At 38.9% G+C, this 57,671-nt stretch carries 54 protein-coding genes (2 of these 54 cut by a window edge); 24 read left to right on the top strand and 30 right to left on the bottom strand.

All coding sequences use genetic code 11. From position 1 onward, the window contains the following. Positions 1–503, top strand: the end of a protein-coding gene (locus EQG61_RS07315; protein ID WP_129461267.1) for an ATP-dependent helicase. It extends 1,840 nt beyond the left edge of the window; the window shows 503 of its 2,343 coding nt (coding positions 1,841–2,343); the start codon falls outside the window, past its left edge; it ends in the stop codon at positions 501–503. 29 nt (positions 504–532) lie between these two features. Continuing rightward, positions 533–1,153, top strand: coding sequence for an L-threonylcarbamoyladenylate synthase (locus EQG61_RS07310; RefSeq protein WP_129461266.1), 621 nt, complete (start codon positions 533–535; stop codon positions 1,151–1,153). Positions 1,154–1,209: 56 nt separating this feature from the next. Here the strand turns inward: EQG61_RS07310 and EQG61_RS07305 are convergent, their stop codons facing one another. The 3 genes from EQG61_RS07305 to EQG61_RS07295 form a co-directional block, all read right to left on the bottom strand. Continuing rightward, on the bottom strand, positions 1,210–2,043 hold the full coding sequence (locus EQG61_RS07305) for an OmpA/MotB family protein (RefSeq protein WP_129461265.1): 834 nt from the start codon (positions 2,041–2,043) through the stop codon (positions 1,210–1,212). 75 nt (positions 2,044–2,118) lie between these two features. Next, positions 2,119–3,123, bottom strand: a complete 1,005-nt coding sequence (locus EQG61_RS07300) for a glycosyltransferase (RefSeq protein WP_129461264.1) — start codon at positions 3,121–3,123, stop codon at positions 2,119–2,121. Further along, positions 3,116–3,562 (bottom strand): type I restriction enzyme HsdR N-terminal domain-containing protein, encoded by a 447-nt coding sequence (locus EQG61_RS07295; RefSeq protein WP_129461263.1) that lies wholly within the window; start codon positions 3,560–3,562, stop codon positions 3,116–3,118. Before EQG61_RS07295 ends, EQG61_RS07300 begins: the two co-directional genes overlap by 8 nt. Positions 3,563–3,609: 47 nt before the next feature. Here EQG61_RS07295 and holA point away from each other — a divergent pair, with 47 nt between their 5' ends. The 5 genes from holA to EQG61_RS07270 all read left to right on the top strand — a co-directional run bounded on the left by holA (position 3,610) and on the right by EQG61_RS07270 (position 9,416). Continuing rightward, positions 3,610–4,614 (top strand): DNA polymerase III subunit delta, encoded by a 1,005-nt coding sequence (holA, locus tag EQG61_RS07290; RefSeq protein ID WP_129461262.1) that lies wholly within the window; start codon positions 3,610–3,612, stop codon positions 4,612–4,614. Next, positions 4,614–5,141 carry a hypothetical protein gene (locus EQG61_RS07285; RefSeq protein ID WP_129461261.1) on the top strand — a complete coding sequence of 176 codons (528 nt, stop codon included), beginning with the start codon at positions 4,614–4,616 and terminating at the stop codon, positions 5,139–5,141. Before holA ends, EQG61_RS07285 begins: the two co-directional genes overlap by 1 nt. Before the next feature lie 47 nt (positions 5,142–5,188). After that, positions 5,189–5,365 (top strand): CAL67264 family membrane protein, encoded by a 177-nt coding sequence (locus EQG61_RS07280; RefSeq protein WP_129461260.1) that lies wholly within the window; start codon positions 5,189–5,191, stop codon positions 5,363–5,365. Between the two features lie 123 nt (positions 5,366–5,488). Further along, positions 5,489–7,183, top strand: coding sequence for an energy-dependent translational throttle protein EttA (ettA, locus tag EQG61_RS07275; protein ID WP_129461259.1), 1,695 nt, complete (start codon positions 5,489–5,491; stop codon positions 7,181–7,183). A 55-nt stretch (positions 7,184–7,238) separates the two neighbouring features. After that, entirely contained in the window at positions 7,239–9,416 is a 2,178-nt protein-coding gene (locus tag EQG61_RS07270) for an ATP-binding response regulator (RefSeq protein WP_129461258.1), read from the top strand. On the opposite strand, the gene EQG61_RS07265 is transcribed toward EQG61_RS07270, so the two are convergent. After that, a complete protein-coding gene (locus EQG61_RS07265; RefSeq protein WP_129461257.1) occupies positions 9,417–10,676 on the bottom strand; it encodes a DEAD/DEAH box helicase in 1,260 nt (419 codons plus the stop codon). A 49-nt stretch (positions 10,677–10,725) separates the two neighbouring features. After that, positions 10,726–11,763 carry a formimidoylglutamase gene (locus EQG61_RS07260; protein WP_129461256.1) on the bottom strand — a complete coding sequence of 346 codons (1,038 nt, stop codon included), beginning with the start codon at positions 11,761–11,763 and terminating at the stop codon, positions 10,726–10,728. 94 nt (positions 11,764–11,857) lie between these two features. Here EQG61_RS07260 and EQG61_RS07255 point away from each other — a divergent pair, with 94 nt between their 5' ends. After that, positions 11,858–12,742 (top strand): GAS domain-containing protein, encoded by an 885-nt coding sequence (locus EQG61_RS07255; protein ID WP_129461255.1) that lies wholly within the window; start codon positions 11,858–11,860, stop codon positions 12,740–12,742. 45 nt (positions 12,743–12,787) lie between these two features. Here EQG61_RS07255 and hutI read toward each other — a convergent pair whose 3' ends face one another. After that, positions 12,788–14,026, bottom strand: a complete 1,239-nt coding sequence (gene hutI / locus EQG61_RS07250; protein ID WP_129461254.1) for an imidazolonepropionase — start codon at positions 14,024–14,026, stop codon at positions 12,788–12,790. A 69-nt stretch (positions 14,027–14,095) separates the two neighbouring features. Here hutI and corA point away from each other — a divergent pair, with 69 nt between their 5' ends. Together corA and EQG61_RS13755 are read left to right on the top strand one after the other, a co-directional pair. Continuing rightward, positions 14,096–15,166: a magnesium/cobalt transporter CorA gene (corA, locus tag EQG61_RS07245; protein WP_129461253.1), complete on the top strand. Its 1,071-nt coding sequence runs from the start codon at positions 14,096–14,098 to the stop codon at positions 15,164–15,166. Positions 15,167–15,262: 96 nt separating this feature from the next. Continuing rightward, on the top strand, positions 15,263–15,430 hold the full coding sequence (locus EQG61_RS13755) for a hypothetical protein (RefSeq protein ID WP_164974904.1): 168 nt from the start codon (positions 15,263–15,265) through the stop codon (positions 15,428–15,430). A 65-nt stretch (positions 15,431–15,495) separates the two neighbouring features. On the opposite strand, the gene EQG61_RS07240 is transcribed toward EQG61_RS13755, so the two are convergent. Together EQG61_RS07240 and arsC are read right to left on the bottom strand one after the other, a co-directional pair. Then, a complete protein-coding gene (locus tag EQG61_RS07240; RefSeq protein WP_129461252.1) occupies positions 15,496–17,982 on the bottom strand; it encodes an outer membrane beta-barrel family protein in 2,487 nt (828 codons plus the stop codon). A gap of 93 nt (positions 17,983–18,075) precedes the next feature. After that, a complete protein-coding gene (gene arsC / locus EQG61_RS07235; RefSeq protein ID WP_129461251.1) occupies positions 18,076–18,417 on the bottom strand; it encodes an arsenate reductase (glutaredoxin) in 342 nt (113 codons plus the stop codon). Between the two features lie 54 nt (positions 18,418–18,471). On the opposite strand from arsC, the gene EQG61_RS07230 reads away from it, so the two are divergent. Together EQG61_RS07230 and EQG61_RS07225 are read left to right on the top strand one after the other, a co-directional pair. Further along, positions 18,472–19,431 carry a CPBP family intramembrane glutamic endopeptidase gene (locus EQG61_RS07230; RefSeq protein WP_129461250.1) on the top strand — a complete coding sequence of 320 codons (960 nt, stop codon included), beginning with the start codon at positions 18,472–18,474 and terminating at the stop codon, positions 19,429–19,431. After that, positions 19,412–20,455 (top strand): AMP-binding protein, encoded by a 1,044-nt coding sequence (locus EQG61_RS07225; protein WP_129461249.1) that lies wholly within the window; start codon positions 19,412–19,414, stop codon positions 20,453–20,455. Before EQG61_RS07230 ends, EQG61_RS07225 begins: the two co-directional genes overlap by 20 nt. A gap of 26 nt (positions 20,456–20,481) precedes the next feature. Here the strand turns inward: EQG61_RS07225 and EQG61_RS07220 are convergent, their stop codons facing one another. The 3 genes from EQG61_RS07220 to EQG61_RS07210 form a co-directional block, all read right to left on the bottom strand. Then, entirely contained in the window at positions 20,482–22,101 is a 1,620-nt protein-coding gene (locus EQG61_RS07220; RefSeq protein ID WP_129461248.1) for a M1 family metallopeptidase, read from the bottom strand. A 25-nt stretch (positions 22,102–22,126) separates the two neighbouring features. After that, the gene (locus tag EQG61_RS07215; RefSeq protein ID WP_129461247.1) at positions 22,127–23,788 is read right to left on the bottom strand and encodes an RluA family pseudouridine synthase; all 1,662 of its coding nucleotides are present in this window, start codon (positions 23,786–23,788) and stop codon (positions 22,127–22,129) included. A 274-nt stretch (positions 23,789–24,062) separates the two neighbouring features. Beyond that, the gene (locus EQG61_RS07210; RefSeq protein WP_129461246.1) at positions 24,063–25,691 is read right to left on the bottom strand and encodes an acyl-CoA carboxylase subunit beta; all 1,629 of its coding nucleotides are present in this window, start codon (positions 25,689–25,691) and stop codon (positions 24,063–24,065) included. Positions 25,692–25,866: 175 nt separating this feature from the next. On the opposite strand from EQG61_RS07210, the gene EQG61_RS07205 reads away from it, so the two are divergent. The 4 genes from EQG61_RS07205 to EQG61_RS07190 all read left to right on the top strand — a co-directional run bounded on the left by EQG61_RS07205 (position 25,867) and on the right by EQG61_RS07190 (position 30,067). Continuing rightward, the gene (locus EQG61_RS07205; protein WP_129461245.1) at positions 25,867–26,511 is read left to right on the top strand and encodes a DUF47 domain-containing protein; all 645 of its coding nucleotides are present in this window, start codon (positions 25,867–25,869) and stop codon (positions 26,509–26,511) included. Between the two features lie 10 nt (positions 26,512–26,521). Then, a complete protein-coding gene (locus EQG61_RS07200; protein ID WP_129461244.1) occupies positions 26,522–27,847 on the top strand; it encodes an inorganic phosphate transporter in 1,326 nt (441 codons plus the stop codon). Positions 27,848–27,961: 114 nt separating this feature from the next. Next, positions 27,962–29,191 (top strand): porin, encoded by a 1,230-nt coding sequence (locus EQG61_RS07195; protein ID WP_129461243.1) that lies wholly within the window; start codon positions 27,962–27,964, stop codon positions 29,189–29,191. A 108-nt stretch (positions 29,192–29,299) separates the two neighbouring features. Further along, positions 29,300–30,067 carry a dienelactone hydrolase family protein gene (locus EQG61_RS07190; protein WP_129461242.1) on the top strand — a complete coding sequence of 256 codons (768 nt, stop codon included), beginning with the start codon at positions 29,300–29,302 and terminating at the stop codon, positions 30,065–30,067. Positions 30,068–30,093: 26 nt separating this feature from the next. On the opposite strand, the gene prfB is transcribed toward EQG61_RS07190, so the two are convergent. After that, positions 30,094–31,192, bottom strand: a protein-coding gene (gene prfB, locus EQG61_RS07185; RefSeq protein ID WP_129461241.1) for a peptide chain release factor 2 whose coding sequence is annotated in 2 segments (ribosomal slippage) — positions 30,094–31,128 and positions 31,130–31,192 — 1,098 coding nt in all. Because the reading frame shifts where the segments join, the coding sequence is not laid out codon by codon here. Between the two features lie 48 nt (positions 31,193–31,240). On the opposite strand from prfB, the gene EQG61_RS07180 reads away from it, so the two are divergent. Then, on the top strand, positions 31,241–32,266 hold the full coding sequence (locus tag EQG61_RS07180) for a threonine aldolase family protein (protein WP_129461240.1): 1,026 nt from the start codon (positions 31,241–31,243) through the stop codon (positions 32,264–32,266). Between the two features lie 3 nt (positions 32,267–32,269). On the opposite strand, the gene EQG61_RS07175 is transcribed toward EQG61_RS07180, so the two are convergent. Then, positions 32,270–32,593, bottom strand: coding sequence for a YbaB/EbfC family nucleoid-associated protein (locus tag EQG61_RS07175; RefSeq protein WP_129461239.1), 324 nt, complete (start codon positions 32,591–32,593; stop codon positions 32,270–32,272). Positions 32,594–32,718: 125 nt separating this feature from the next. Here EQG61_RS07175 and EQG61_RS07170 point away from each other — a divergent pair, with 125 nt between their 5' ends. Both EQG61_RS07170 and EQG61_RS07165 read left to right on the top strand, forming a co-directional pair. Beyond that, positions 32,719–34,776 carry a S9 family peptidase gene (locus EQG61_RS07170; protein WP_129461238.1) on the top strand — a complete coding sequence of 686 codons (2,058 nt, stop codon included), beginning with the start codon at positions 32,719–32,721 and terminating at the stop codon, positions 34,774–34,776. Between the two features lie 79 nt (positions 34,777–34,855). Continuing rightward, positions 34,856–35,896, top strand: a complete 1,041-nt coding sequence (locus EQG61_RS07165) for a PLP-dependent cysteine synthase family protein (RefSeq protein ID WP_129461237.1) — start codon at positions 34,856–34,858, stop codon at positions 35,894–35,896. A gap of 36 nt (positions 35,897–35,932) precedes the next feature. Here the strand turns inward: EQG61_RS07165 and EQG61_RS07160 are convergent, their stop codons facing one another. Genes EQG61_RS07160 through porX form a run of 4 tightly spaced genes read right to left on the bottom strand, consistent with a single transcriptional unit; the run spans position 35,933 to position 39,570 of the window. Further along, complete coding sequence (locus EQG61_RS07160; RefSeq protein ID WP_129461236.1) at positions 35,933–36,328, bottom strand: DUF4258 domain-containing protein; 396 nt, start codon at positions 36,326–36,328, stop codon at positions 35,933–35,935. Between the two features lie 45 nt (positions 36,329–36,373). Then, complete coding sequence (locus tag EQG61_RS07155; protein ID WP_129461235.1) at positions 36,374–37,567, bottom strand: alanine dehydrogenase; 1,194 nt, start codon at positions 37,565–37,567, stop codon at positions 36,374–36,376. Positions 37,568–37,603: 36 nt separating this feature from the next. Further along, positions 37,604–38,014 (bottom strand): tRNA (adenosine(37)-N6)-threonylcarbamoyltransferase complex ATPase subunit type 1 TsaE, encoded by a 411-nt coding sequence (tsaE, locus tag EQG61_RS07150; RefSeq protein ID WP_129461234.1) that lies wholly within the window; start codon positions 38,012–38,014, stop codon positions 37,604–37,606. Between the two features lie 5 nt (positions 38,015–38,019). After that, on the bottom strand, positions 38,020–39,570 hold the full coding sequence (porX, locus tag EQG61_RS07145; RefSeq protein ID WP_129461233.1) for a T9SS response regulator signal transducer PorX: 1,551 nt from the start codon (positions 39,568–39,570) through the stop codon (positions 38,020–38,022). 212 nt (positions 39,571–39,782) lie between these two features. Between porX and EQG61_RS07140 the strand changes: the two genes are divergently transcribed. Both EQG61_RS07140 and EQG61_RS07135 read left to right on the top strand, forming a co-directional pair. Then, positions 39,783–40,802, top strand: a complete 1,020-nt coding sequence (locus EQG61_RS07140) for a serine hydrolase (protein ID WP_129461232.1) — start codon at positions 39,783–39,785, stop codon at positions 40,800–40,802. A 73-nt stretch (positions 40,803–40,875) separates the two neighbouring features. After that, positions 40,876–41,511, top strand: coding sequence for a matrixin family metalloprotease (locus tag EQG61_RS07135; RefSeq protein WP_129461231.1), 636 nt, complete (start codon positions 40,876–40,878; stop codon positions 41,509–41,511). 41 nt (positions 41,512–41,552) lie between these two features. On the opposite strand, the gene EQG61_RS07130 is transcribed toward EQG61_RS07135, so the two are convergent. The 13 genes from EQG61_RS07130 to EQG61_RS07070 form a co-directional block, all read right to left on the bottom strand. Then, positions 41,553–42,305 (bottom strand): maleate cis-trans isomerase family protein, encoded by a 753-nt coding sequence (locus EQG61_RS07130; RefSeq protein WP_129461230.1) that lies wholly within the window; start codon positions 42,303–42,305, stop codon positions 41,553–41,555. A gap of 127 nt (positions 42,306–42,432) precedes the next feature. Beyond that, on the bottom strand, positions 42,433–43,341 hold the full coding sequence (locus tag EQG61_RS07125; protein ID WP_129461229.1) for a fumarylacetoacetate hydrolase family protein: 909 nt from the start codon (positions 43,339–43,341) through the stop codon (positions 42,433–42,435). Positions 43,342–43,363: 22 nt separating this feature from the next. Continuing rightward, positions 43,364–44,479, bottom strand: a complete 1,116-nt coding sequence (locus EQG61_RS07120) for a cupin domain-containing protein (protein WP_129461228.1) — start codon at positions 44,477–44,479, stop codon at positions 43,364–43,366. Positions 44,480–44,534: 55 nt separating this feature from the next. Further along, the gene (locus EQG61_RS07115; protein ID WP_129461227.1) at positions 44,535–45,506 is read right to left on the bottom strand and encodes a carbon-nitrogen hydrolase family protein; all 972 of its coding nucleotides are present in this window, start codon (positions 45,504–45,506) and stop codon (positions 44,535–44,537) included. A 4-nt stretch (positions 45,507–45,510) separates the two neighbouring features. Further along, positions 45,511–45,930 carry an acyl-CoA thioesterase gene (locus tag EQG61_RS07110; protein WP_164974903.1) on the bottom strand — a complete coding sequence of 140 codons (420 nt, stop codon included), beginning with the start codon at positions 45,928–45,930 and terminating at the stop codon, positions 45,511–45,513. A 110-nt stretch (positions 45,931–46,040) separates the two neighbouring features. Next, a complete protein-coding gene (locus tag EQG61_RS07105; protein WP_129461225.1) occupies positions 46,041–47,639 on the bottom strand; it encodes an AMP-binding protein in 1,599 nt (532 codons plus the stop codon). Positions 47,640–47,645: 6 nt separating this feature from the next. Beyond that, a complete protein-coding gene (locus EQG61_RS07100; protein WP_129461224.1) occupies positions 47,646–49,931 on the bottom strand; it encodes an oxidoreductase in 2,286 nt (761 codons plus the stop codon). A 1-nt stretch (position 49,932) separates the two neighbouring features. Then, the gene (locus EQG61_RS07095; RefSeq protein WP_129461223.1) at positions 49,933–50,541 is read right to left on the bottom strand and encodes a flavin reductase family protein; all 609 of its coding nucleotides are present in this window, start codon (positions 50,539–50,541) and stop codon (positions 49,933–49,935) included. Between the two features lie 109 nt (positions 50,542–50,650). After that, positions 50,651–51,382 carry a LytR/AlgR family response regulator transcription factor gene (locus tag EQG61_RS07090; protein WP_129461222.1) on the bottom strand — a complete coding sequence of 244 codons (732 nt, stop codon included), beginning with the start codon at positions 51,380–51,382 and terminating at the stop codon, positions 50,651–50,653. Between the two features lies 1 nt (position 51,383). Beyond that, the gene (locus tag EQG61_RS07085) at positions 51,384–52,469 is read right to left on the bottom strand and encodes a sensor histidine kinase (RefSeq protein WP_129461221.1); all 1,086 of its coding nucleotides are present in this window, start codon (positions 52,467–52,469) and stop codon (positions 51,384–51,386) included. Next, positions 52,462–52,764: a DUF4907 domain-containing protein gene (locus tag EQG61_RS07080; RefSeq protein WP_129461220.1), complete on the bottom strand. Its 303-nt coding sequence runs from the start codon at positions 52,762–52,764 to the stop codon at positions 52,462–52,464. Before EQG61_RS07080 ends, EQG61_RS07085 begins: the two co-directional genes overlap by 8 nt. Positions 52,765–52,773: 9 nt before the next feature. Next, a complete protein-coding gene (locus tag EQG61_RS07075) occupies positions 52,774–53,769 on the bottom strand; it encodes a Kelch repeat-containing protein (RefSeq protein ID WP_129461219.1) in 996 nt (331 codons plus the stop codon). Positions 53,770–53,784: 15 nt separating this feature from the next. Next, positions 53,785–54,609 carry a hypothetical protein gene (locus EQG61_RS07070; protein WP_129461218.1) on the bottom strand — a complete coding sequence of 275 codons (825 nt, stop codon included), beginning with the start codon at positions 54,607–54,609 and terminating at the stop codon, positions 53,785–53,787. Positions 54,610–54,843: 234 nt separating this feature from the next. Here EQG61_RS07070 and EQG61_RS07065 point away from each other — a divergent pair, with 234 nt between their 5' ends. The 3 genes from EQG61_RS07065 to EQG61_RS07055 all read left to right on the top strand — a co-directional run. Further along, a complete protein-coding gene (locus EQG61_RS07065; protein ID WP_129461217.1) occupies positions 54,844–56,178 on the top strand; it encodes a DUF4270 family protein in 1,335 nt (444 codons plus the stop codon). Then, the gene (locus EQG61_RS07060) at positions 56,175–57,401 is read left to right on the top strand and encodes an aromatic hydrocarbon degradation protein (protein WP_129461216.1); all 1,227 of its coding nucleotides are present in this window, start codon (positions 56,175–56,177) and stop codon (positions 57,399–57,401) included. The genes EQG61_RS07065 and EQG61_RS07060 overlap by 4 nt, the downstream gene beginning before the upstream one ends. Positions 57,402–57,624: 223 nt before the next feature. Next, positions 57,625–57,671: the start of a tetratricopeptide repeat-containing hybrid sensor histidine kinase/response regulator gene (locus tag EQG61_RS07055; RefSeq protein ID WP_129461215.1), read on the top strand. The gene runs 2,143 nt beyond the window's last position; 47 of the gene's 2,190 nt are visible here — the first part of the coding sequence; its start codon is at positions 57,625–57,627; the stop codon falls past the right edge of the window.

Below are 57,671 nucleotides of genomic sequence, written 5' to 3'. Positions count from 1 at the left end.
CCCGTGCAGAGCATCAAGCCTATCTGACCTATGCACAGTCCCGCTACCGTTGGGGGAAACTCACCGATGCCGAACCGTCGCGTTTTATTGAAGAAATTGATGCCCAATATTTGGAATACGTCAATCCGGCCGAGACCAGTGGATACCGCTACAAGCCGATGATTGATATGGATATTTTTGGCGATGTCGACAAATCGAAATTGCGCACCAGCAAACCCGTATCAGGAACACCACCGCGCCGCTTTGACGACGATGCACCACCGGCTTCAGCCAACATTCGCCGTTTAAAACCTGTGAACACCCAACCGAGTCCGTCAGCGCCCTACAGTCCGGGCGACTCCAAACTGGCCATTGGGAATATCGTGATGCACGAGCGTTTTGGCAAAGGCGAGGTGCTGAATTTAGAAGGCGTTGGGGGAGACCGTAAGGCCGAAATTAAATTTGCAGTAGGCGGTATTAAAAAACTCTTGTTGCGCTTTGCCAAACTCGATATTATTGGCTAACTTTAAGGGAGTTTAATTCCCCATGCATTATGGCACAATTTGTCAAAATCTATAACGATAATCCCAACGAAGCTGCGATCAAAAAAGTGGTGGATGTATTGCGTAACGGCGGCATCATCATTTATCCTACCGATACGGTCTACGGTTTGGGTTGCGATATTACGAATACTAAGGCCTTAGAACGCGTGGCCAAGCTGAAGGGCATCAAGTTGGAGAAAGCCAATTTATCGTTCATTTGCTACGATTTAAGTCACATTTCCGACTATGTCAAACAAATCGATACGTCCACGTTTAAGCTGTTGAAACGTACCTTACCGGGTCCGTATACCTTTATCTTGCCGGGGAATAACGATTTGCCGAAAGTCTTTAAAAACAAAAAAACGGTGGGGATTCGCGTACCGGACAACAACATTATTCGGGCGATAGTCAACGAATTGGGCAATCCCATCATTTCGACCTCCATTCACGATGAAGACGAAGTATTGGAATATTCTACCGATCCTGAATTGATTTTCGAGAAATGGCAGAATCTGGTCGATGTAGTCATCGATGGTGGTTATGGTGACAATACACCCTCTACCGTGATTGATTTATCGGGCTATGAACCGGTCGTCATTCGCGAAGGAAAAGGCGATATCGATATCTTTTAAATAAAAAAAACGTCCTGAATTACTCAGGACGTTTTTTGTATAAAGGAGAGAAAACCTTATTTGCTCATGGTTTTCATTTCTTTTTCAATCATGTCATAGAATTGATCGATCTTCGGAAGAATCACGATGCGCGTTCTACGGTTGGTCGCACGGTTTTCAGCGGTTTTGTTATCCACCAACGGAATGTATTCGCTACGCCCTGCAGCAATAATCTGCTTCGGATTCACACCCAAGTCTTTCGTTAATACACGAACGATAGCCGTAGCGCGTTTCACACTCAAGTCCCAGTTGTCCAATAAAATGGCGTTACCTGTGAAAGGCACGTTATCGGTATGCCCTTCGACCATACATTCAAAATCCGGCTTGTCGTTGATGACTTTGGCTACTTTCTCCAATACGGTTTTCGCTTTATCAGTTACAACATAGCTGCCGCTTTTGAACAACATTTTATCCGAGATATTGATGAAAACAACGCCTTTATCCACGCTGATGTTCACGTCTTGGTCGTCAAGCCCCACGTTTTTCTTCAAGCTAGTTACCAAGGCCAATGTCACCGAGTCTTTTTTGGTGATAGCATCTTGTAGGCGACTGATTTTAAGGTCTTTTTCTTTCAAGCTTTCTAAGGAACGCTCTAGGTTTTCTGCACCTTTGGTGGTCAATACCGTCAATTCTTTCGAACTGTTGATAAGGTCGCTGTTGTTTTTCTTTAAATATTCATTTTGTTGGGACAAAGCGTCTTTTTCCGTCAAGCACAAATTCAACTTCATGGTAGTCGAATTCAACAAGTCTTGACATTCTTTATTTTTTTGCTCTAATTCGGCAATTTTCTTCTTAGCTCCACACGAGGCTAAGCTCAAAGCGGCGAATGAAATTAAAAGGGCTTTTTTCATGATGTTTCTATTTTTCGGTACAAAAGTACAATATGTTAAAATGTAAATGAAAGTAAAAAGGTTAAGAATTGTTAATTAGCGTTCGAAATGCTTTTGCTTTCGAACAAAATAATTCCATACAATACTCTTTACAGTAAAGTAGTCTTTGCGTTGTGAAGTGCTGCGTTTGCTCATAGTAGGGGCGATTTGTCCATAGAACGAAAAGTGCGCTTTCAATATTGCTAGCGTATGCCTTAAATTTCCCTTAAAAAGAAATTGAACCCCAGCAATGCCATCCAAACACAAACGGATGAAGATAATGGAGAAGCGTTTACCATGGGGCAAGTTCTTCAACAACATCAACAAGGAATTCCGGAAGTTCAAGAACGTCTTACGCGGCGTTCCCGTTTTCAAGGTCGCACCACCCACATGGTATACCGTAGCCTCAGGCAAGTAATAGCAATCGTATCCTGCATTGAAATTGCGCCAGCACAAATCAATTTCTTCTTGGTGCGCAAAGAAATCACCGTCTAAACCGCCGAGTTCCCAATACACTTCCTTTCGAATAAAGAAACAGGCGCCCGTTGCCCAAAAGATTCTAGCAGGTGTATTGTATTGACCGTGATCCTCTTCCAAGGTATCAAATACCCGTCCGCGGCAGTAAGGGAAACCGTATTGGTCAATGAACCCACCTGCAGCGCCGGCATATTCAAAATAGGATTTGTTTTTAAAATCCATCAATTTGGGTTGGGCAATGGCCGTATTGGGATGGGTTGCAAAATGGTCGATAAACGGATCTAGCCAACCCGCAGTCACTTCGATATCGGAATTCACGAGGGCGTAAATAGGTTCGCTGACCTGTTGCAACGCCTCGTTATACCCTTTGGCAAAGCCGTAATTCCCTTGATTTTGAATAACGGTAATTTGCGGATAGTTCGCTTGCACAAACTCCACCGAATCATCAGTAGAAGCATTGTCGGCGAGGTAGAGATGCGCCTTTTCCGAGTGGGCCACCACCGAAGGAAGAAACTGTTCAAGCAGCGCTTTACCGTTCCAGTTCAGGATGACAACGGCAATGGTTTTGGGAGTGATATCAGCCATTGAGTTCAGGTAAATCAGTTAGAAAAACATAGGTTTGTTGCTCAAAATCCATTTGGCAAAAGTAGTGTTGGAGTCCGTTGGTCACCATCAAATAATCGGCCCGCAATTCGAGATTGTACCGGGCAATTTGATCAAACACCGCTTGGGTGATTTTCACTTCAGGGGCTTTGCACTCCACCAAGAGTTTGATACCGCCATCTTGCTGAAATACAACAATGTCATAGCGCTTAGTTAAACCATTTTGGGCAATGGATTTCTCCACATTGAGAAAGGATTTGGAGGCTTTTTTAAATTCCATCAAGAACTTTACGGTATGTTGGCGCACCCATTCTTCAGGAGTGAGTACCACAAATTTTTTCCGGATTTCGTCAAAGATTGCCGTTTTATTTTCACTATTTTTGAAGCGAAAGGTAAAGCGCGGAAAATTGAGTTCTTGCATGGCGCAAAAATAGTCAATTTTTAGTAGCTACCAATTGCGAATACACTATGGATGAAGCGGTAAAAATCGTCAACGATATCAAGGCAGGAAACATCAAACCCATTTATTTTTTGATGGGCGACGAACCCTATTACATTGACATCATTACGGAATATATTGAAAACAACCTTTTATCAGAAGACGAGAAAGGGTTCAATCAAATGGTGCTGTATGGCCGGGATGTTACGGTTGAAGATGTGATAGGCCATGCCAAACGTTATCCGATGATGGCAGAGCGTCAAGTGGTGATTGTTCGTGAGGCGCAAGAATTGTCGCGCCATATTGATAAATTGGATGCCTACGCAGAGAATCCGCAGCCCACAACGGTATTGGTCATGGCGTACAAATATAAAACTTTGGATAAACGCAAGAAAGTGACCAAAGTATTGGAGAAAAACGGGTTGGTTTTTGAGAGTAAAAAACTTTATGAAAATCAGGTCGCGACATGGATTACCCGCGTTATTCAAGGAAAGGGCTTAGGGATCGAACCCAAGGCTGCTGCCATGTTGGTGGAGTTCTTGGGAAATGACTTGAGTCGGATCAGTAATGAATTGGACAAGCTCAAAATCATATTCCCGAAAGGGCATACCGTTACGGCCAAAGATATCGAAGTGAATATTGGAATCAGTAAAGATTATAACAATTTCGAATTGCGCACTGCCATTGGCGAACGCAATCAATTGAAAGCCTATCGCATCGCCGATTACTTTGCACAAAATCCGAAAGACAATCCGATAGTGGTGACCACAGCGATGGTATTTTCCTTTTTCACCCAATTGTTGCAATACCATGGGTTAAAAGACAAGAGTCAGGGCAACGTTGCGAAAACCTTACGCGTGAGTCCGTTTTTTGTCAAAGACTACGAATTGGCGGCTCGTAACTTTCCCATGAAGAAAGTATCGGCAGTAGTGGCCAAATTGCGCGATGTGGATGCGAAGAGCAAAGGAGTAGGCGCGAACAATATGTCGCAAGGTGATTTATTGAAAGAACTTTTGGTGACTATTTTTAACTAATGAAACAGCTGGGCTACTACCGATTGCTATTTATTGCCTTACTCGGAGTTGCTTTTTACAGTCCGCTGAACACTCTACCTTTTTACATCGCGGTATTTTGGTTGGCCTTTGAACTACTCAACGCCCAAAAGTTGTATACGGAGCAAAGCTATTACCGCTACAGCAATGGGGCATTACTAAGCTTGCCGATTTTTATCATCATGGTCCGGAATCACTGGGTGCCGTATTATTTGGAAGGTATTGCAGGGTATAACATTATGGAACATGCGCTTTTTGCCTTCACCTTTTGTCTCTATTTGGATTGTTTGCTACTGTGTTGGCAGAAAGTCCGTGTGTCAGGAATTGGTATACTCTTTCTATTCAATGGTATTGGAATTATCAACGAGCTCTTTCAGAATGCGGTAGTCGGTGAACCTTTGATTGCATTTTCCGCTGAAGATTGGAAAGATATTGGTGTAAATGGCGTAGGTAGTATTTTGTTTTATCTCATCAAACAAATCATGAAAAGCATGAAAAATATCGATTGATTTACGATATTTGCAATCCAATTTTAATTAACTCTAAAAACAGTACGATGAATAAAAATACAGTATTGGCATGGGCCACCACGATCATGATTATCATGGGATTGTTGTTAATTGGATTAGGCGCTTTTCGCTACAATGATATTGCCGGTTGGGGCTTTGGCGCTGTAGGCGTCGGATTTTTAGCCAATGCCTGGGTGTTTAATTCGTTGAAAGGAAGAGTGTAATGTTATTTTGAATTGGGTTATTATAAATTTTAAATTCCAATAATAAAATTCCAAATCGCAATAGATAACGTCAACTGATCAAAATCTAAAATCTAAATTCTAAAATCTAAATTCTAAACTCGTATGTCAGACGATAAGAAAGTCATATTTTCCATGTCACGGGTAAACAAAGTTTACTCCAGCACGAATAAACAAGTATTAAAAGATATCTATTTGAGCTTTTTCTATGGCGCAAAGATTGGTATCTTGGGTTTAAACGGTTCGGGTAAGTCGACCCTTTTAAAAATCATTGCTGGGGTAGAAAAGAACTACCAAGGGGATGTGGTGTTTGCTCCGGGGTATACCGTAGGGTATTTGGAACAAGAACCACAATTGGATGAGACCAAAACGGTGATTGAAGTCGTACGCGAAGGTGTGGCTGAGATTGTAGCCGTATTGGATGAGTTCAACAAAATCAACGATATGTTTGGGTTACCCGAAGTTTATGAGGATGCGGATAAGATGCAAAAACTCATGGACCGTCAAGCCGAACTACAAGATAAAATCGATGCAGTGGGTGCTTGGGAATTGGATACCAAACTAGAAATTGCCATGGATGCGTTGCGCACTCCAGAGGCAGATACACCGATAAGTGTATTGTCGGGAGGAGAAAAACGTCGCGTGGCTTTGTGTCGTTTGTTATTGCAACAGCCTGATGTCTTGTTATTGGACGAGCCGACCAACCACTTGGATGCCGAGTCAGTATTGTGGTTGGAGCAACATTTACAACAATATGCGGGTACGGTGATTGCTGTTACCCACGACCGTTATTTCTTGGATAATGTAGCCGGATGGATTTTGGAATTGGACCGTGGGGAAGGAATTCCGTGGAAAGGAAATTATTCGTCCTGGTTGGATCAAAAAGGAAAGCGTTTGGACCAAGAAGAAAAAGTGGCCTCGAAGCGTCGCAAGACCTTAGAGCGCGAGTTGGACTGGGTTCGACAAGGAGCCAAAGGTCGCCAAACCAAACAAAAAGCACGTTTACAGAACTACGATAAGTTATTGAACGAAGATCAAAAAGCCTTGGAAGAGAAATTGGAGATCTACATTCCGAACGGGCCCCGTTTAGGAACGAATGTGATCAATGCTAACCATGTTTCAAAAGCTTTTGGTGATAAAATATTGTATGAAGATTTGAACTTCACTTTGCCACAGGCAGGTATTGTGGGCATTATCGGTCCGAACGGTGCCGGTAAATCCACCATTTTCAAAATGATTATGGGCGAACAGCAACCGGATGGGGGAGAGTTTGCTATTGGTGATACGGTGAAGATTGCGTATGTGGATCAGACGCACTCCAACATTGATCCGAACAAATCGATTTGGGAAAACTTCTGTGACGGACAGGAATTGATAATGATGGGTGGCCGTCAGGTGAATTCGAGAGCCTATTTGTCGCGTTTCAATTTTGGAGGAAGTGACCAAAACAAAAAGGTTAATACATTATCCGGAGGTGAGCGCAACCGTTTACACTTGGCGATGACCTTGAAAGAGGAAGGAAACGTACTACTTTTGGATGAGCCAACGAACGATTTGGACATCAATACCCTTCGTGCTTTGGAAGAAGGTTTAGAGAATTTTGCAGGCTGTGCGGTTATTATTTCCCACGACCGTTGGTTCTTAGACCGTGTGTGTACGCACATTCTCGCGTTTGAAGGCGATTCTCAAGTATATTTCTTTGAAGGTGGATTTTCCGATTACGAAGAAAACAGAAGAAAACGATTGGGTACAGAAATTACACCAACCCGAATTAAATACAAAAAGTTAATTAGAAATTAAATATCTTTGAGGAGTCCCAATTGTGTTGGGACTCTTTTTTTAGTATAAAGTGAAGTTGAAAACATTGTTTTGCGGATTATGGTTACTGGGGTCATTTTTGGCTTTGGCGCAACCTGCTTTGAAATCAGCTGAGCAATCGCTACAACAAGCGGGAACCGCCTTTTATAATCTAGATGGGGAAAAGTCGCTACAACTTTCACACAAAGCCTTAAGTCAGGCCTATGCGCTAAAAAACGATGTGTTAATGTCCAAAGCGTACAATCTTATTGGATTAAACATTGAAGAGTTTTATGACCCAAATAAAGCCCTCAAGTACTATCAAAAAGCGCTAGAACACGCGAAGTTATCACAAAATGATTCGGTCAAAATTTGGGTGAATAACAATTTAGGAAATTGGTATTCGTACCGAAAAAATGATTTCCAAAAAAGTATTCCGTATTACAAAGAAGGTTTGCGCAATGCCGAAAAAATCAACGATTGGGTAGAAGTAATGTATGCCAAACTCAGTATAGCGGGAGCCTATTTTGGTGCGAATCGCTTTCAAGAAGGATATGTTTTTTTAAAGTCGACCGAAGCGGATGTCAATCGTTCAAAAGATGACGAACCTAAATTGCATTACCATTCATTATTAGGTTCTTATTACAGTCATTTGGGGCAGTATTTAAAAGCAGAATTTCATTATGAAAAAGCAATAGAATTAGGGGAAAAGAACAAAGACAATTTATTGGACGCCTATTTAATTGATGTTTATAACGATTTTTCGGATCATTACAAAAAAAAGGGTCAATTTGAAAAAGCATTACACTACTTAACACTTCACAAAGAGCTCAAAGAAAAAGTATACAACGATGATCGCAGTAAAAAAGCAAAAATAGCGGGGAGTCAGATTGAAATAGACGAATACCAACGGCAAATTGATAAGATAGAAGGGGAAAAAACCAAACAAAGTAAATACCTCAAGGAATCGAAGTTGATTGTCTTACTATTTGTCATCATTTTATTTATCCTTTTGTTGTTGTTGTTTTCATTATACAAAAACAACGCTTTCCGCGAAAAGACCTTCACTGAATTAAAAGATGCCTATGCTGAATTGCAATTGGCGAAAGAAAAAGCAGAAGAAGCTTCACAACTGAAAACCCAGTTCGTATCAACGATCAGTCACGAGTTGCGTACACCCTTATATGGCGTTGTGGGGATCACCAATATCATCTTGGACGAACATAAAGAGTTGGCTCATAGTCCGCACCTGAATTCCTTAAAATTCTCTGCCCGTTATTTGTTGTCTTTGGTCAACGATTTGTTGCAAATCAATAAAATCGAGGAGAATAAGATTACGCTGGAGCACATGATTTTCAACATTCCTGATGAAATCAGCACCATTGTGGACTCTTTGGAATTTATTGCGATTAAAAACAACAACAAATTGCAAACGGAGTTGGATACTGCCATTCCAGAGTTTTTAATTGGGGATAAATTGCGCCTTTCTCAAGTATTCATGAATTTGGTGAGTAATGCGCTTAAATTCACCAAAGATGGAACGGTTAAAGTTTCGGCTAAATTAGACCGTATCGAAGGATCGCAATATTTTATTCACTTCGCGGTTGCCGATACCGGTGTCGGAATTGCACCAGAAGACCAAAAGAAAATATTTGAAAAGTTTGTACAAATTGAACGTAAAGAAGGCGATTACCAAGGAACCGGATTGGGCTTGTCGATTGTACAACGATTGGTCGAACTCTTTGGCAGCACCATCGAATTGGAAAGTGAATTAGGTAAAGGGACTACGTTTTCGTTTACCATGGGCTTTGAAGCCGATGAATCCAAACGCAACGAAATTCTTCACAACATTGATGTGGATTTATCTACGGTGCAAGTGTACCGTATTTTGGTCGTGGAAGACAATAAGATTAACCAGGTGGTGACCAAGAAAATCTTAGAAACCAATCATTTCAAATGCACCATTTTGGATGATGGATATGCTGCAATTGATGCTTTAGAAAATGAGCATTACGATATTGTATTGATGGATATTAACATGCCAATCATCAACGGATTTGAAACCACCAAATTGATTCGTAAAAAAGGAATTCAAACGCCCATTATTGCGTTAACGGCTTTTGACAAACAAGAGATTATGGAACAAGCGATTTCTGTGGGCATCAATGATATTATCATCAAGCCTTTCGAACCTTCCAAATTATTTCAAGTAATCAGTAATTTAATTGAGCAATAATTATTTCTTTTTGTTTTTATTGCCAAAAAACTTCTTGCCGCCATTTCCTTTTTTCTTATTGCGGAAGTCTTTCTTCTGAGGCGTACCGTCAACTTTAACGGCAGGTGCTTGATTTGCAGTGTCTTTCCAACCAAAGTCATGGTTTTCAATGACTTTAATCTTCATGCGAATCAATTTCTCGATATCTTGCCAATACGTCCATTCGTCTTTGCCACATAAAGAAATAGCCAAACCTTCATTGCCTGCACGACCGGTACGGCCAATGCGGTGCACGTAGGTATCCGAAATATTTGGAATATCAAAATTAATTACAAACGGCAAGCTTTCGATGTCAATTCCTCGGGCAGCAATATCCGTTGCGGCAAGTAATTGCACTTCTTTGTTTTTAAAATGGTCTAATGCTCGTTGACGCGCCGATTGCGATTTATCGCCGTGAATGGCTTCAGCAGTGAAGTTGTTTTTTTTCAAAAACTTCACTACGTTATCGGCACCGTGTTTGGTTCGGGTAAAAATTAAGATTTGTTCTCCAGGATATTCATTCAAGATTTGAAGCAACAACTTGCGTTTTTCTTCTTTTTCGACTTTGTACACCCATTGCTTGATTTTTTCAGCGGTTGAAGCTACGGGAGTCACGGTTACATATTGGGGTTTTGTCAAAAAACTTTCCGCCAATTCGCGAATAGGCAGGGGCATAGTAGCAGAAAATAAAAGCGTTTGACGGTTATCGGGAGTGAGTTTGATGATTTTCTTCACATCATTGATAAAGCCCATGTCCAGCATTAAATCGGCTTCATCCAATACCAAATGGTGTAAATGATCCAAATTCACATGACCTTGTTTGTGTAAATCCAATAAACGTCCGGGAGTTGCAATTAACACATCAACTCCGCGTTTGAGTTGGTCCACTTGAGGCACTTGATTCACGCCACCATAAATTACAGTCGACACAATATTGGTATAGCGGCCGTAGGTTTCAAAACTCTCTTGAATTTGGATAGCCAATTCGCGGGTAGGAGTAATTACTAGCGCACGAATACTTTTACGTTTCTTGGCCGAACCTACTATTGGGTGAATTTGATGAATAATTGGAATAGCAAAGGCGGCTGTTTTTCCGGTACCCGTTTGTGCACAACCCACTAAATCCGTGCCTTCCATGATAATGGGAATGGCTTGTTGTTGGATAGGAGTTGGGGCTTCGTAGCCTTCTTCAGCAAGCGCTTGCTGTATATTTCGGATGAGTTTTAAGTCGTTAAAGGTCATAATATAGGCGCCATTTCGTAGTGAAATGGGCTGCAAAGATAACCGCTTTTTAGTCTAAACTGTTTTTTGCTTTGATAAAATCGGTTAAAAGATACCCGATTAATTTACCTACCATGTGGTTGTTGGTTTCTGTATCCAAAGCAGGAGCGCCTTCACAAATATGCAAATAAGCCGCATTGGAGTGTTTTCCAAAGAAATAGATAAACTGCCGAACCTCTTCAACAGAAAACCCACTTGGGGTCATGGCACTACTGGGTACAAGCGGTAGCGCATCCATATCGATTTCAATACCATAGGCATCGGATTTTATGAAATCATAGGCAATTTGCATTTCTAAACGGAATTCTTTTTCTCCCCGGACTTTAATCGCGTCATAGGTATTGTATTGGATTTTGTCTTTCAGGGATTTCAATTGGTCCAAGACATTTTTGGATGTATAACTTTCGTGTAATCCAAAAATGAAATACTTTTTCAAAAAACCTTCTTCAAAGGCGTACGAAAATCCATTGCCACTGTGACGGCCTTCCATGATTCGGAAATCAGAGTGTGCATCGAGATTGACAGCATTAATGGGTTTGCCTTTGGCCAAAGCCGTTCCTTTGATATTGCCATAGGCGTTGTTATGTCCGCCGCCGATTATCAAGGGAATTTTCCCACATTTCACAATGGTACTGATGATATGAGAGACTTCTTTATCGATTTTGGATACAATTTCGCTAAACTTTTTGCGATCGGGTGTACTGTTGAATTCCAATCCTTCGGCTTCGCTATTAAAAGCGGCTGTGTCTAATGTCCCTAAAACAATAATGTTAGAACCTTTACAAAAGCGGTTGTGCTGAATGTTGGCGATACTTTTTATGGCGCTTTCCCAAGCGGTGGCTGCACCTGCACGTCCGTTGTTTGCGCGTACTCCAATATCCTCAGGGATACCGAAAAGGACAAATTTGGCTTCTGAATTTTTAAGAAAGTTTACTACATTTTCACCTTCGGGAATTAGTTGCATTTTTTCACCAAACTTTACTTCACCACTTCGATGGTTAGTAACTTTAGACAACTCGGATTGGGTATAGCGTACAAGATGTTCCATAAAAAAAGTTAACAGTCAAAAATAATATAATTCCCAAAACTGACGTTATAGAAATTATAATTATTAAATTTGCTTTAATACAAATACTTTTGTTATGGAAAATCAAAAAAACAATTCTTCCTTAAAGGCTATTATTTTAGTACTGGCTTTGTTACTGTTAGGTAGTTTATTCTACATTTTTAAATTAACTACAGATACGCAAACGCTAGAAACCAAAGTAACTGCAGTTTCCACGGAAAAAGACAACATTTTAAAAGATCTTCAAGAGTTAAAAGCGACGTACGATGCGGCAATTGCAGAAAACACATCCATGTCGGATGAATTAATTGCTGAGCGCGAAAAAGTGGTGCAACTCATGGCACAATTGGAAAAAGCTAAAGGCGATGCCAATGCGATGCGCAAGTACAAAGAGCAATACAAATCGCTTGAAGTGAAAATGAAATCGTTGATGCAAGAAGTGGAAGTCTTGAAAGGCGAGAATCAACAACTGAACAAGAATCTAGACAGTACGAAAGTCGTATTACAAGATTCGAAAAACTACAACCAAGTTTTAGTGGGGCAAAATGAAGAGCTTACTAAAACTGTAGAAAAAGCCTCCAAACTATCGATTCTTAATTTAAAAACGGCTGCGTTCAAACAACGTAGTTCAGGAAAACAAATTGAAACGGACAAAGCGAGCCGTGCTGACATTTTAAAAATCAGTTTTACGATTGCTGAAAATGCGGTTGCGAAATCGGGTGATAAAGTGTACTATGTTCAAGTAATTGACGCGAAAAACAACGTGTTGGGCGATAAAGAAACCGCTTCTTTCGGTTCACAAACACTAACGTACAGTTTCCAAGCGAAGGTGAAATACGAGAACAAAACAGTCAATGTTTCACAAGATTTACCTGGTAAAAGCTTTGAAAAAGGTTCTTATTTCGTAAACATTTTTGACAAAGGGGAATTAGTTTCAAAAACAAGTTTCACCTTACGTTAATTCGGAAGTCATAAAATAACAAAAGCCCGGTCAATCCGGGCTTTTTTATTGTACTATTTTACCATTCAATAGAACCGTAGCAATTCGGTTGGAACCAAAAGCATAAGGAAGTTCGTAATAACTATGCAAAGGTTCGGTGATCAATACATTCGCTTTTTTACCTTTTGTAATGCTGCCGTGGGTTTCAGCAATTCCCATAGCATACGCGCCATTGATGGTAGCGGCATTGATAGCTTCTTCGGGGGTCATCTTCATTTTAATGCAAGCGGTGGCCACCACAAAATTCATATTCCCTGAAGGTGTTGTCCCCGGATTAAAGTCGGTAGCCAAAGCAAGGGGCAATCCCGCCTGAATCATTTTACGTGCTGGTGTATACGGAATACTGATAAAATAGGAACAGGAGGGAAGTGCAACGGGCATGGTGCCTGAATCTTTCAATACTTCGATATCTTCATCAGTGACAATTTCGAGATGGTCTACGGATAACGCCCCGTGTTTGACGCAAGCAGCTATACCTTCAATGGCAGTAAATTGATTGACATGAATCTTTGGAATGAGTCCGTAGTATTTGCCAGCTTTCATAATTCGTTCGGTTTCTTCCACCGAGAAATAGCCGGTTTCACAGAAGGCGTCGATATAATCGGCTAAGTTTTCTTCGGCAATTTTTGGGAGCATCTCTTCGATAATCAAATTCAAATAACCTTCATGGTTTTCTTTAAACTCAGTCGGAAATGCGTGAGCGCCCAAAAATGTAGCTTTAATGGTAATCGGGTAATTATCGCGCAAGCGCTGAATCACGCGCAACATTTTGATTTCGCCCTCAACCGTCAAACCGTATCCGGATTTAATTTCTACCGCTCCGGTTCCTTGTCGAATCACTTCTTCCAGTCGCACTTTGGATTCTTCGTACAATTGCTCTTCAGAAGTTTCATTAAGCCGTTTAGCCGAATTAAGAATACCGCCGCCACGATTAGCTATTTCCTCATAGGTAAGTCCGTTGATACGGTCCACAAATTCTTGCACCCGATTACCGGCATAAACGATGTGGGTATGACTATCAATCCACGACGGAAGTACCGTTCGACCTGTAGCATCAATCACGGTATCCGCGTTGATTTTCGGGCATTCGGTCATTGGCCCGAAATCGGAAATCGTATCGTTTTCAATGAGAAGATAAGCATTTTGAATGGCAGGAAGCTGCGCCATATCGGCACCCGCTACTTTCTGTACTCCGGGTTCGCGCACTTGCAACAATTCCTTTATATTCGTAATGAGCGTAATCATATGGGATATTTTTCGTAAAAATACTTTTTAAAACGAATAATTTCTAACTTTAATCCAAATTCCGATACCGTGCGAAAAATAAAATACAAGAAGGGGCGAAAAGTGCAGCCCACACTTTTAGAATATACGGGCACCCATACCCATACAAAGACTGAAACCCAATTGTTTGTGTATGACAACCTTGAATTAACGGAGTGTGAAGACTTTGAAGTGGATGCGTTGGCGAGTAATGTGGATTGGTCGCGCATCAATTGGCTCAATGTTCACGGATTGAATTCGGTAGCCACCATACAGAAAATTGGCGCTTTTTTAAGTGTTGACAATTTCATGATGGCGGATATTTTAAATACGACCAAGCGCACCAAATTGGATGAATACCATGAAGTGTTGTTTTTTAGTATAAAATCGTTGTTGCCTGTCGAACATTCGGATAATATTGCGGCTGAGCAAATTAGTTTTTTACTGAAAAAGAATATGTTGGTTTCGTTTCAAGAAAAGCGCTCGGATTTCTTTACGCATTTGCGGGAGCGGTTGCGCACCCATTCGGGGATTGTTCGTGAAAAAGGCGCTGATTATTTGTTATTTTTAATGTTGGATGCCATAATGGAAAATTTCTATATTACCATTGAAAACGAAGAAGATAAGGTTGAGGAATTGATTAATCAATCGAAGTTAAATTCCAACCCGAAAATATTAGAACAAATTGAAAAACATCGGGATAATTATAACTTTTTAAAGCGCTCCATTATTCCGTTACGGGATTCGTTGTATGCCATAAAATCCATTAAAGACGACAATGTTTTCAATTCGATTGAAGCACAAAACTTTACTTTTTTTGAACGTTTGCACCAAAAGTCGTTGGAACTCTTAGAGCAAATTGATTATGACATGACCACATTAGAAAGTGCATCGAATTATTATTTTGCTTTACAAAGTCACAAGATGAATGAAGTGATGAAAACACTTACGGTGGTTTCAGTGTTTTTTATGCCGCTAACGTTTATTGTGGGGGTGTATGGGATGAATTTTGACAACATGCCCGAATTGCATTGGGAATACGGGTACTTTATTATTCTTGGGGTAATGCTCGTTTTGCTTTTGGGAATGATCTATTATTTTAAAAAGAAAAAGTGGTATTAATGTTTATAAAGCGGTTAATAATTCTTTCTGAATTATTGGTCAAATCGATTTATTGCAGTACTTTTGGGGAGAATTCACAAATTATTCGCGAAAACAATGTTTGAATTTCAACAGTACCTAGGTTTTCTTCTTTTCTTAATGATTTTCACAGCTGGTTTCTGGTTGATGATTTTCTTAGTTCACTTTGTATTTTACTGGGTGTTCGGTGCAACCAAAGAGTTGTTACAAGAAAGAAAAGAGAAAAAAGCATTAGAGCAGGCGTAACGAACGCTGTTTTAATAAAAAAGTCCCGAATTATCGGGACTTTTTTTGTATCTATATAGAAGTAATTATCCAGGATAATCCCCGCCATCGTTATCATCGCCACCGTTGCGTTTTGGACGGTTTTGTTCTTTATCGTTTTTCGTTTTATTGAAACGGTAGGTGAACGAAAGTGTCACTTGACGAACTCGCCATTGCATCATTGAATTGGCATCTACTTGACCAGGAATAAAGGTTTCAAAGCGACGTTTGCGTGAGTTGAAAACATCGTTCACATTCAAGGCCAAAGTTGCTTTGTCTTTAAAAACATCTTTGCTAAACCCAAGATTCATACCAAACACGCCTAAATTTCTACCTTGTGCCGTATTTTGAGGTCCGTTATAATTGGCATTGGTTTGCCAATCAATTTTTCCGGGAAGCGTAATTTTAGAAGTAATACGCGACGACCATGTGGTAGCTACGTTTGCAAAGTCTGTTGTTTTTTCAGTACTTGTTGAAGGCAATACATAGGTATATTTACCTATTGTTTCTACACGGAAGAAATTAAAATTGGTGTTTATTTTCCACCATTTGTAAGGTGTATAGTTGAAAGTGAATTCAAAACCAGTACGGTATTCTTTAGATAAGTTTACTGGAGTGGTGATAATCACTGGAGTAGTGCCTACAAATTCGCCACTTTCACGACGAACGTATTGAACATTATCTACCGTACGATTGAAATACATCGACGTATTAAACGTTAATTTCGTCCATTTTTTCAAGAAACCGAAATCAATCGCATCTGTTTTTGACGGATTTAAATCGGGATTCCCTTGAAAAATATTAATGTTACTGGAGTAGCTGCTGAATGGATTGATTTCTCTTCCCCGCGGACGGTTGATGCGCTTACTGTAGTTAATGGCAATGTTTGATGTTTCATTGATCTCATAGGCCACAGTGGCTGAGGGGAAGAAATTATCGTAATTCTTTGTTTTGTAGATCTGGCTCGTTTGTTGGTCGACGATGATGTTCGAATTCTCATAACGTAAACCAGCTAAGAAAGAAAACTTTTTGATTTTTGTTCCCAATTGTGAATACAAAGCATTTACATTTTCCTTGTAATTTAAAACATTGGAAAAATAGGTATCCAACACGCCGTTGGTGAAAACCGAATAGTCCGTAAGTAAGTCTAGGAAATTACCTCGGTAACCGGCTTCAAACTGACTTTCTTTGTTTTTTCCAAATGGCAAAACATAATCGGATTGCAGTAAAATTCGATTTTGACGTTGGATGTTGTAGGTGTCGTTAATGACTACCGGACTGTTTTGCGTATCCGCGTTGGTAATTGTAGCGTCGTTATCGTCTTTGTTTTTGGATACCGAAAAATCAACTGTTAATTTGTGTCCGTCCGTATTGAATTTGTGCAATAAGTTGGAAGCAAATTCTACATTCTCACTTTTAGTGTCTTCATTGTTATCACGAAAAACCGTTTTGGTATAGTTGGCAAATTGATCCAAATTGATTTGATCTACATTTTCTTCTGTAGTTCCATTGTTTTTACGATAATTAACAGTGTTGGTCCATGTTGTTTTTTTGGTAAGAAACCAGTCAAATCCGAAGTTACCGTTGTATCCTTTGCTGTATCGATCGGAGTCACGACTTTCATTGATATAATTTCGCGTCGAGTTATCCGCATTCAAATAACGGCTATCCATTTGTGCTTTTCCTGGATTGTTTCGGTAGTTGTAACCTTGGTTAGTAAAGAAATTAAATTCATCGGATTTCACATTCAATGTAGCGCTCAGTCCGTGGTTATCTGGAATTCCAGTGGTACCCATAATCGTACCGTTAACGCCGTTATTCTTTCCTTTTTTCAATAAAATATTAAGAATACCTCCACCACCTTCCGCATCATAACGCGCAGAAGGATTGGTCACCACTTCCACTTTATCAATGGCATCAGCAGGAATCATGCGTAAGGCATCTGAAATATTGATGGCATTCGAGGGGCGACCATCGATTAATATTTTCACATTATCATTTCCACGTAGACTAATGGTACCGTCAGAATCCACGGCTACAGAAGGGATGTTATCCAATACATCACTAACGGTTCCGCCTTTCACCATAAGGTCTTGACCGACATTATATACTTTCTTATCGAGTTTAATTTCTACTGAAGTTTTCTCTTTACGAATGACTACCTCGTCTAATTTTGTCGCTTCGTCTTCTAGGGATATTGTCCCCAAATTTGTATCTTCTTGAATGGATTTGTTTTTTAATTCTAAAGGTTTAAACGAAAGGAATTCTACGTTTACATTATAATTTCCAGCAGGTGCATCAATATTGAATTCCCCTTTAGCATCAGTTAAACCGCCCGTAACTACTTTGTTCGTAGCAGTACTAATTAAGCGTACCTCGGTATATTCAAGAGGTTGATTGTTGGATTTGGCAATTACTTTTCCTGTAATTTTTACTTTTTTACCGCCACCACCTTGTGCACCTGATCGGGGTTGCGCCCATGCAGTAAGTGAGGTAAATACGAAGAGTGTGAGTACAATTTTAAAAATTTTCATGTAAATTTATTTTGCTTTCCTGTTTGGATTGCAAAAATAAACGAACGTTTAACCGTCCTTTCACAAAGTTATGTTAATCTTAACAACGTGGAATTACCTTAAATTGTTAATATTTTCTAGAGGTCGAGCTATCACCGCATGATTCCCTTTAACAACTATTGGTCGTTCAATTAAAATTGGATAGGTTACCATGGCTTCAATCAAATCTTCATCACTCAATGATTTTCCTTTGTAATTTTCTACCCAAACGGATTCTTTCACTCGAATGAGTTGAATAGGAGTATAGTTAAGTTTTTTCAGTATCGATTGAATTTCTTCTTTTGAAAACGGTGTGTCTAAATACTTGATGATTTCAACAGCTTCATTTGTCTTTTCAAAATGGGCCACACAGTCGCGTGATTTTCCGCAGCGGGGATTGTGATAAATTGTAATCATAAATTACGTAATTATTTCACGAAAATAAGTAAATTGGGACAATAAAATAAGACAATGCAAAAACTATTTGGCGTAGAAAAAAAAGTTGAGTTTGGTTGGTATATTCTTGGATCAATCCTCATCATTATTGGAACTTTCTTAGGGCAAATTCCGTTTGGTATTGCGGCTGTGATGGCTACGTTGAAAAAAGGAAAAGGGATGCCTAGCGATTCAGTTGCTTTAATGCAGGCCTTGGATCTGAATCTTTCGTTGTTCTTAATGCTATTGTCGTTTGCTGTTGCCTTTGGTGTTTTCGTTTTGGTGATCAAATATTTGCATAAACAGACTATAAGGGCTGTAACCACATCACGTACCAAAATCGATTGGAAACGTATTTTGTTTTCATTTTGTCTTTGGGGAATGATAACGGTGCTTACCACTGTGATTTCCTACTACAGTTCGGACAGCACTATGGAATGGAATTTCAATCCGTCACAATTTGCGCTGCTTGCGGTTATCGGAATTTTGATGATACCGATTCAGACTTCGGTTGAGGAATATATTTTTAGAGGATATTTAATGCAAGGGTTTGCCCAATTGTATCCCCGTCGATGGTTTCCCTTGCTGTGGACATCGCTGATATTCGGACTCTTACATATTGCCAATCCAGAAATTGCGGAGATGGGATACATCGTGTTGTTCTATTATATCGGGACGGGACTCTTTTTGGGAATCATTACCTTAATGGATGAGGGCATGGAGTTGGCACTCGGTTTTCATGCGGCCAACAATTTATTTACGGCACTATTGGTCACTTCCCATTGGTCGGCTTTTCAAACCTATGCCCTTTTTAAAGAAACGGCAAAACCACAAGTGGGATTCGAATTGTTTCTTCCCTTACTGATTTTGTTTCCGTTACTTCTTTTTATATTTTCCAAAAAATACCAATGGAACGATTGGAAAATGCGATTAACCGGACCTATTTATATACCCACAACTTTAAAAAATCAAACGTATGAATCCGACCTATCTTAACGTTCACAACCAGTTTAAACTGAATGGTTTTCATCTTGACAAAGATGATTTGTGCCGCGTGGCCTATAGTTTTATCAAAGAAGGTGAAGAGTTTGAAAAACCGGTAGGGGAATTTTTATTGGATTGGTTTGATGACAGCGATTCCATTGAAATGCTAACATCAGGATCGACAGGAGCTCCAAAAGTCATTCGAGTGAATAAACAAGCCATGGTGAATTCAGCACTTGCAACGGGAGATTTTTTTGATTTAAAACCCGGAGATCGCGCTTTACAGTGTTTACCTGTGAAATATGTAGCGGGTAAAATGATGTTGATTCGGTCGATCATTTTGGGATTGGATTTGGATTATGTAGCACCGACTTCGCATCCAATGGATCGATTGGATGAATCGTATGATTTTGCGGCGATGGTTCCGTTACAAGCCCAACATTCGATAGCTAAATTGAACCAAGTTAGAAAATTGATTGTAGGCGGTGCCCGAATTAATGCGGCTTTAGAACAACAATTAATGGGATTAAAAACGGAAGTCTACGAAACCTACGGCATGACAGAAACCATCACTCATATCGCGGCAAAGCGAGTCGGGGAGAAGGAATTTACCGTACTCCCACATGTAACGTTATCGTATGACGACCGCAATTGTTTGGTTATTCATGCGCCGCATATCATCGCTGAAGAGACCGTTGTGACCAACGATTTGGTGGAATTAATTAACGAAAATCAATTTCATTTTATTGGTAGAATAGACAATGTAATCAATAGTGGCGGAGTTAAAATAATGCCCGAACAAGTAGAACAGAAATTGGATGGTAAAATTGACCGTCGCTATTTTATTGCATCCAAAGAAGATGAAGTATTGGGTGAAAAAGTACTATTGGTTGTCGAAGGCGAACCCTTCACAATTGCAGAAGAGACCTATAAAGGCTTGGATAAATACGAACGTCCGAAAGAGGTAGTTTTTGTCCCTCTATTCAAAGAAACTGAAAATGGGAAAGTATTGCGTAAAGCAACGTTAGAACAATAAAAAAAGGAGTCATTACGACTCCTTTTTTATTGATGCGAAACTGTAATAAAAAACTTTTTCAAATCTACAGTGACATCATCCAACGATTTGATTTTAATATTTGTTGTTGTCCAATCGTTGGTTGGATTCAAGAGAACTTCTTTATCGTTTATGTTGACGTAGATGGGTAAATTTAATTGGGGCACATCAGTGATCCATCGCACTTCTAATTTTTTTCCTTTTTTGCGCAGTTGCAATTCGGGAACTCGTGTATATTTTAAATATTGATCAAATACGGAAGTCCACTCTTTTTGGGTTTCTTGGTTAAAAAAATCAATAACCATGGGCGTTGTTATGATTTGATGTTTGAATTTAGCGGTGTAGGCGGCTAACCATTTCCACCACAAGGCATCATCGTGTAAAGCATGACGCAATGTATTGAGTAATAGTGCTCCTTTCGGATACATATCACCAGAACCTTCAGCATTTACACCATAATCGCCAATTATGGGTCGGTCATTGGTAACGTTTTTTTGCAAACCTTTACCATAAAGTAACGCTTTCTCGTAGCCAAATTGACATTCGATGTACACCATTTCGCTGTATTGGGTAAATCCTTCATGAATCCACATATCGGCTATATCGCGTGAAGTAATGCTATTTCCAAACCATTCATGGCCACTTTCATGGATGATGATAAAATCAAATAGTAAACCTACACCCGTTCCCGATAAATCAGAACCCAAATACCCTTTGAAATATTTGTTACCATAAGCCACAGCACTTTGATGTTCCATGCCCAGATAGGAGGTTTCCACCAATTTATACCCATCTTCTTTAAATGGATAAGGGCCAAATTTGGATTGAAAACAAGTCAGCATGGGTTTCACTTCTGCAAATTGCTTTTCTGCTTTGGGCCGATTGTAATCCAAAACATAATAATCCAAATCGAGATCGTCCAATTTATCCGACCAATGGATGTAATGACCAACGTTTAATGTAATATCATAGGAATTTATCGGGTTGGTCACTTCCCAATCCCATCGAGTATAGCCATTGGATTGCGGGAAAGAACCTTTAAAGCGTCCGTTTGAAACATTCATTAATCCGTTGGGAACAGCCACTTTAATATCAATTCCAGTATCGGGTTCGTCACTTTGGCCGTCTTTAATAGGCATCCACAAACTTGCTCCTGTCCCTTGCACCGCTACGCCAATCCAAGGTCGGTCCTGTTTATCTTTCGTGAAAACAAATCCGCCATCCCAAGGGGCACGTTTGGCAATGAGTGGATTTCCAGAATAATAAAATTGGATAGACTGACTGGTTTCAGCCGTTAACTCATTGGGGAAATCGACAAAAACGGCATTAAATTCACGAGAATGTTTTAATTTCTGTTGGTTCCAAATGATAGAATCGACTTGCATATTAGCAAACAAATCCACCTGAATTCGGCGGGTAGCATTTAAGACATCAAAATTGATCGTATTGCTACCTGAAATGAATTTTTGATCGGGATTTAGGGTAATGTTTAAGGTGTAATGTTTGACATCATAACAAGTGCGTTCCTTGGAAAAACCACCCATCAAAGAGTCTTTTCTTGTAGCCCTTTCTTGGGCATTTGAATAAAAAAATAAGGCGCATAATAGCCAACAAAGACTTTTTCTCATAGCAAGACGATTTTATGATTCAAACTTACTCAATTTCTACAAATGGTGCAGGAACAAAAAGCATGATTTCTTTTTTTTCATACGGATGCCAAAAGTTTAATTGAGTGGCATGAAGATGCAAACGACTTCCCTTGGTGCCATATAAATCATCACCGACGATTGGCGTATGTAAACCTTCTACATGTGCTGCATGAACTCGTAATTGATGAGTTCTTCCTGTAATAGGAGTAAATTCCACAACTGTTTGATTATTAATGGTTTTTACCTTTTTCCAATGGGTTATTGCAGGCTTTCCATATTCATGACAAACGATTTGAAAAGGTCGGTTATCAATATCTAAACGAAGTGGAAGTTCAATTATCCCTGATTCATTATTCAGTAAACCCGATAATAGGGCGGTATATTTTTTTTGAATTTTTCTTTTTATAAATTGTGCTTGCAACAACTTGTAGGTTTGTTCATCTTTAGCACATAAAAGAATTCCCGATGTGGCCATATCTAGTCGATGCACAATCAACGGTCCCGTAGCTTGTGGATACATCCCTTTCAATCGTGTATATACAGAATCCGCAATATTTTTTCCGGGTGTAGAAAGCAAATCAGTGGGCTTGTTTACCGCTAGAATCCATTCGTCTTCATAGATGATTTCTAAGGATTTATTGGCGCCTAGATTGACCAAGAACGGATTATCTTCTAGTGGAATTCCTTCCAACATATGTCCAAGAATGGGTTCGCATTTACCTGTACAAGCGGGATAAAATTGACCGTGTTTGCGCACTTCAGACTTGGGCGATTGACCCCACCAAAATTCGGCCATAGCCAATGGTCTTAATTTGTTTTGAAACGCATAATGCAACAATTTGGGTGCAGCACATTCGCCAGCACCTGCAGGAGGATTCCCTTGAAAAATAGTTTGCAAACTTTTGGTTGTGCCGTATTGATTTAGAAACGCATATTCAGAAAATAATTGTTGCTGTAACGAGGCGGAACGGTTTCGGCGTTCTTCTTTGAGTAGATTGATTTGATCTTCAAATTGCGTCAATGCAGCTGTAAGTGAAGCAATTTTATCTTTCCAATCCAGTTGTAATTGTCGCAAGCGAATACTTTCTAATTGACTGACTTGAATTAATTGTAATGCATCTTCATCATTCAAATTAGGATGCTTTTCACGATATAAAGCCCGTTCTTTTTTTGCATTTTTGATGGATTGTTTAAAGGTAGTAATCGCTTCATAGGCATCAAATTCTGCTTTGTTAGTTGCTTCAAGTAAATTTTTATAATCTTCTGAATTCTCGAGATTTTCAATTTTTAAATTAAGATTATTAAGTATACGTTCTTCCACTTTAAAGTAGCCATTATCTTCCAGCATGTCGTAAACCGTAGGAACAAATTTGGGCCAATGATTTTGATCGGCTAGTTTTCCTGAAAAGGCCCATAAATAGCCTAGTTCGCCCCATTCATTTTTAACCACCAACACCCCAAACATTTTACCAATCACCATTCCCGATTGTCCTTCATTAAGTCCGAAGTTGTGCTCAAAATCGGTTTGGTTTTTCAAATACTCCTGAAGTAAACGTGCTGCCTCAAGACTCAGCGGATGAGGGTCGTAATAAAAAGGAAAGGTAAATCGCTCCGGAACGGGATGTTCGGAGAAAGGTTTTTCAAACTTTTGGAATAAATCAGGCATTCTTTTTTTCAAAATCGAAACAACTTTCGCAATGCAAAGATGAACATTTTTGAACAACCATAACTTAGAATAAGTAGAAGGATAAAGAAATAACCGTTGGGTTCGTCGTGATACCCCTCAAAAAAAAGATCATAAATTGGGTTAAAAAAGGGAAAACTTCTTTCTATACAATTTCCTTCCTCAAAAAAAAGAAAATGGGAAGCCCACAAACAAAAAGGAACACCCACGAGGAGCGTTCCAAAGATTTCAAGTATTCGAATTTGTATTTTGCTCATCAAACTTGGATTACTCCTAAATTAAATTTCTTTTCAATAGGTGCGTGGTTAGCCGCTTCAATTCCCATAGAAATCCAAGTGCGGGTATCTAATGGATCGATAATTCCATCCGTCCAAAGTCGGGCAGCAGCATAATATGGTGACACCTGCGCATCATAGCGCGCTTTTATTTTATCAAACAACTCTTGTTCTTTTTGCGCGTCAACCAATTCACCTTTGGCTTTTAGGGAAGCGGCTTCAATTTGCATCAACACTTTTGCCGCTTGTGCACCACCCATAACGGCCAATTCAGCACTAGGCCAAGCCGCAATTAATCTTGGGTCATACGCTTTTCCACACATGGCATAATTTCCAGCACCATAGGAATTTCCAATGACAATGGTAAATTTAGGAACCACCGAATTAGAAACGGCGTTCACCATTTTGGCACCATCCTTAATGATTCCGCCGTGTTCACTTTTGGAACCGACCATAAATCCGGTAACATCTTGTAGAAAAACCAACGGGATTTTCTTTTGATTACAATTGGCAATAAAACGCGTGGCTTTATCGGCACTATCGGAATATATCACACCGCCAAACTGCAATTCTCCTTTTTTGGTTTTGGATACCGTACGTTGGTTGGCTACAATTCCGACTGCCCAACCGTCAATTCGGGCATAGCAAGTAATAATGGACTGACCGTAGCCTGCTTTGTATTCATCCACTTCAGAATTGTCGACCATACGTTTAATGATTTCCATCATATCGTATTGATCTGAGCGGGATTTGGGTAAAATTCCGTAAATGTCGGTCGGTTCTAAAGCAGGTTTTTCAGATTTCACACGATTAAACCCGGCTTTTTCATAATCACCAATTTTGCCTACCACCGAACGAATACGGTCCAAAGCATCTTTATCATCTTTGGCTTTGTAATCAGTTACACCCGAAATTTCACAGTGGGTTGTGGCACCGCCTAAGGTTTCATTATCAATATTTTCACCAATAGCTGCTTTTACTAAATAACTTCCTGCCAAGAAAATACTTCCCGTCTTGTCTACAATAAGAGCTTCATCACTCATGATAGGCAGATACGCTCCACCAGCGACACAACTGCCCATAACGGCTGCAATTTGGGTAATTCCCATGCTGCTCATGATGGCGTTGTTACGGAAAATTCGACCGAAGTGTTCTTTATCTGGAAAGATTTCATCTTGCATCGGAAGATAAACCCCAGCGGAATCAACCAAATAAATAATGGGCAATCGATTTTCTATAGCAATTTCTTGTGCGCGTAAGTTTTTCTTTCCAGTAATGGGAAACCAAGCGCCCGCTTTTACGGTAGCGTCATTGGCCACTACGATACATTGTTTTCCTTGAATGTAGCCTATTTTTACAACTACACCTCCCGAAGGACAACCGCCATGTTCGAGATACATTCCGTCTCCAGCAAAGGCCCCAATTTCTATCGATTTGCTATCTTTGTCGAGTAAATAATCGATACGTTCTCTGGCTGTCATTTTACCTTCAGCGTGTAATTTCTCAATGCGTTTTTCGCCGCCACCGAGTTTGACTTTAGCAAATTTTTGCTTGAGATCGGAGAGTAAAAGTTTGTTGTGATCTTCGTTTTTATTGAAGTTTAAGTCCATAGGGCAGTCATTTCTTTTTTGGTGTCGCTAAAGTACGAAAACGTTTTCATTGAATCCAAATTAGATGTTAGCACAAGGTTAATTTAGTATTAAAACATAACTTCGACTTATTCATTTGTTAATATTAATTTAACATTGTTAAAATACATTTGCACCGAATTTAAAATCAAAACAAATGTCCTTAAACAGTGTATTTCAATTTTTTGTCCCAAAAGATAAAAAATTCTTCCCATTATTTGAGAAGGCTTCAAAACAATTAACGATAATGGCAAGTACGTTACACGATGCTGTTAATGCACCGAAAGGTGAGCGCGAAGAATTGTTTAAAAAAGTAGAAGAATTAGAAGCTGAAATTGAAGATATAGCGCACAAAACGCATTTAGAATTGAGTCGTAATTTTATCACGCCTTTTGATCGTGAAGATATCCACTCCTTAATTAAAGCTATTGATAACGTAGCAGACAATATGCACGGTGCGGCAAGTCGTATACGTTTGTATCAGGTTGAAAAAATCACGAAGTCGATTCGTAAATTGACGGAAATCAACTTAGAAGCTTGTCAATTAATCGCAGTTGGCATCAAAGAACTTAAGGACTTGAAAGACCCTAAGGCAATTAAGGATACGTGCAAAAAAATCAATAAATTAGAAAGCAAAGCGGATTCTGTTTTTGATAAAGCAGTAGCAGACATTTTTGAAAATGAAACGGATGCTAAAAACATTATCAAATACAAAGAAGTGTTGTCTTCTTTAGAAATGGCAACGGATAAATGTAAAAGTGTATCCAATGTAATGGAACAAATTTCTGTGAAACATTCTTAATTCAGTTTCGATGGAATTTACTTTATTAATAGTCATTATCATTCTTGCTTTAGCATTTGACTACATCAATGGATTCCATGATGCAGCTAATTCTATTGCAACGATTGTAGCGACCAAAGTGTTAACCCCATTTCAGGCGGTACTTTGGGCTGCTTTCTTCAATTTCCTAGCGTATTGGGTTTTTGGATTTGGAGTTGCCGACACGGTAGCTAAAACTGCAAAAACCGACAGTTTGGATTTGACGGTTATTCTAGCGGGGATTATCGCCGCAATAATTTGGAACTTATTAACGTGGTGGAAAGGAATTCCTTCATCCTCATCACACACCTTAATTGGTGGATTTGCAGGGGCAGCGATTGCTCATGGGTTTTCAGGAAAAGTAACCGATTTAGAGCATACAGGATGGGGAATTGTAACCTGGTATAAAGCCCCCAAAGAAGGGGATTTATTACCCAGTGGGGTATTAATTGTGATTTCATTTATCGTATTAGCGCCTTTAGTCGGGATGATTATATCGTACTTCATCTCATTATGGATGATGTATTCCTCACGTAAAGCAATCGGACCTAAAATCTTTACTGTTGCATTAATGACCTTAGTCTTTTGGTTCTTGTTTACTGTGATGAAAGGGTATGATAAAATTGAAAAACCACGATTTGAAAGTCATTTTTGGTCGGTTGTCACTGAACCCCATAACATCAAATGGCTTTTAGTAGCTATCATTTTCTATAGTCTAGCCATTTTCAATTTAGTATTTAGCCGATTCTCAGCCTCTAAAGCAGAATCCATACTAAAACGAATGCAGTTATTATCTTCAGCTTCCTTTAGTTTAGGCCATGGAGGCAATGACTCGCAAAAAGTGATGGGTATTATCGCCGCTGCAGTTGCTGTTTATTTAAATACTACACACCAAGATGTGTTATCAATGCCAGAATGGTTGCAGGTGGTATTGCCTAATGAAGAAAAAGGAATCAAGAGTCAGATGCCCGAATGGATCCCATTAGTATGTTATACTGTCATCGGTTTAGGAACGCTAAGTGGAGGTTGGAAAATTGTGAAAACGATGGGTTCCAAAATCACCAAAGTAAATGCTTTTGAAGGCGTAGTGGCTGAATCTGCGGGAGCTCTGACATTATTCTCTACGGAGCATTTTAAAATTCCCGTTTCTACTACACATACCATTACGGGTTCAATCATTGGTGTAGGTGTAACCAAAAGGGTTTCTGCTGTACGCTGGGGAGTTACCATTAATTTATTGTGGGCATGGATATTAACGATTCCAGTCTCTGCTTTGATGGCCGCAATTACATATTATATTATCAATATTTTTATATAAATATTTATACTTGAGCCGACAGGAATTGTCGGCTTTTTTTGTACCCTTTCCAGAAGGGTTAAGAAACTATTTTCAAATTGTAAACAAATAATTAACTACTAAATCAACAACACAATGAATTTTAAAAAATGGATGCTTTTACTATTCGCATTAATAACGGTGAGTAGTAAAGCTCAAGTAACACTAGAAAAAGTAAAGAAAGATAATGATTTGCGATTATCAACTTTACCCTATTATAATTATGGAAAAGGATTAGGAATTACTACCCCCGATAGTTTATTTCAATTAAATATTCGTTTTCGTATGCAAAATAGAGCTTCTTACATAGATAATGAAGGAGAAACAGGTGGCTACGATTGGCAAATTCGTCGCTTGCGCTTGCGATTCGATGGTTTTGTGGGAAATCCAAAATTTTTATATGCGATTCAATTGTCTTTCGCACCCGGTGATACAGGTCCTTTGGTTGAGGGTGATAATTACAATATTATTCGTGATGCGGTAATCATGTATCGTCCCAATACCCATTGGAATTTTAGTTTTGGACAAACGAAGCTACCTGGAAATCGCCAAAGGGTGAATTCCTCTGGAGCTTTGCAATTAACAGATCGTTCCATTAATAATGCGCGATTTAATATTGATCGTGATTTTGGTTTTCAAATTCATAATTTAAACGAATACAAAGACAAGTTTTCTTATAATGTTAAAGCTGCAGCATCTACTGGTGAAGGCCGTAATACAACCAAAGGTCCAGACTCAGGTCTTGCATTAACTGGTAAAATTGAGTTGTTGCCACTTGGTACATTTACCAAGGATGGAACCAACTTTGAAGGCGACTTGATGCGTGAAAAGAAACCTAAACTTCTATTGTCAGGTGCTTTTCAACAAAATAATCATGCTCAACGCACACAAGGACAATTGGGGGATGATTTGTATGAACAACGAACTTTAAAATCGGTATTATTGGACGGAATGTTCAAATACAAAGGATTCGCTGCCATGACCAGTTATATGTCGCGCACTACCACAAAAAATGCAATTACTTTCAATCCTGACGATTTGACACAATCCAATTATGTGTATGTGGGTAGTGGCTTTGATTATCAATTGAGTTATTTGACAAAATCCAACTATGAAATCATTGCCCGTTATTCATTGCAAAAAGTAGGTAAAGATATTGTTATGAAAACACCCGATACAAAAGAATACACGATCGGACTTACCAAATACTTATGGGAGCATGCTTTTAAATTGCAAACCGAAATAACTTATGACCAATTAAACTATGGAAATGGAAGTGAAAAAGGGAACTGGTATTTCCGTTTTCAAATCGAAATGGGCATTTAAAAAATAGTCGAAAAAAGTCTTGAAATCCGTAAATCGTTCATTTGATTTACGGATTTTTTAACACCTGTTTTTGACAAAAAGGAGTAGTTTTATTAAAAATTAAACCCAATGAAAACAAAATTAGTTGCAATAGTAGGCTTATTGGCTTGTTCGATATCGCTCGCCCAACTGAAAGCGGTTGAATATAAAGATCAATCCCAAGTGTTGAGCGGATTTTCGGGAACTCCCCAAAAAGCGGTAAAAGGAAAACCGGGTATTCTCATTTTACCCGCTTGGATGGGAATTGACACTCATGCCAAAGAATCGGCTGAACAATTACAAAAAATGGGGTACTATACTTTTGTGGCCGATATTTATGGAGTAGACCAACGACCGAAAGATTATAAAGAAGCAGGACAAAAAGCAGGGTATTTCAAAAAGAATATCTTGGAATACCAAAAACGTATTCAATTGGCCTATGATCAACTCATTCAATTGGGTGCAGCCAAAGACAAAATCGTAGTAATGGGCTATTGTTTTGGCGGAACCGGTGCTTTGGAAGCGGCACGTATGAACTTGCCTATCGCTGCGGCGGTTTCATTTCATGGGGGTTTAGGTCGCGACGCTTCACGTACTATTTCACCAATTTCGTCTCGTGTATTAGTGCTTCATGGTGCGGATGATCCATATGTTCCTAAAGAAGAAATTGCGGCTTTTCAAGATGAAATGCGTCAAGCCAAAGCCGACTGGGAAATGGTGTATTATGCCAATGCCGTACATTCCTTTACCGATAAAGGTGCTGGAACGGATAATTCCAAAGGAGCGGCCTACAATGAAAAAGCCGACCAACGCTCTTGGGAAGCGTTCAAACAATTGCTCAACGAATTATTTTTATAAAAAAAGCGGTCAACTGACCGCTTTTTTTATTCTTCTTCTTTTTGTCCCATCATCATGAGATACGCTTTCAAAAACGAATCCAGTTCGCCATTCATTACGGCATCTACATCACTCGTTTCATGTCCGGTACGCACATCTTTCACCAATTTATAAGGGTGCATCACATAGTTCCGAATTTGCGACCCCCATTCGATTTTCATCTTACTCGCTTCAATATCGGCACGTTGTTCCATGCGTTTTTTCAATTCAATCTCATACAATTGCGAACGTAACATTTGCATAGCGCGATCGCGGTTGTCGTGTTGGGAACGGGTTTCCGAACATTGGATTTGAATTCCGGTAGGTTTGTGCAACAATTGCACTTTAGTTTCTACCTTGTTTACATTTTGCCCACCAGCACCACTGGATCGGGCCGTCGTGATTTCAATATCAGCAGGACTAATTTCAATTTCGATTGTATCGTCCACTAAAGGATACACATACACCGAAGCAAACGAAGTATGGCGTTTGGCATTGCTGTCAAAAGGGGAGATGCGCACCAATCGATGCACCCCATTTTCTCCTTTTAAATAGCCAAATGCAAAGTCTCCTTCAAATTCAAGCGTCACCGTTTTAATTCCGGCGACATCACCTTCTTGAAAATTTAATTCCTTGATTTTGTAGCCTTGTTTTTCACCCCACATTAAATACATTCGCATCAACATAGATGCCCAATCACAACTTTCTGTTCCGCCCGCTCCTGCAGTAATTTGCAACACGGCACTCATACTATCACCTTCATCGGATAGCATATTTCGGAATTCTAAATCGTCAATTTGCTGAAAGGCCAAGTCATAAGCAGTATCCAATTCTTCTTCTGAAGCATCGCCATCGCGGAAAAACTCATACGTAATTTGCAATTCTTCACAAAGATTGTTTGCCTTATTAAAATCTTCCACCCATTTCTTTTTGGATCTCAGGTTTTTAACAATAACTTCCGCTTGTTTGGCATTGTTCCAAAAGTTGGGCGCAAAGGTTTTCTCTTCCTCGTTGGTAATTTCGATCAATTTAGCATCGATGTCAAAGATACCTCCTCAACGCACCAAGACGTTCTACAATACCTTTGATTTGTTCGGTATTTGTCATAAATTAATGTAGTTTTGTAGCCGCAAAAGTAAAGCTTCTCACACAGATATGGAAATAAATTTAGTCAGTGATACCGTTACCAAACCCAGCAATGAAATGTTGCAGTATATGTTTCGTGCCAAAGTGGGGGATGATGTCTATAAACAAGATCCTACTGTAAACGAATTGGAGGAATCTGTGGCACATTTATTTGGTATGGAGGCCGCCTTGTTTTTTCCCAGTGGAACCATGGCAAATCAAACAGCGATAAAGTTGCACACCCAGCCGGGAGAGCAAGTGATATGCGATAAATATTCCCATATTTATCATTATGAAGGCGGAGGCGCTTCTTTTAACAGTGGCGTATCTTGTTCGCTGGTAGACGGCACACGCGGACTCATTACGGCTGAACAAGTTCGCGCGCATATCAACGATCCGGAGTTTTACCATGCCCCAAAATCAGCTTTGGTAAGTTTAGAAAATACGACCAACAAAGGCGGTGGTGCTTGTTACGAAATCCTTGAAATGAAGCGAATTAAACAAGTTTGTCTTGAGCATGACTTGAAATACCATTTGGACGGTGCTCGTTTGTGGAATGCTATGGTCGCCAAAAAGCAGCATCCGAAACAATTTGGCGAATTGTTTGACACTATTTCGGTTTGTTTATCCAAAGGTTTGGGTGCTCCTGTAGGTTCCTTGCTTTTGGGTTCGAAAAACGATATGAAACGTGCCTTACGCATTCGAAAAATATTGGGTGGCGGTATGCGTCAAGCCGGATATTTGGCGGCAGCGGGGATGTATGCGTTACAAAATAATATTTTACGTTTGGAAGAAGATCACCAACGGGCACAAGAATTGGGCGCACTTTTAGCGACACTTCCTTGGATTGAAAAAGTAGAACCGATTGAAACCAACATTATCATTTTCTCCGTGCGTAAAACATTGGAAGAAAAATGGGTCATCGACAAATTAAAACAGAAAAACATTCATATCAGTTCGATGGGCCAAGGCAAACTTCGTATCGTTACCCATTTGGATTACAAACAAGTGATGCACAGTTATGTCATGGAACATTTGGCCAAAATGGTGTTCTAAATCTTACTTAAACATATCCATTCCCGGAATGTTGGGCATGCCTTCTTTGGCTACAGCACCCAACTCCGTTTCATTCACTTGTGTGGCTTTGGTGATGGCTTTGTTAAGAACGTTGACTAAGTAATCTTCCAGCATTTCTTTATCATTCAATAACGAATCATCAATTTGTATAGAACGAATAGAACGGTTGGCCGTAATTGTCACGGCTAATAAACCATCCGTACTTTTTTCATCGACTAGAACGGTATCTAATCGTTTTTTTGTGGCTTCCATTTTAGCTTGGGTTTCTTTGATTTTACCCATCATTCCCATTAAATCTCCGAACATAATTTTCAATTTTAAGTGGGCAAAAATAATTATTTCATTGTTAAATTTTTAGTTGAAAAATAAAACTTCATTCCTTGAATATCCCTTTGAACCGCGAGTATCTTTGTGAGATATAAAATTGAACCATGAATAATCCCATTCCGCCTCGCGCTAAAAAAATACCCCATACTTTAGAAATCCATAATCATGTTCGTATTGATGATTATTTTTGGTTAAATGACCGTGAAAATCCGGAGGTAATTGATTATTTGAACCAAGAAAACGCCTATTACAAGGCGATGACAGCACATACGGAAAGTTTTCAAAAGGATTTGTTTGCCGAAATGAAAAGTCGGATCAAAGAAGACGACAGTTCGGTTCCCTACTTTTACAACGGCTATTATTACATTACACGTTTTGAAGCGGGAAAAGATTATCCCATTTATGCCCGAAAAAAAGGTTCGCTAGAAGCAGCAGAAGAATTGTTGTTTGATTGCAATGAAATGGCCAAAGGGCATTCCTATTTTCAAATGTCGGGTTTGAGTGTGAGTGAGGATAACCAATGGATTTCTTTTGGCATAGATACGGTATCCCGTCGTCAATATGTAATTCAAATCAAAAATTTAGTAACCGGAGAAATTCTACCTTATAAAATCGAAAATACAACCGCTGGCGGAACTTGGTCTGCCGATGGGATGTATTTATTTTATTGTAGAAAAGATGATAAAACCCTGCGTGCCGATACGATTTACCGCCATGAAATAGGTACTGATCCTAGCCAAGATGTAAAAGTATATTACGAAAAAGACGATACGTTTGATGTTTCCGTTTATAAGTCAAAATCCAAGAAATACATTATGATAACTTCGGAGAGTACATTGACTTCTGAATACCAATATGTCTTGGCGAGCGAACCTACGGCGCCTTTCACTGTTTTTCAAAAACGTACGCGTGAATTGGAGTATTCGGTGTCGCACTACGGTAATCATTTTTATATCGTAACCAATAAAGATGGAGCGACGAATTTCAAATTAATGAAAACGGAAGAGGGGAAAACGGAAAAAGAATATTGGGTGGATGTGTTGCCGCACCGCGAGGAAGTTTTACTCGAAGGCATAGATATTTTCAAAGATTTTTTAGTGGTATCCGAGCGTTCTGAAGGTTTGAATAAAATTCGAATCATGCGTTGGGATGGGAGTGTAGATTACTATTTGCCTTTCACATCCGAAACCTATATGGCGTATACGACGACCAATTTGGATTTTGACACTACAATCTTAAGGTATGCTTATCAATCCTTAACAACGCCTGCTTCTGTGATTGATTTCGATATGATTACTCAAGAACGAATCGTATTAAAAGAACAAGAAGTTTTAGGTGGAAAATTTGATAAAAATAATTATATCGAAGAGCGCATTTGGGCAACAGCACGTGATGGAGTGCAAGTTCCTATTTCGCTAGTGTATCACAAAAATTGTAAAAAAGACGGCACAAATCCTTTGTTGCAATACGCTTATGGGTCATATGGAGTGAACATCGAACCTTATTTTTCAACGACCCGATTGAGTTTGTTGGACCGCGGATTTATTTACGCTATTGCACATATTCGTGGGGGAGAGGATTTAGGTCGGAAATGGTATGAAGACGGTAAAATGTTGAAAAAAATGAACACGTTTACCGACTTTATCGATTGTTCTCGATTTTTGATTGAAGAAAAATACACTTCTCCAGTGCATTTGTATGCAGAAGGTGGTTCGGCCGGGGGACTTTTGATGGGAGCGGTAATCAATATGAATCCGGAATTGTATTATGGCGTGATTGCTCAAGTACCGTTTGTGGATGTCGTGACCACCATGTTGGATGACACCATACCACTGACAACAGGAGAATATGACGAATGGGGAAATCCGAATGAGAAAGAATATTACGATTACATGTTGGCCTATTCACCATATGATAATGTAAAGGCGCAAAATTATCCCAATTTGTACATTTCTACCGGTTTACACGATTCACAGGTGCAATATTGGGAACCTGCAAAATGGTTAGCCAAATTACGTGATTTAAAAACAGATACTAACTTCTTGTTTTTGGATACCAACATGGATGCGGGGCATGGCGGTGCCTCAGGACGTTTTGAAGCGTTAAAAGAGGTGGCCAAAGAGTTTGCTTTTTTGTTTGATTTGGAAAAAATTAAAAGTTAGTTTAAAATAATTTATTAAATTTGCATGGTTTGGGGATTATCCAATTCGTGCAACGAACCCTGACGCTAATTTATTTTTTATGAAAGAAGAAATAAAAGCCTACAATAACGTCCTTGAGTTGATTGGCAATACGCCGTTAGTTCGACTCAACCGGATAACTGAAAACCTAACAGGTAACTTCTTCGCAAAGGTTGAGGCTTTCAACCCGGGTCATTCCACTAAAGATCGTATCGCGTTATTCATTATTGAAGAAGCAGAGCGTCGTGGGATTTTAAAGCCAGGCGATACCATTATTGAAACTACCTCAGGAAATACAGGATTTAGTTTGGCCATGGTAAGCATCATCAAAGGATACGATTGTATTTTGGCTGTTAGTTCCAAATCTTCAAAAGATAAAATTGACATGTTGCGTTCCATGGGCGCTAAAGTATACGTTTGTCCCGCTCACGTTTCTGCGGACGATGATCGTTCCTACTATTCAGTAGCCAAACGTTTGCATGAAGAAACCAAAGGTTCTGTGTATATCAATCAATATTTTAACGATTTAAATGTTGATGCCCATTACAAAAGTACCGGACCAGAAATTTGGGAACAAACAGGCGGAAAGATTACCCACTTAATTGCTTGTAGTGGAACTGGAGGAACTATTTCGGGTACGGCTCGTTTCTTAAAAGAGAAAAATCCAAATATCCGAATTTTAGGTGTAGATGCTTTTGGTTCAGTGTTGAAAAAATACCACGAAACCAAAGAATTCGATCCCGCTGAAATTTATCCGTATAGAATTGAAGGTTTAGGAAAAAATTTAATTCCTACGGCAACTGATTTCGACGTAATTGACAAATTCATGAAGGTCAGCGACGAAGAAAGTGCACATACGGCTCGTGAAATTGCAAAGCGTGAAGGTTTGTTTGTAGGTTACACTTCGGGTGCTGCCTTTCAAGCCGTAAAACAGTTTGCTGAAGAAGGAGAATTTACTGCAGAAAGTAATGTAGTTATAATATTCCCTGACCACGGTTCGCGCTACATGAGTAAAGTTTTCAGTGATGATTGGATGAAAGATCAAGGATTCTTTGACAGCGTCAACGTAGAAGAAACGCAAAAAGTAGAATTTATAAAATAATAAAAAAGCTCCGATGGTTTTCGGAGCTTTTTTTATTTAAGGTCGGTTCTTTTTTGTTTTAATTCGGATAATATCTTCTAACACAGCGCGTGTTTCATAATTGATAATCTTCAATTGAATGGTATCTTTTTTTGTGGTGAAACCGTCAATGATGTATAATTTTCCATCTTGGATTTTTACATTACTTTTATCAAAATCGACATCCCCATATTGCAGTGTGTTTTTGATATCAATGGTATCTATCCAATCTTCAGCCAATTTTCGTGACGCTTCTAAACTGTACTTTAAAGGTTTGGTGCGGATATTATTCAACACGCGTTCATTAGGGAAATAACTGCAGCGGGCTCCTTTTTTATTAAGAACAAAACCCACAAAAACAGCTCCCAATAACACTCCGAAACTATAGTAGGCAAGGCGTTGATAAAACTTCATAGTAAACTTTTTTACAAAAATAACGAATAGTATAGCTTCCGGAAATTAAAAGACAATTAAATTAATGTCGCTATCGGGTAAATTAAACCAGTCGCCAATCGATTTGTTGGTCAAAATTCCATGGTAATAATATACCCCGTTTTTTAAACCTTTACTGATGCGCAAGGCATTTTCCATACCACCGTCTTCAGCAATTTGCAACAAATAAGGCATAATTATATTACTAATCGACAAAGAAGCGGTTTTGGAATAGCGAGACGGTATGTTGGGTACACAATAATGAATCACATCATTTTTGATGAAGGTTGGTTTTTCATGAGTGGTGATTTCTGAAGTTTCAAAACACCCGCCAGTATCAATACTGACATCTACAATAACAGCCCCTTTTTTCATCAATTCCACCATGGTTTCGGTGACCACTACGGGACAACGATCTTTACCGCGCATGGCTCCAATGGCAACATCACAACGGCGCAAGGCTTTTTGCAGCGCTTTGGGTTCGATCGTAGAGGTAAAAACGCGCTGACTTAAATTGTTTTGTAAACGGCGAAGTTTGGTAATTGAATTGTCAAATACTTTAACATTAGCTCCCAAACCAATTGCAGTTCGCGCCGCAAATTCACCCACGGTCCCTGCACCGATTATCACAACATCTGTTGGGGGAACACCATTAATATTCCCGAATAATAATCCTTTACCAAAGACATTATTAATCATTAATTCGGCGGCAATAAGAATCGAAGCCGTACCTGCAATCTCACTCAATGATTTCACAGCAGGGTAGGATCCGTCTTCATCTTTGATGTATTCAAAGGCCAAGGCGGTTACTTTTTTCTTGGCTAAGGCTTCAAAATATTCTTTTTTTCGGGTTTTGATTTGTAAAGCAGAAATCAAAATGGTTCCTGGTTGAATCATTTCAATTTCAGCTAGGGTAGGCGGTTCCACCTTTAATAGCATCGGGCAGCCGAATACCTTTTGCGGATCGTTCGTAATTTCAGCACCTGCATCGCGATAATCGTTATCGGAATAGCTCGAACTGGCACCAGCTCCCGCTTCAAGTAAGACACGATGGCCATGACTTGTCAGTGAATTTACGGCATCTGGAGTAAGGCAGATTCGTCGTTCCTGATAACTTGTTTCTTTAGGAATCCCAATAAACAATTCACTTTTATGGCGAGCAATTTCGAGTTTTTCCTCTTGTGGAATCAATTGTTCAGGACTGAAAGGCGTCAGTGGCATACCGTATTATTTTTCTTCTAAAGTATAAAAAATCAATCAGACCTGCAACGCCAGTTTTCTTTTTCCGTCGGGTAAAATTTCGATCTGAATTACCGAATGCTTTTCCGGAAGCAAATTCGGAATTTTTTCGGCCCATTCAATAAAGCACCAATGTCCCGAATACAAATATTCGTCAATGCCCATATCCATAGCTTCGGTTTCCGATTTCAAACGATACACATCAAAGTGATACACCAATTGATTGGCATCGGCTTCATATTCATTAACCAACGCAAAGGTCGGACTACTGGTCATATCCTGTACTCCCAATTCTTTGGAAAGCGCTTTGATAAATGTAGTCTTACCAGCCCCCATCATTCCGTTAAAAACGATGACACGTTGGGGATGTTCCGCGACTACTTTTTGAGCAACCTGTTGAATTTCTTGTAGTTCAAAAATAAATTCCATCTTATTTATCTTGGGTTCAAGACGATAAACGGTACAATCATTTCTTCCAAAGAAATTCCGCCGTGTTGATACGTATTGCGGTAATAACTCACATAATGATTGTAGTTGTTTACGTAGGCCAAAAATAAATCGTTTTTCGCAAAAATGAAGGAACTACTCATGTTTATTGCAGGCAAACCTACTTTTTTAGGATCTTTAACTACAAAAACATCTTTGTCTTCATAAGTCAAACTACGACCGGTTTTATAGCGTAAATTAAGACTCGTGTTTTTATCTCCAATAACTTTCGTCGGATTCTTAACATTAATGGTTCCGTGATCGGTGGTGATAATAAGTTTGAATCCTAACTTTTGGGCTTGTTGTATGATTTCGAGAAGTGGCGAATTTTTAAACCAACTCAAGGTTAATGATCGGTAGGCTTTATCGTCAGAAGCCAATTCTTTGACCACATCCATATCCGTTTTCGCATGGGACAGCATGTCCACAAAATTATAAACCACAGTAACCAATTGATTGTCTTTTAATCCGCGGAAGTTTTCGGCCAACTTTTTACCCGATTGAAAATTCGTGATTTTAAAATAATCTTGTTTTAAGTTAAGGCCTAATCGTTTGAGATGCGCTGTTAAAAATTCTGCTTCAAAATTATTTTTCCCACCTTCATCAATATCGTTCTTCCAATATTGTGGAAATTGCTTTTCCATTTCAATAGGGAGCAAACCCGAGAAAATGGCATTTCTTGCATATTGGGTTGCAGTAGGAAGCATAGCAAAGTAGGGGACTTCCTTTTCCACTTTATAATAAGTGTTTACTGATGACTCCATGGCTTTCCATTGATCATAGCGCATGTTATCTATAACAATGAACAATACAGGTTTGTCTTTTTTTACCAATTCGGGAACCACCAATTCACGAAATAAGGTATGCGATAAGATGGGTTTATCTCCTTTGGGATCAAACCAATCTTCGTAATTTCGCTCAATAAACTTCCCAAATTGAAAATTCGCTTCTTGTTTTTGGGATTCCAAAATATTAGTCAAATTAGAGTCTTCAGTATGCTCCAATTCAATTTCCCAAAACAACAATTTTTTATAGACTTCTACCCAATCTTCATAAGAATTGGCCATACCCATATCCATGGCAATTTTTCGAAATTCCTTCTGATAATCCAAGGTTGTCTTTTCAGAAACCAGACGGGAATGATCCAAATTCTTTTTTAAACTTAAAAGAATTTGATTGGGATTAACTGGTTTAATTAAATAATCAGCGATTTTGGAACCAATCGCTTCTTCCATAATATATTCCTCCTCACTTTTGGTGATCATGATTACAGGAGTTGACTTCTTTTCTTTCATTTCTGAAAGGACTTCTAGACCGGATATTCCGGGCATATTTTCATCCAAAAAAACAATATCAAAATTTTGTTCGTTGAATATATCTAAAGCATCTCGACCATTGTTACAGGTGGTGACTTCGTAATTTTTTTTCTCTAAGAATAGGATATGGGGTTTTAACAAATCGATTTCGTCGTCTACCCATAATATTTTAATTGGAGCCATATCTAATTTTTGTGCAATTTACTATAAGTTATAACGCATTTGAAATTTACTTTAGTATTTTTTAGAAAGGGATTTTCGTAAAGAAGATTGCTTTACTATTGGATACGTTAATTTTAGTTAAAATTAGAAATTGACAGTTTTCAATGAGAATTATCAGCAATACATCAATTTTTATATGCTATTTTTGTGAGAAATTAAGTATAAATTAAATAATGACTCGAATATTAAACTATAGAATCACTTTTAAATACATCCCGTTAATTGTATTCATTTCAATACTAGGCACTTATTTTTTAGTTAGTCACTATCAAAATGCTAAAATTGAATCCGAACAATCACTTTCTGAAAATAAAGAGGTACACGTTAAGCGATTAAGTGGATTTAAATACATCAAACCCCTTTTGTTTGTTGATGCTTCCAATGAATCCAGCGAACTCTCATCGGTGAAAAATTCGATTGAAAATGTAATCACTGAATTTAAAAACAAAGGTGTTATCACTTCGGCATCCGTTTATATCAGAGATTATGAACTCAATGGATGGAGCGTCATCAATCCCGACGAACAATACAAACCAGGTTCTCTTTTGAAAATCCCGGAGTTGATTACATTTTTAAAAATGAATGAGAAAAATCCAGGTTTATTAGACAAAAAATACCTTTTCAATCAAGAACTAAAAACAGATAAAAAACCCATTTTTACCACAAAATCAATTCAATTAGGCCACGAATACACTGTTCGTGAACTCTTAAAGTACATGATTGTACATTCGGATAACAATGCCACTTTTATCTTAAATTCAATTATAGATGTGGATGTTTTCAAAAAAGTGTTTACCGATTTGGGATTAAATGCCCCTGATTGGAATGCCTCCGATTACCCAGTAAATGTTAAAGATGTTTCCTTATTTATGCGCGCCCTTTATAATGCTTCTTATTTATCAATTGCAGATTCGGAATATGCTACGTCTTTGTTAACACAATCTGATTTTAAATTAGGTGTAGCGGCAAGTCTTCCCCGAGGTGTAGCCTTTTCACATAAATTTGGAGAAGCGGGTGATGCCGTTGAAAAACAATTGCATGAAACAGCAATTGTTTATGTTGAAGAACGGCCTTATTTGATCACGATTATGACAAAAGGAAATAGTTTTGATACACTTCCCGAAGTAATTAAACAAATTTCAAGTATGGTATACCGTGAGATGACTGCCGATACAACAGCTCTGAAAAATTAATTTTTTTGACTAAAATACCTAGCACAACTATCGTTGTGCTTTTTTTTGGTTTGATATTTGCGGTTTACATTCCATGAAAAATTGGCTTGTATTGATTATTATCATGAAATGTTGTCTTTCTTGTCAACAAAACCCAAAACCGTTAAAAGTAGGCATTATTGCATATACTGGATTTCCGAAATCTTATTGTGACTCGCTACGGTATGCTCTAGAAAATTATTATGGAGTTCAAACGTTTGTATTACCCAGCAAACCCATGCCAAATGCGGCATATACTTCAATAAAATCGCCCAGATATCAAGCGCCAAAAGTCTTAACACTTCAACGTAAACATTTACCGGATACGTTAAACTATGTCATGGGATTTACAACCCAAGATATTTGCATCACAAAAAGGGATGAACAAGGAAAGATAATCAAACCTGAATGGAAATATACTGATTTTGGTATTATGGGCTTGGCTTATCGCCCCGGAAATTCGGCAATTGTTTCAACTTTCCGACTCAAACACACCCGTTCAAAAATAGAACTCGAACGTGCAAAAAAAGTAACCATACACGAATTTGGTCATAACTTAGGATTACCGCATTGTCCAAATCCCCATTGTGTAATGACCGCCGCCAATGAAAAAATAAGTACCATTGACCAGGAATCGTTGTTTTTGTGTGGAGAATGCAAAAAGCAAATTACCCTAAAAGTAAAAGCCTGAATCACTTCAGGCTTTCATTCATAATTTATAATTCATAACTTCTAATAACTGCCATTCAACAATTCCCCACCAATCGTCGACTTCGCTTCTATGCCCAATTTCTTCATCATTTCATAAGTTGTACAAACGGCAGCCGAGGTAACTGGAATACCACATTCGGCTTGAATTTGATCAATCGCTTCCAAAGAAGGCATTTGCACACATGCTGAGGCTACCAAAACATCGACATCGGTCAAATCCAATTGTTTATAAATTTCCAACAAATTCAACGGATTCTGAGCTGCAACTTCGAGGTTGTCCGGAATTTCCAAAGCAATACTCTCTTTGACTTTGATGCCTTGGTGTTCAATATAATCGACTACTTTATCGGTCAACGGACGCATGTAAGGAGTAATAATCGAAATTTGTTTGGCTCCTAATACTTTCAATCCATTTATCAACGCACCCGCCGAAGTCACAATCGGAGTAGGGAAACCATTGGCAATCGTTTCTTGATGCAAATTGACTTCTGAAACACAATGATAGCCGCGTCCCATACTCATAATCGCCACCAAACAAGCATAACCCATCACATCCACGTGAGCATCTGAAAGTTCGATGGCACATTTCAAACTCATGGCATCCATAGCCGCAAGTTCTTCTTGAGTGACTTTTTTCATGCGCATCCGACTGCTATGAAAGGTGAATCGCTCAGGTAAAACGGTCTCACGCGCTCTAAAAATCGCCGGAATTTCGGTTTCCATCGTCACATTCGACGACGGCACAATTTGTCCAATTCTATATTTCTTTGTCATTATTTAATTCTTCAACTGTTTACTGATTACTGAAAACTGGTCACTGTATACTGAAAAGGGCAATGCCTTCGGCCCGGGCTCTCCGCGGTACGCGGTACCTTGCTTCGATCCCTATTGCAGCCCCTGCTTAAATCTCTTTTACGGTATTAATGATCGTACCAATTCCTTCCACGGTAGCTTCCATCACATCACCGTCATACAACCATTCTTGTGGATCGCGACCTGCACCCACACCTGCAGGCGTTCCTGTTGCGATAATGTCACCGGGCTCAATGGTAAAAACGGTACTTAAATCTTCGATTAAGTCATTAATGTTGAATAGCAAGAATTTCGTATTCGAATTTTGTTTTTCAATGCCATTGACTTTCAAACTAAGATTTAAGTTATGCGGATTCTCGATTTCGTCTTTGGTGACTAAAATCGGACCCATAGGCGCAAACGTATCTTGTCCTTTGGATACAATCCATTGCCCTTCACGACGGCAATCCCGAGCAGAAATATCGTTGATAACAGTATACCCAAATACATAATCCATAGCTTCCGCTTTCGGTACATATTTCCCTGTTTTTCCGATAACTACGGCTAACTCGACTTCCCAGTCCAATTGTGAGGTAAGCTTTGTATTTTTAATCACCTCGGTGTTTGTTGCCGTCACTGTAGTAGGTGGTTTTGAAAAGATGATGGGTTTTTGAGGAAGTTTACCAGTCGTATCTAAAGTACGGGCACTTTCTGCCACATGTTCGGTATAATTCAATCCAATACCAATAATATTTTTTCGCGGTCTTGGAATAGGAGCGAGTAAGGTCACTTCTTCAAATGGCACCCCAATTTTTGTGATAAACTCATCTGGAGTATCTGCAATCAAATCGTTGATTTCATCGATAACTTCAATTCCCATATCAATCAAATCAAGCATATCATCGGGCAAAGGAAAATTGGCCACTTCGCCAAAGTCTTCCATATCTATCACTAAATTGTTAAATAAAAACCCCAAGCGCGCTTCGTTGTCTTGGTGGGTGTAGGTAAGTAATTTCATTGTTTTGTAGTTTTCTAAACTATTATTCTTTTATATTTTGATGTCCATTATTTTCATTGTAAACCCGATCTTGGTATAATCCTAATCCTTCAATAACGGGTAAGTCATTGAAATGAAATAAGCAAGCATCTTCCGTTTCAGACGCATTATGATGTTCGTGCCATGCCCATGAAGGTACACAAAAAATATCGCGTTCTTTCCAATCGTAGCGTTTTCCATTAATAATTGAATAGCCGCTTCCTTTGGCGCATTGGTACACAAACGAGCCCGTATGTTTGTGGGCTTTTCCTTTGAATCCTTTGGGTAATAATTGCATGGAGGCGCTCATGGTTTGCATGACATGTCCGCCCGTCAACGGATTGCTGTAGCGCATATGAATACCATCAAACGGATCGATCGGATTTACGTCCAATGCTTCTAACAAAGCAGGATAGACTTTACTCCAGGAATATTTAAATAGGGGAGAATAGGGCTTGTCCCACTGTACATCGGCGGGAATGAGTCCGACACCACTATAGGTTTTCGGCGAATAATTCAACGGAACGTCCAATGGTTGTTTGCCATCAAAAACGGCATAATCATTGGCTTCTAGCGCATTCACTAACGGAATATCCAAACCGTCTTGCCAAATACAAGTTTGCCCGTCGGCTTCTACACCATGCTCGTGCCAGGTGGAGTTGGGCGTGATGACAAAATCGTTGACTTCCAACATAATTTTATTGCCGTCTACCACCGTATAACCTTTATTCCCTTCCATTATAAAACGCAATGCAGAAGCACGATGACGATGTGCTGATGTCGATTCACCGGGACGGGTAACCTGAATTCCGGTATACAACCAACCCACAGCGGCCGAAACGTCTTTGCGTTTGTCATTGACCAAATAGACCACACGTCGACCCGCTTGTTCGGGAGTGACGAGTTCGCTCGATTTGAGTACCAGCGATCGTAAATCGTCGTATTTCCATAACATGGGAACGGAATTGGGTCGCGGCTCCCAAGGTTCGATATCATTGGCAACGGTCCATAAAGCACCGGCGCCTAAGGTTTCTAATTCTTTGTAATACGCTTCGAGTTCGGGCGTATCATTCACGCGGGCTCTACCGTATACATCATCGGAATAGTGTTGCTCTTCCATGGTTTTTTATTTTGGAGACCTAACAGGTTTTTAAAACCTGTTAGGTCTGTATTATTTATTCATTTTCCGTATTATCCACAAAAGTAATCTTTCGCGTTGGTGCCACATTCACCCGCAAATCAAAAATATCAAAACGGTTGTAATGTCCTAAAATATCGTGCATTTGTTTGGGTTGGATGCATTTGGCCAAATCGATTTCGGCATACACAATGCCTTCATCGTCAATTAAGGGGTTACCAATCACTGCACCATTGGGTCCGATGAATCCAGAAAAGGCCGAACTTTTGCGATTCAACAAAGCATCGATATTAGGTACATCCGCTCGCAATGCATCTTTTATTTCTTGAGATATTGTCGAACAAGATACGATGGTAAATAATTTCCCTTCGAAGGAATGGGCAGCCGCCCGAATTTTAATTGCTTCAGCCATGTCATAATCAGGTGGGGCAACGGGAAGCGAAATGTAATTGGCGACATGTACCAATTCGCCTTGTGTTAATAAGGTAAAACGCGCCAAAGTATTGGTGTTTTCACCACAAGCGAGGGTTCCCAGCGGACCCACTTCAGTATCATAAACTTTAAGGGACGAACCATCGCCTGAGGTCCACGTTAATTTTTCAGCCCAGGTAGGGACTAATTTTCGGTGTTTTCCAATAATTTCCCCTTGGTTGTTGATAATTAAGTTGGTGTTGTAAATTTCGCCAAAACTTGTGCCGCGTTCATTGATACCGATGACGACATGCATGTTATAATCGCGTGCTGCTTGATACAAAGGTTGCATTTCTGCATCGTTTACAGCTACCGAATTCCGATACAACTGTTCGTACCATGCGCTGCCTTGAACAGGCGTCATTACCCAATTCCAATACGGATAGCCCGCAATAAAAACTTCGGGAAATGCAATTAATGTAGCACCGTTGTCATGCGCCTCTTTGATAAAACGAATGGCTTTTTCTACTGTTGCGGAAACATTGAGAAAAACGGGTGACGTTTGTACGGTAGCGGCTTTAAATTTTTTAAACTCCATAGTTTTATTGTAAAAAGGGTTGGATTTTTGACCTCATTGTTTCGTTAAAAGCTTCCGAACTGATGCTGTTTCGGTCGTCTGCGATTTTCACATTTACTAAGGTTACTTCGCCTTCAAGCACCGTTTTTTGTTGGGCGTTTTCAAATTTAAAACCACAAAGCATAGACGAATTGCGCAATTCTTTGACCCATAAATGCTTGGTGATGGTTTCTCCAAGGCGGGCCGGACTCTTGAATTGTACTTTTAAATCGACCGTTGGGATGCCATTGGTTTCATGCATCAAATGAAAGGGGCGATCGAGCGCTTCTTCAAACCAATCTTCGACAAGGGCGTTGAGCATTTCGAGAAAACGGGGATAAAAAACAATCCCAGCGTAGTCAATATGTTGGAAACGAATTTTTTCTTCTTTAGTAAAGTAGTTCATTGGTAGTACTTGTTTTAGCCCTGATTGAAGCGGCATCCTCCCGACGTTAGGAGGGAGATACAGCGGAAAGCAGGAAATAGCTCCAAAAATAAAAGCTATTCAAATATACATTAATCTTGATTTTTAAGTTTGAAACGTTGAATTTTTCCCGTTTCGGTTTTGGGCAGCGCCTCCACAAAATGAATCACACGTGGGTATTTATAGGGAGCCGCTACTTCTTTGAACCAGTGCTGAATACGGTTTTTCAATACATCGGATGCTTTAGCTGCATCTTTCAATACTATATAGGCACAAACCAACATCCCACGTTCGTCGTCGGGGAGTCCGACCACCGCGCATTCCGCCACATCTTCATGTCCGATCAACACACTTTCAACCTCAATAGCCGCAATATTGTAGCCTGAGGAAATAATCATGTCGTCGCCACGCGCCACAAACCAATAGTAGCCGTCTTCGTCTTTTCGGAAAACATCGCCCGTAAGATTCCAACCGTATTGCACATACTCGGCTTGTTTTTCGGGACGATTGAGGTATTTGCAGCCTGTGATGCCGCGAACAGCCAAACGACCAGGAGTTCCATCCATGATCTCGGTACCTGATGCATCCACAATCTTGGCTTCATAACCGGTTATGGGTAATCCTGTTGCGCCGGGTTTCATGTTCGTTTCATTTGACGAAATGAAAATGTGCAACATTTCAGTCGCTCCAATACCGTCTATAATTTTAAGTCCGGTCACGTCAAACCAGTCTTGCCAAACTTTCAACGGAAGCGTTTCTCCAGCAGATACGCATTTGCGCAAACTGGAAATATCGTAATCGTTGACTTTAGTTGTAATGACCCGCCAAGCGGTAGGTGCTGTAAAACAAATGGTGATTTTATGGTCTTGAATCGCTTGCAGAAGCAGGTCCGGACTCGGTTTTTCAATTAAAAATGTCGATGCACCGTAATAGAGTGGGAACAGCACCAATCCGCCGAGTCCAAAGGTGAATCCAATGGGCGGACTTCCAATGAAAATATCATCGGCAGTGGGTTGGAGCGAATAGGCAGGAAAAGCTTCACAGATATTGAGAATATCTTTGTGATAATGTGCCGTCATTTTGGGTAAACCTGTGGTTCCCGAGGTAAACCCGATTAATGCTACACTTTCGGAATGGGTGTGGTAATTATCAAAAACGGGGTTGTATTTTGCCATTAAGGCTTCCAATTGGCCGTTTCCAAAATAGCACACCGATTGTAGGTTGTCGCTTTTCACCAAATGCATTTCTTCTTCCAGATCGGCGGCACAAAACGCATGGGAAATTTCGGCACAATCTATTATTGTAGTGAGTTCTTTGGAGCGTAACAAAGGCATTGTGGCTACCACGACTCCGCCGGCTTTGAGAATAGCGAACCAACAAGCGACCATCATGGGCGAATTGGCGGAACGAATCAACACCCGATTTCCGGATTGGAGTTTGAGATCATGCACCAATACTTGCGCAATTTGGTTGCTCTTTTCATACAAGTCTTGGTAAGTCCAATTGGTTTCAAACGTATGCAAACACGGTTGTTTTCCGCGCCCTTCTCGAATGTGCTGGTCCAACAATCGATCGACACAGTTGAGCATTTCAGGTCGTTGAAACTGGGGTATATCCAAAAAGGAATAGCCCGGTTGTGCCGAAAGTTCGGGCAAATGATCATGAGCAAACGTATCGGTGTAGTGTTTCATGACAGTTTATTTTTTATTACTCTTCGGTTTTAAAGCCTTCTTCATCGATTCCATTTGTTTGCGTTCGGCCGCTTGATAGGGATACAAATGCGAGGTTCCGGCAAAATAGGAGTCGGGGATATCGGTTGGGCGGAAATTCTCATAGGCTTGCGCATTACGCACAAAATACGGATCCAACAATAAAGGTCGACCCAACGCCACTAGATCGGTACGTCCATTCAATAAAATGGTATTGATTTGGTCGATATTTTGGATATAGCCTGCGGTAATGGTCGGAATGTGAACCGTATTGCGAATGGCATCCGAAAATGGGGTTTGCCACATACGTCCGACCAGTGGTTTTTGATGACTTACGGTATTTCCGGTAGAAACATTGATGCAATCGGCGCCTGCTTCTTTAAAGGCATTAGTAATAATAAGTACTTCATTTTCGGTGATTCCACCTTCGGCCCAATCGCAAGCGGAGATGCGAACCGACATGGGTTTTTCTTTTGGAAAAACGGCACGCATAGCTTTAAATATGCGAAGCGGGAACTTTAAGCGGTTTTCTATACTACCACCAAACTCATCGGTTCGTTGATTGGTTAAGGGTGAAAGGAAAGAAGCTAACAAAAATCCATGATGGGCTTGGAGTTCGACAAGATCAAATCCTGCTGCCTCAGCATTTTGGGTAGCTTGTACAAATTGTGCTGTTACCGCATCCATGTCAGCGATAGTCATGCTTTTTGGGGCAGGCATTCCTTCTGCAAAAGGAATAGCTGAAGCTGCGGTCAATTCCCAGGGATTTTCTATCGGTTGGTTGATTCCTTCACTTGGTCGTTTGGTCGCGCCTTTGGGTCCGGAGTGCCCCAATTGAACACCAATTTTGGTAGCGGTATTTTGATGAATAAAGTCTGTAATTCGTTTCCATTTATCTATTTGGTTTTGAGTGTATAAACCTGCACAACCTAAAGTGATACGACCTGTTTCAGAAACCGCCGTCATTTCGGTTAAAAGGAGTCCGACACCGCCTATAGCGCGCGAGATGTAATGTTGAAAATGCCATTCATTGACTTCGCCATTTTCAGCGCGATATTGTCCCATGGGCGCCATAACGATTCGATTTGGGAGTTCTAAATCACGGAGTTTGAAGTCGTGAAAAGCAGCGGGTTTGGCTTCCTGGTTGCCATTAAATTCGGCCAAAACCTTATCGGTAAACGATTTGTCGCGCATCATTAAGTTTTCAAAAGTCACTTTTTTCGAACGCGTCATGCAACCAAAAGCGAATTGGTAGAAGGGATGCTGCATGTGACGATCCATGTTTTCAAACCAATCCAAGGAGACCGTTGCCGCATATTGAATCATTTCGACCGTATTACGACGCGACTGCTCGTACTGCTGAAAAGCGGCTTGCACGTTATTTGGATTTGCAATAACGGCATCAGAAAGTCCGATGGCACAATCCATAGCCAATTTCGTCCCTGAACCGATAGAGTAGTGGGCCGTAGCTTTCGCATCGCCTAACAGTACAATGTTGTTGTGAAACCATTTTTTATTAGTCACATGGGGAAACTGCCGCCAGTGCGATTTATTCGAAATCAAGCCATGACCGTCGAGTTCTTCTTTGAATAGGGCTTCGATTTTGGCAATGGTATCTGCTTCGTTGGTCACTTCAAAACCATGTTTTTCCCAGGTGTCGTTGGAACATTCAAAAATCCACGTACTCATTCCAGGCTCGTATTGGTAGGAATGCGCGACTATGGTTCCGTGCGGCGTAGAGCGGAAGAAATAGGTGAAAGCATCGAGTGGTTTGGTCGAACCGAGCCACACAAAGCGGTTGCTCTTGAGTTCGATTTGCGTCCCAAATTCTGCTGCATATTGCGATCGAATCGCGCTTCCAATTCCGTCGGAAGCCAAAATAATATCTGAATCTGCAAATTGGGATAAATCGTCTACATTTTGTTCAAAATGCAAACGTATGCCTTCTTCGGTACAACGTTGGTGTAATAGTTTCAATAAAGTTTTTCGGGAACAGCCGCAAAATCCGTTGCCCGCGATACTCACTTCTTGTCCGTCACGCGCAATGATGATATCGTCCCAATAGGCAAAATTGGAGCGAATCAACTCATAGGATTCCATATCCCGTTTTAGGAATTCGCCCAAGGTTTCATCGGAAAAAACGACACCAAATCCGAAGCTATCATCGGGACGGTTGCGTTCGTAAATATCAATTTCACAATGGGGTAATGCTTTCTTGGTTAGAATTGAAAAATATAAACCGCCGGGGCCGCCCCCGATTACTGTAATCTTCATGTTAAGAATTTCGTTTTATGGCAAATTGTTCACCTAATTTAGAATAGTTTGCTCCTGCTAGTCGGGCCACGGGTTTGTAGTTCTCGAGATTAATTTTGTAGTTATCAAGCAGGACAGCATCATCATAATGCATCATAATAACACGACCTATAAGTACACAAGCACCCCCTTGTTGATGTCCTTCCAAAAAGTAATGATGTACGAGTTCACATTCGAGGTGAATCGGACTCTCTTTAACCCGCATGGGTTTAATTTTAAGGGAAGGAATGGGAGTGAGTCCGGCATGAACAAATTCATCTACTTCGGGTGGCAATTTATCCGACGTTGCATTCATTTGTTCGACCACCGCTTCGGTCACCATATTCACCACAAATTGCTTTGTGGTTAAGACATTATTGAGCGTGTCTTTGTTGGAATTGTTATCCCTTCGGGTGGAGAACATCACATGGGGTGGATCATCACCTAAAAGATTGAAATAAGAAAATGGAGCGAGATTGTTCACACCATTAGCATCAACGGTAGAAATCCAACCAATGGGTCTAGGGATAATGGTACCCGTTAACAGCTTGTAAATTGCGGATTGTTCCAGATTTTCAGGATCAAATTGCATTGTGTTTAATTTTGACACAATATAGATAAAATATCCATAAAAAAAAGAGTGTATAAAGTAATATTTTTATGGATAAATGTACTTTTTAAACGAGTTGATTCCCTTTACTTTATCGCTGTTTTAATTGTATTGTTTTAAAAAAAGATTCCCGATATGTATCACTAACAGGCAACCTTTTGTCAGCGATTAAAATTCGATTTCGCTGAATGGATTGAATGCTCTTTAGATTGACAATATACGAACGATGGATTCGACAAAATCCTTTATTTTCAAGAGTAGTTTCAAGTTTTGACATGCTCATTAAGGATAATACATTGGTATTATTCGTGAAAATTATTTTGACATAATCTTTGAGGCCTTCAATAAAAAGAATATCCTTGAAATCAATTTTCATCGTTTCATATCCTACCTTAATAAACATAAAATTTGCCTCCTCTTCTTGAACTAAAAGTGGTGCTTCTGTTTGTGCTGAAGGATTATTTTGTACCAGTTTAAATTGTTGTTCGGCTCGTAAAACGGCCTTTACAAACCTGCTGAATGGAATGGGTTTAAGTAAGTAATCCAGTGCCCCATTATCAAAACCTTCTACCGCATAATTGGAATAGGCCGTCGTAAAAATAATCATCGGTTTTGATTCCAATGTATTGATAAAATCCATACCTGTAAATTGGGGCATTTCGATATCCAAAAAAATGAGATCAATTTTATTTTGATTAACAAAAGAAATAGCATCTATTGCATTATTGAATGTTTTAACCAAGGACAATATTTCCATTTTTTCACAAAAATCGACCAACAAATCTACAGCTAGGGGTTCATCATCAACTATAATACATTTCATATTAATAAGAGGGATTATTTTCTTCTAAATTTAATTTTAAATGAACCTGATATTTCCCATCTACATGGATAATAGTAAGTTCATGTGATTTTGGATACAATAATTCTAATCGAGATTTAATATTTTGGACTCCAATCCCAGAGTGAACAGGATCTTCTGTGTGTCGACTTATTTTATTTTCAATGTAAAATTCCAAGAGGGATTCTTGTACAGTAATTTTCAATCGCACATCGGTTTTCCCTTTGTAATCGGTACCGTATTTAAAAGCATTTTCGATAAATGAAATTAATAATAATGGTTCAATCATTTTTTCTTTTAAATCCCCATAAATATTCACTCGAATATTTTCGATATCGTGAATCCGTAGTTTTTGCAATTCGATGTAATTAACAATGTAATTAATTTCTTTCTCTAATGGAACCACTCGTTGATCAGTTTCATAGAGCATATAACGCATCAACTCTGAAAGTGTAACAATAGCATCACCGACTTGGTCTGATTTTTTTATTGCTAAAGAATAAATGCTATTTAAGCTATTAAATAAAAAATGAGGATTTGTTTGTTTCCGTAAGTAATTTAATTCAGCGGATTTACGCTCTGTTTCTGCTAATAATCGATTTTGAAAGTTATGATTGTATTCGTACAAGACTTTAATAATTGTACTTATCAAGACAATAAATATGTACGAAAATGACATGGCAACATTTAAAAAAAAAGGAGGTCCAGGAGGTTGTTTCATGGGTTGAAGCAGTATTTTCTTTCCTTCAACAATAACAGAATGAGGTGGACGCATCAATTTTAAATCATCCAAAAAAAAATGAATTCGCACTTCAGTAAAGAAAACAATTAACCCCAATAAGAGGATAAAATGAAAGAGGTATTTCCCTTTTAAAAGAAATTTTGGGACAAGAAATAAGTAGTTAAAATAAAAGAGTACTACATAGGTTATCCATTCTGCAATAAAAATTCCCAACGAAAAATGTTGGTTTAAATAATTCGGTAACCCCAGAAGTAGACTTATGATTACCCATAGTGTTCCATGGAGAATAAAGTCTTTGTTTACTAAACTTCTTGATTGTTTATTCATGTTGGTAGGTGATCTGAAGCGAATCTATTTCATTTTTTGTTAGCGTAGGGTTACCAAAACGTTTAAGTTTTCTTAAAACTACTGCAGCAGTTTTCAAGGCTTCCTTTTTCGTTACAAAAGATTGGTTTCCAACAACTGTTGGAATAATTGATTGTTTGATTACTACCTTTTTATTGATTGCAATGGTATAGCCCCATCCATTACGTGTTTGAAATGTGGCTGTCGAAAATTGAGGTTCTTTTCGACAGCCTATTAGACAAACTATTATTAAGACTACGATGAATTGATTTTTCATTTGTTAATTCTAATCATTATCTATTTGAGTCACACCAGGCAAAAATTCCCATACATCATCATAATAAGAAGTACCATTTCTTCCTAACAATACAAATCCACGATTATTTATTGTTAATCCCACGGCATCATTTCTACCAGAAGACTCAAGACCTGTAACCTGTTCCCATAAGTCGGTTGAAGGGTTATACTCCCATGTTGATGTTCCATTACCCCCACAAGTAATATATCCTTTACCATTGATAGAAAAGCTACATGCATTCCCTCTAATGATTGAATAATCAGCATTATACTCGCCATCATCTCCATTATTTATATCCCTTTTTTGTGTCCATATTTCTGTTGATCCATCAAACTCCCAAAAGTCGATTTGTGCAACACTGTTGTTTAAGCCAGTGCCTAAATAGGCTTTATCTCCAATTGTAAATACTGTTGCATTTCTTCGTTTGTTTCCACCAAAACCGTTCGAAACTGTCCAAGTATCTGTTGTTGGATTATACTTGTAAAAATCTTTTAAATAATTCCCATCATATCCAGTGCCCATATAGCCCGTATTAGCCACTTGAAAACCTACGGCTCCGTATCGTGCAGTTCCTGCAAAATCAGCTTTTTGAATCCATATATTGGTTTCCGGATTGTATTCATAAAAGTCTTTTAATTTATTTGTACCATCGTAACCCAATCCTACATAACCTTTGCCATTAATTGCAAATGCTGAAGCCGAAGTTCGTTTCGATCCTATGAAATCTGCTTTTTGTTCCCAAAAATCATTCTCTGAATCATAAATCCACCAGTCATTAAGGTATTCATCTCCATTATATCCTGTTCCTACAAAGGCATAATTATCAATAACAATTCCTACGGAACCTGTTCGTGCAACCCCATCAAAAGCGGATCGACTAACCCAATTACCATATAATTCATCGTCGTTATCATCATTGTTACATCCCACAAGGGCGATTCCAACTACTAATAATGAAATTACATTCTTTTTACATCTAATCATGATTGATTGTTTTTGTTAATATTTAAATTTTATACTTACTCCTGTTGTTAATCCATTTTCTTTAACCAATTGGGTTGATTCAGAAGATGCATTCCATGTTGAAAATGTTTGACTAAAAAGATATCCTGCATGTAACTCTACAGAAAAATAACGGTCAAATTGATGTTGAAAACTTCCTTTTACAGCGGTACTTGAATAGGAAAAATAGTCGCCATGAATTATTCCATTCGCATCGTCTTTCGTTGATTTAAATCGGGAACCATTTTGTTGTGCTATGATTTCCCATCGGTTAATTACATCATAAAAGGTAAGTTTTGTTTTGGGAAATCCGATTTCCCATTTCCAATGTCCTTGATGACCTAACCACGCAATTTGAGGATACCATTTTGCAGCACCCCAAAGCGTTGATTTTTGAATACCAAGTTGGAGTTGGTTGGATTTTAAAAATTTAAATTTGATAGCAACCCCACCTAATAACTGATTCCAACGCATCCCTGAATTGTTGTAGGAACTCCATTCAGGTTGGATACGGGCAGACAATTCCCAATTTTGTTTTTCATATTGTATCCCTAGTAGGTTTATGGATTTCCGAAAGATATCTAGTTCCATACTCGATAAAGTATACGAACGAAATTGAGGTTGACTGTATTCAAATCCCAATTCAAATGAAGTTTTAACTCGTGGTAACCAATGCAATTCCGTTAAATACGTGCCTTGACAATTAGTTAAAGCGAATTTTTTACCCCAATCATAACTACCCTGAAAAGTAGCCGACATTTTGGTTTGCGCTTGTGCAAAAATATTCCCCAATATGAGAAATTGAATTACTTTTTTTTTCATCTATTATTTCGATTGAACCAAAAGTAAATCGGGATTTCTGACCTTGAAAATAAGTTATATCAACCAGAAAAAATAATCGATAGAACCAGATATTATATCGATTAAAGGGCATAATGTCCTCTCAAAATGGATTATCGATTGAATAGTCAATTTCGTAGATTAATTTCTGTAATTGGTATAATAAATTTTATGCTGAAACTTACCTGCCATTACATTTGGTAAAAAACAGACTGTATGAAAAAAATGTTATGGGTTTTCATTATCATTCTTGGATGTATTGCTTGTGATTCGGATGTTTTAGATGAAATTTCAGAAACTGGAACAGGCGTGATGCAGATTAATGATAAAATTGTCATGTTGGACACTCTCAGTGTCAGGGTTTCAACAATTAATTTTGATTCATTACAAACATCCTCAACCAGTCGATTACTGATTGGAGGGTACACCGATCCTATATACGGCAAAGTGCGATCACAAAGCTATTTCGAATTTTCACCAACCAGCTTAAAGTTAGGCTCAAGCGATTCAGATACTTACACCCCAAATTATGTGTTTGATTCCATTGTACTTATTTTAAAAAATGATCGCTATTATTATGGAGATACAACTCAATTACAACGATTACAGGTTTTTAAACTTACACAAAAAGTAAAATCACCGGCAGAGACAACTACCGCTTTTTACAATACCAGTACCCTAAACTATGACCCCTCAGCCATAGGAAATAAAAGTTTTTATCCCCGTCCAAAGGAAAATGATTCATTGTCCATTCGCTTGAATGATACTTTTGGTCAAGATGTTTTTTTAAAATTGAAAAATTTTGAGTTTGGTGATATCAATCAATTTCATGATTACTTTAAAGGGTTAGTTATTCAAGCGGATGAGTCGTTGCTTCCAGCATCGGTTTGTGGATACAACACTTCTTCTGTTCTACGTTTATATTATTCTATCAATGACGATTCTGATGAGAATGATAACTTAACTAAAGATTTTGCTATTACTGATGTTGCTAAACAATTTAATCGAATTTCTCTTGATCGAACAGGAACAGTGCTCCAAAATTTACCCAATTCAAATTCTTATTTGAATAGTACATTAACTAATAACGCAGCCTTTATTCAATCTGGAACGGGATTGGCTTGCCGAATTGATTTTCCTTATTTAAAGAGTTTGTATTCTATTGACCATAAAGGAATAATTGTGGATGCCAAGTTGATTTTGAAACCTATTCGAACCTCCCACAACAAGCAATATCCACTGAAAGACTCTTTACGCATTTACAGTGCTGATCATTTAAACAGAATCAATTCAAAATTATACACGGCTACCGGTGACGATTTACTCGGGCAATTGAATGATGTGAGTAACGAATTTGGGGATAATGTTTATTATACCTTTTCTATTGGAACTTTTTTAAATAAAGAATTGAGTAAAGATGGAAATAATCCGTACTCATTAATAATTACATTACCCGATTATCAAAAAACAGTGAATCGAATTGCTATTGGTGGTCAGAACAATAGTGAAGACCGAATAATTTTAAAAGTGTATTATTTACCATACAAATGAAGCGATTGATTATAATAGGAGTGTACTTAAGTGTGCAAAGTATCTGGGCGCAAAGCGTTAGCAGTTCGAGTTACTCTCAATTTGGTTTGGGAAGTTTTTATGAAACTGATTTTGGTTCTATTCCGTCAACGGCTGGTTCAGGAATTGCATTGAGTTCGAAAAACTTTATAAATAACCTAAATCCAGCATCCTTAAGTGAAATGAGTAGAAATGATTTTTTCTTCGAATTAGGTGGAAATGCCTACCAAACTATAGCCAAAGATTTTCAAAGTGAAAGCAAACGCAATAATGTTCAATTTTCACATGTTAGTCTAGGTTTTCCTTTGGGGAAGAAGTCGGGTTTTTCGCTAGCGTTAATGCCTTATACAAATACCCGTTTTCAAATAAATAAATATGAAATGGATATTGGCAATAGTGATGAGTCGTATTTGTATTATTACAATAATACTGGAGGAATATCAAAGATGGAGGCATCTTTCGGTAAAAGACAAACTGATAAATGGAGTTGGGGAGTAACATGTAGTTTATTATTTGGAAATATTGAAACCAATGATATCTATCAAATATCCAATTCCGTTTCTACTTTTTCAACATCAGGAAATTATCATGGTTTTCAATTTAAATTAGGTTCACAATGGCGAATAAATCAAAAACTCACTATTGGAAATACAATACAATTTCCAACACAAATGAAAGCAGCTAAATACCGGAGTATTAGTTCGACTGACAGCAGTGAAACCACCGAAATACTTACGAATGAAAACGAAAATGTAGCTAAATTTTATTTCCCTTTATCTACAGGTACAGGTCTGCAGTATGAGGTCAAAAAAGATTGGAATTTCACCTTGGATTATTCCCGTTCATTTTGGGATTATAGTTCAAATAACTCCAGTTATGGTCAATTCAAAGCACAAGATATAGTGGCTATGGGGTTGACGTATCAGAAAACCGAACCCAATCGAAATTCTTGGCATTTAACCTACAGTGCTGGCTTGAAATATGATTCAGGATACCTACTTGTAAATAATCAGCCTATTCGAAATTATGCTTTAAGTATTGGATTAGGAATTCCTTTGGAACGAACAAAAACCAAATTAAATATTACGTATTCGTATGGAATAAAAGGAACGGTTGAAAATAATCTAATCCGTGAAAACTATCACAAAATAGGCATCAATTTGAGCTATAATGCATTTTGGTTTGCTAAAAGAAAATATGATTAATCATGTTTGTTTCTGTTTTTACAATAAAGGAATTTTAGGTTTCTTTTCGGATGAGGCTGTTGTCTCATCCGTTTTTTTTTACAGTAGGGTAATATACAGCTTGATTGTTTATACTTTTACATTGAATTAAAGTAATTCAAATTAGTAGAAATGATTAATTATAAACAAATTACATCATTGATGCTCTATTATTGTTACTTTTAACAAACCCAAACAATCAACCATGGAAATTCGCTCTGGTATTCTCAAACTACTGGACGAGTCGTATGT

Origin of the sequence: Flavobacterium stagni (genome assembly GCF_004122105.1) — a bacterium.
GTDB lineage: Bacteria > Bacteroidota > Bacteroidia > Flavobacteriales > Flavobacteriaceae > Flavobacterium > Flavobacterium stagni.
The sequence above is the reverse complement of the archived record's forward strand: the minus strand, read 5'-3'. Positions and strand labels throughout refer to the sequence as shown.

Bases quoted from the DNA above. Each gene is read 5' to 3' on its own strand.
- EQG61_RS07175 (WP_129461239.1), bottom strand. From the start codon at position 32,593: ATGTTCGGAGATTTAATGGGAATGATGGGTAAAATCAAAGAAACCCAA.
- EQG61_RS07160 (WP_129461236.1), bottom strand. From the start codon at position 36,328: ATGAAGTTTTATCAACGCCTTGCCTACTATAGTTTCGGAGTGTTATTG.
- EQG61_RS07210 (WP_129461246.1), bottom strand. From the start codon at position 25,691: ATGGACTTAAACTTCAATAAAAACGAAGATCACAACAAACTTTTACTC.
- EQG61_RS07095 (WP_129461223.1), bottom strand. From the start codon at position 50,541: ATGCAATTTGATCCTGAAAATCTGGAACAATCCGCAATTTACAAGCTG.
- EQG61_RS07165 (WP_129461237.1), top strand. From the start codon at position 34,856: ATGAAAGAAGAAATAAAAGCCTACAATAACGTCCTTGAGTTGATTGGC.
- hutI (WP_129461254.1), bottom strand. From the start codon at position 14,026: ATGATTACGCTCATTACGAATATAAAGGAATTGTTGCAAGTGCGCGAA.
- EQG61_RS07205 (WP_129461245.1), top strand. From the start codon at position 25,867: ATGTCCTTAAACAGTGTATTTCAATTTTTTGTCCCAAAAGATAAAAAA.
- EQG61_RS07155 (WP_129461235.1), bottom strand. From the start codon at position 37,567: ATGCCACTGACGCCTTTCAGTCCTGAACAATTGATTCCACAAGAGGAA.
- EQG61_RS07130 (WP_129461230.1), bottom strand. From the start codon at position 42,305: ATGACAAAGAAATATAGAATTGGACAAATTGTGCCGTCGTCGAATGTG.
- EQG61_RS07060 (WP_129461216.1), top strand. From the start codon at position 56,175: ATGAAGCGATTGATTATAATAGGAGTGTACTTAAGTGTGCAAAGTATC.
- EQG61_RS07100 (WP_129461224.1), bottom strand. From the start codon at position 49,931: ATGAAGATTACAGTAATCGGGGGCGGCCCCGGCGGTTTATATTTTTCA.
- EQG61_RS07285 (WP_129461261.1), top strand. From the start codon at position 4,614: ATGAAACAGCTGGGCTACTACCGATTGCTATTTATTGCCTTACTCGGA.
- EQG61_RS07200 (WP_129461244.1), top strand. From the start codon at position 26,522: ATGGAATTTACTTTATTAATAGTCATTATCATTCTTGCTTTAGCATTT.
- EQG61_RS07215 (WP_129461247.1), bottom strand. From the start codon at position 23,788: ATGCCTGATTTATTCCAAAAGTTTGAAAAACCTTTCTCCGAACATCCC.
- EQG61_RS07305 (WP_129461265.1), bottom strand. From the start codon at position 2,043: ATGAAAAAAGCCCTTTTAATTTCATTCGCCGCTTTGAGCTTAGCCTCG.
- EQG61_RS07065 (WP_129461217.1), top strand. From the start codon at position 54,844: ATGAAAAAAATGTTATGGGTTTTCATTATCATTCTTGGATGTATTGCT.
- EQG61_RS07225 (WP_129461249.1), top strand. From the start codon at position 19,412: ATGAATCCGACCTATCTTAACGTTCACAACCAGTTTAAACTGAATGGT.
- EQG61_RS07180 (WP_129461240.1), top strand. From the start codon at position 31,241: ATGGAAATAAATTTAGTCAGTGATACCGTTACCAAACCCAGCAATGAA.
- EQG61_RS07120 (WP_129461228.1), bottom strand. From the start codon at position 44,479: ATGGAAGAGCAACACTATTCCGATGATGTATACGGTAGAGCCCGCGTG.
- EQG61_RS07220 (WP_129461248.1), bottom strand. From the start codon at position 22,101: ATGAGAAAAAGTCTTTGTTGGCTATTATGCGCCTTATTTTTTTATTCA.
- EQG61_RS07190 (WP_129461242.1), top strand. From the start codon at position 29,300: ATGAAAACAAAATTAGTTGCAATAGTAGGCTTATTGGCTTGTTCGATA.
- EQG61_RS07310 (WP_129461266.1), top strand. From the start codon at position 533: ATGGCACAATTTGTCAAAATCTATAACGATAATCCCAACGAAGCTGCG.
- EQG61_RS07195 (WP_129461243.1), top strand. From the start codon at position 27,962: ATGAATTTTAAAAAATGGATGCTTTTACTATTCGCATTAATAACGGTG.
- EQG61_RS07115 (WP_129461227.1), bottom strand. From the start codon at position 45,506: ATGGAGTTTAAAAAATTTAAAGCCGCTACCGTACAAACGTCACCCGTT.
- tsaE (WP_129461234.1), bottom strand. From the start codon at position 38,014: ATGGAATTTATTTTTGAACTACAAGAAATTCAACAGGTTGCTCAAAAA.
- EQG61_RS07125 (WP_129461229.1), bottom strand. From the start codon at position 43,341: ATGAAATTACTTACCTACACCCACCAAGACAACGAAGCGCGCTTGGGG.
- holA (WP_129461262.1), top strand. From the start codon at position 3,610: ATGGATGAAGCGGTAAAAATCGTCAACGATATCAAGGCAGGAAACATC.
- EQG61_RS07240 (WP_129461252.1), bottom strand. From the start codon at position 17,982: ATGAAAATTTTTAAAATTGTACTCACACTCTTCGTATTTACCTCACTT.
- porX (WP_129461233.1), bottom strand. From the start codon at position 39,570: ATGGCTCCAATTAAAATATTATGGGTAGACGACGAAATCGATTTGTTA.
- EQG61_RS07080 (WP_129461220.1), bottom strand. From the start codon at position 52,764: ATGAAAAATCAATTCATCGTAGTCTTAATAATAGTTTGTCTAATAGGC.
- EQG61_RS07070 (WP_129461218.1), bottom strand. From the start codon at position 54,609: ATGAAAAAAAAAGTAATTCAATTTCTCATATTGGGGAATATTTTTGCA.
- EQG61_RS07105 (WP_129461225.1), bottom strand. From the start codon at position 47,639: ATGAAACACTACACCGATACGTTTGCTCATGATCATTTGCCCGAACTT.
- EQG61_RS07170 (WP_129461238.1), top strand. From the start codon at position 32,719: ATGAATAATCCCATTCCGCCTCGCGCTAAAAAAATACCCCATACTTTA.
- EQG61_RS07075 (WP_129461219.1), bottom strand. From the start codon at position 53,769: ATGATTAGATGTAAAAAGAATGTAATTTCATTATTAGTAGTTGGAATC.
- arsC (WP_129461251.1), bottom strand. From the start codon at position 18,417: ATGATTACAATTTATCACAATCCCCGCTGCGGAAAATCACGCGACTGT.
- EQG61_RS07110 (WP_164974903.1), bottom strand. From the start codon at position 45,930: ATGAACTACTTTACTAAAGAAGAAAAAATTCGTTTCCAACATATTGAC.
- EQG61_RS07260 (WP_129461256.1), bottom strand. From the start codon at position 11,763: ATGGAACATCTTGTACGCTATACCCAATCCGAGTTGTCTAAAGTTACT.
- EQG61_RS07265 (WP_129461257.1), bottom strand. From the start codon at position 10,676: ATGACCTTTAACGACTTAAAACTCATCCGAAATATACAGCAAGCGCTT.
- EQG61_RS07085 (WP_129461221.1), bottom strand. From the start codon at position 52,469: ATGAATAAACAATCAAGAAGTTTAGTAAACAAAGACTTTATTCTCCAT.
- EQG61_RS07300 (WP_129461264.1), bottom strand. From the start codon at position 3,123: ATGGCTGATATCACTCCCAAAACCATTGCCGTTGTCATCCTGAACTGG.
- EQG61_RS07140 (WP_129461232.1), top strand. From the start codon at position 39,783: ATGACTCGAATATTAAACTATAGAATCACTTTTAAATACATCCCGTTA.
- EQG61_RS13755 (WP_164974904.1), top strand. From the start codon at position 15,263: ATGTTTGAATTTCAACAGTACCTAGGTTTTCTTCTTTTCTTAATGATT.
- EQG61_RS07255 (WP_129461255.1), top strand. From the start codon at position 11,858: ATGGAAAATCAAAAAAACAATTCTTCCTTAAAGGCTATTATTTTAGTA.
- EQG61_RS07230 (WP_129461250.1), top strand. From the start codon at position 18,472: ATGCAAAAACTATTTGGCGTAGAAAAAAAAGTTGAGTTTGGTTGGTAT.
- ettA (WP_129461259.1), top strand. From the start codon at position 5,489: ATGTCAGACGATAAGAAAGTCATATTTTCCATGTCACGGGTAAACAAA.
- EQG61_RS07135 (WP_129461231.1), top strand. From the start codon at position 40,876: ATGAAAAATTGGCTTGTATTGATTATTATCATGAAATGTTGTCTTTCT.
- EQG61_RS07090 (WP_129461222.1), bottom strand. From the start codon at position 51,382: ATGAAATGTATTATAGTTGATGATGAACCCCTAGCTGTAGATTTGTTG.
- EQG61_RS07295 (WP_129461263.1), bottom strand. From the start codon at position 3,562: ATGCAAGAACTCAATTTTCCGCGCTTTACCTTTCGCTTCAAAAATAGT.
- EQG61_RS07280 (WP_129461260.1), top strand. From the start codon at position 5,189: ATGAATAAAAATACAGTATTGGCATGGGCCACCACGATCATGATTATC.